Genomic DNA, 57,671 nt, shown 5'->3' with positions numbered 1-57,671 from the left:
AATATTTGATTGTCGATAAGCTTCAAAAGGCCGATCACATTGTCGGCATGACGGGTGATGGCGTCAATGATGCTCCCGCTCTGAAAAAAGCTGACGCGGGGATTGCTGTTTCAGGTGCAACGGATGCAGCGAGGGCTTCTGCTGATGTCGTTTTGCTGGCACCAGGACTTTCGGTCATTGTGGATGCCATCAAGGGGGCTCGTGTCACCTTCGAAAGAATGAAGAGTTACAGCATCTACCGGGTGAGTGAAACCATTCGTATCATTTTGTTCATGACTGCAGCCATCACACTTTTCAATTTCTATCCCGTTACTGCAATCATGATCATTATACTGGCTTTTCTCAATGATATCCCGATACTTGCTATTGCCTACGATAATACCAAGGTCGATGACAGGCCCGTAAGGTGGAACATGGAAGAAGTGATCGGAATGGCGACGGTCCTTGGTGTCCTGGGTATCATCGCAAGCTTTGGGCTTTTTTATGTCGCTGAAGAATATATGCATCTTTCAACCGGTACCGTCCAAAGCTTTATATTCCTGAAGCTGGCTGTAGCAGGGCATCTGACCATCTTTGTGACGCGCACCGAAAAAAGATTCTGGCAGAAACCCTATCCTTCAGCGATGCTTTTCTGGGCGGCCCTCCTCACTAAAATCGCAGCGACTCTTTTCGCGGTTTACGGATGGTTGATCGAACCCATAGGATGGAAATATGCTTTGTTGATATGGGGGTATTGCCTGGTCTGGTTTGTGGTGAATGACTTCGTCAAGGTCATGGTCTACAAGATGCTGGGGAGGGATAAAGAGATGGCGATCGCCTGAACGTGGAGCCCTCACCGTATCCGAATCCATGACACTCCATCCATTGTCCTTGGGCTTGTCGAGGGGCGAAAAGCCCGTTTCAAGCCTTTCTACAAGCTCAGGACATGCTTCGCTCAGCATGAACGGGCATCTCCAAGATATTGCAAAACCTCTGAGCCGACGCTTAAATCTTTTCTTGGTGAATCCTTTCATAGAGCTTCAAATACTCCTGGGCGGAACGGTCCCAGGAAAAGTCCTGAGTCATGGCCCTTCGCTGAAGCTTTGTCCATTGGAGCGCGTTCTGAAACATTTCAAGCGCTGAATGGAGCGCCTCCATGAAAGCTTCCGATTTGTATTCATAAAACTTGAAACCCGTTCCGTTTTCGCTATCCTTCAGGACATCCACCACCGAATCTTCCAGTCCTCCCGTGGCATGCACCACGGGTATGGTTCCGTATCGCAGGCTATACATCTGATTGAGTCCGCAGGGTTCATAGCGGGAAGGCATCAGGAAAATATCCGCTCCGGCTTCAATCTGGTGCGCCAATACTTCATCAAACTGGAAAATAATCTTCACCTTCTCCGGGTGCAGATTCTCGACCAGTTTGAGTTGCCGCTCGATTTCCGGTTCTCCCGTCCCCAGGATGATCAGGGATATGGGAAGGTCCATCATGGCTTCGATGCTTTTCAGCAGAATATCGAAGCCCTTTTGTATGGCCAACCGGCCGACCATTCCGAGAAGGGGCTTTCCGCAGTTTTCTTTGGGAAAGCCGAGCTGAGAGAGGAGTTGCTCCTTGCAGATGCGTTTGCCCGAAAGGTCCCCAATATCGTATTGCTTCGAAATCAGGGCGTCGGTCCTGGGGTCCCAGAGATTGGTATCAATGCCGTTCAGGATGCCTGCCAAGCGGTCCCGGCGAAGCTGCAGGACTCCCTCCAGACCATGGCCGAAGCGGGGTTGCTGGATTTCCTTACTGTAAGTGGGACTCACGGTGGTGAGAAAATCGCTGTAAACGAGGCCTGCCTTGAGGAAATTGCAGTTCCCCCAGAATTCCATCCCATCGGGCGAAAAGACATCCTGTGGAAGATGTGTCAGGTTGAAGTGGTTGCCCGGGAAAAGCCCGTGATAGGCCAGATTGTGGATGGTGAAGACCGTCCCGGTGTGCATGAAGTTGGGATCGTATCTCCAGTGGTAAAAATGATAGGTTGCAATCAGGGCCGTTTGCCAATCGTGAAGGTGGAAAATTTCGGGAAACCAACTCAGCTGGGAACAAAGGGAGTGAACCGAACGGCAGAAAGTGATGAAGCGTTCCGCGTTGTCTTCGTAGTCTCCCCTGTTGGGTGTCCCGTAGAGATAACTTCTGTCAAAAAATTCATCTTTTTCCAATAGATAAAGTGGTATTCCCGTGGAGGTCCGGGACTCCCATAGCTGGACGTGATAATCATGAATTCCCACGGGAATGGGAGTGCCTTCCACCACGAGCTTCAAATCCTGGACTTTATCCCGGGCACATCGGTGAAGGGGCATGAATATGCGGACATCACACCCCAAGTTCTGCAAAGATGCGGGGAGAGCGCCTGTGACGTCGGCCAATCCCCCCGTTTTGGCGTAAGGTGAGACTTCAGGCGCACAGAAAAGGATCTTTAACTTTTTCATATTCGGGCACTTTTGGGATGAGAAGTTGAAAAATAATTGTCATTTGCGTGGTCTCGATACTACCTTCAGTCTTGCAAAATACTATAGAATGCTTTGATGCGAAAGGCTGTTGATGGAATAGACCTTGGCAAATACATGCCGGCCCCTTAAAATTCCAGAGTTACAAAACCTTTCCTCCAACAGATTGGAGTCTTTCCAACCTTTCCCTCTTCTGAAGGGGGTGAGGGAGGTTTGGGGATGGGTATCGATTAGCCAGTCCCGGAAATTCTTGGAAAAAGATCGGTGGATCCTGGACCGTTCGTCGGATCCTTTAAAGGAGGTGCTCTTGAAGTCATTGCAGCGAAAACATGTCACACGCCAAATTCATGTCGGTTCTGTTCCCATAGGAGGAGGAGCGCCTGTTGTCGTTCAATCCATGACCAACACGGACACCCGTGATGGACGGGCTACCGTAGCACAAATTCGACGTCTCGAAGATGCCGGATGCGAAATGGTTCGGGTTGCCGTCCTGGATGAAGTGGCCGTGGAACAGCTTCCTCGCATCAAGAAAGAGATTGGAATCCCCCTCGTTGCCGATATTCATTTCGATCACCGACTGGCGCTGGGTGCGCTCGCGGCCGGAGTGGACGGCCTGCGGCTCAATCCTGGAAATATCGGTGGTGCGGATAAGGTGGCCAAGGTGGCGGAAGCAGCGAAGGAACGTCAGGTGCCCATTCGCATTGGAGTCAACAGCGGGTCCCTTGAAAAGGACCTCCTGGCCCGATACGGGCATCCGACTCCGGAGGCCATGGTGGAGAGCGCTCTGCGCCACATCCGCCTTCTGGAGGATCATGATTTCGATCTCATTAAAGTTTCGCTGAAGTCTTCCGATGTACTGAATACCATTGCATCTTACCGGCTTCTGGCTGAAAAAGTGAATTATCCCTTGCACTTGGGAGTTACGGAAGCGGGGACTCTCGTGGATGGTGCGGTGAAGTCGGCCCTCGGAATAGGGATTCTGCTCTTTGAAGGAATCGGGGACACGCTCCGTGTTTCCATCACCCGGGACCCGGAAGAGGAGATCCCCGTCGCCTACAGCATCCTCAGAGCGTTGAAGCTTCGCGATCGCGGTGTGGAACTGATCAGCTGCCCCACCTGCGGACGTACGGAGATCGAACTGATCCCTCTGGTTGAGAAAGCCGAACGGATGCTCAGAAAAGTGAAGACTCCCCTGAAAGTGGCTATCATGGGATGTGTGGTGAATGGACCGGGAGAAGCCAGGGAAGCCGATGTGGGAATTGCGGGGGGCAGGGGGCAGGGGATTCTCTTCAAAAAGGGAGAACGCGTCGAGAAAATCCCCGAATCGGAACTGATCACACGATTGCTGAACGAAGTGGAAAAAATCACCGGAGAAAAGATCCAGGATTAGGTGGTTGGAAAAAGACTGTGAGATTCTTTGAGATTGTCGATAGGGTACTGGAGTATTATCCCAAGGCGGATATTTTGCTCCTGGAGAAGGCTTATGTCTTCGCCGCAAGGGTCTACCACGGGCGGGCTCGTCTGGCGGGGGAGCCCTATCTCGACCATCCATTGGCTGTAGCCGGCATATTGGCTCAGATGCGATTGGATGAAGAGAGCATTGTTTCGGGGCTTCTTCATGACGCTTTCGAAGAGGGTTTGATCGGACTCGATGAGATAACCGAGGATTTCGGGGCGGGTGTTGCTCGCATTGTCGAGGGAGTCGCCAAGGTGACCCGTCTCGATTTCAGCAGCAGAAAAGAGCAGCAGGCCGAATACATGCGGAAAATGATTCTGGCCCTTTCGCCGGATGTGCGCGTGGTTTTGGTCAAGCTCGCGGACCGCCTTCACGATATGCGAAGCTTCCTGCATCGCTGTTCCAAGGCTCAACAGAATTTGGCCCGGGAAACCCTCGATATCTATTCTCCCCTTGCAGCCCGTTTGGGCATCGACTGGATCAAACTGGAACTCGAGAATTTAGCCTTCAAATGCCTGGAACCGGAGGAATACCGCGAGATCTTCCAGGGGCTGGCCAAAACCGAGGAGGATCGCAAACGGTATATCGAAGAAGTAAAGGGTATTCTTACAGCCGAGTTGGAAGCGCACGATCTCAAGGGCCGCGTGAGCGGAAGGTCGAAACATCTCTACAGCATCTACCTCAAGATGAAGCGGCAGAATCTGGACCTGCAGCGAGTTCATGATCTCATTGCCTTCCGGATCATCCTGGATTCCGTCAAGTCCTGCTATGAAGCTCTGGGGCTGGTGCATACCCTGTGGGAGCCTGTTGCGGGGCGGTTTAAGGACTATATCGTCAAGCCCAAGTCCAACATGTATCAATCCCTTCACACGACGGTCATTGGTCCTTACGGGGAAAAGATGGAAGTTCAGATCCGTACGGAAGAGATGGACCGTGTTGCCAACGAGGGGATCGCCGCCCACTGGATGTACAAGCAGCGGGGGAACTCGGAGGAGAAGGTGGCCGAGCACGAGACGCAGCGTTTTTCCTGGCTGCGGGAATTGCTCGAATGGAATCAGGATTGGCGGGACCCCAGGACTCTGTTCCTGGAAGAAAAAGCCGAGCTCTATCCTGACGAAGTCTACGTGTTTACTCCCCGCAGGGAGGTCAAGTCCTTCCCGCGTGGAGCCACTCCCGTGGATTTTGCCTACGATGTGCATTCAGAGGTGGGGCACCGCTGCGTAGGGGCCAGGGTCAACGGAAAGATCGTGCCGTTGCGTTATGAACTTCAGAATGGGGATACCGTTGAAGTGCTCACTGCGCCCAACCACCATCCGAGTAAAGACTGGCTCAAGTTTGTTAAGACGTCCAAGGCGCTTCACCGCATTCGACACTGGATCAAGGCGGAAGAGCGTGAGCGTTCCGTGGCGCTGGGGCGGGAAATCTGTGAACGGGAATTCCGCAAGAAGGGACTCAATTTCAACAACTATATCAATTCTCCGGAGCTCCTGGAGGTGGCCAAAGCCTTTTCCCTCAAAAGCGTGAATGACCTTCTGGCCAGTGTGGGATACCATAAAATTTCCCCTATCCAGATGATCGGCAGGCTGCCGTCGGTTTTACAGGAACAGGAAGCTGAAAAAGAAGAAGCCATTACCTTTGAAAAACGCAAACCCGCGGCACACGATGACGGCATCAAAGTCCGTGGGGTGGATAAGGTGATGATTCGAATGGCGCGCTGTTGTAACCCTCTGCCGGGAGAACCCATCGTGGGGTACATCACACGGGGACGCGGCATCACGGTACATCGGGCTTCGTGCAAGAACCTGGTTCGCGGGGACCTGGAAAGAAAAATCGATGTTCAGTGGGATTCCGGAGGTGGGAAAGTTTATCCTGTGGACATCAAGGTGGTCTACTCGGGGGACAAGGGGATGCTCGCCACACTCAACGGGATTTTGGGTTCACTGGATGTCAAAGTCCTGGATCTGCACATCGATTCCCAGGGAAGTGATTCCAATGTGTGCCGATTTAGGATCGAAGTGAAAGACACACAGCATCTTCAAAGGGTCTTGTCTGTGCTGCGGGGCGAAAAGGGGGTTTACCGGGTGCAGCGCAGCATGGAATAGCAGGCAAGAATATTTCTTCCGGCAGGGAACGAACCATCCCTGCCAGAGAGATATCATAATGGGATTCAAATTTTAATGGAATTTGTTGAAACCGTTGAGTGTAGAATTAGATATTGGTGAATACAGTGGTTGTTTCCGGGGTCCGCAGAAGCTTGTTCACTTCCTCCTGGAGTTTCTTGCGTTCGGGATTGTTCTGCCACGCCTTCCATTCCTCGATGCTGTTCCATGTGCTGATAACGAGAAACCTTTTAGGATCGTCCAAAGCCCGAAGCGTCTCTCCTGAAATGTAGCCTTTCACTTCCATTGCCTTGGCGCGCAACTGCGTCAACAACTGATGAAGTTTTGGTTCCTGACCCAAATCGATGTTTCTCTCAATAAGTACCCGAACAGCCATGATCCACCTCCGTCAAGCTCTGAAATTAAAAGTCAGTTTGTGAAATGAGAGGCCGCCATTGCTAGTATAACCACCTGCTTAATTGATTATCATTTGCTTGGTGGACAGTCAACAAAAAGAAATTTTGTATGCTGACAGCAAACTCTTTTTTTTGTTATTTAACATAAGAAATCTTTTTAATATTAATGGATTATAAGCATTTCATCCCTCAAATCACTCTTTTCCCCTTGGAATTTTTTCTTGCATTTTTCTCGATTATAGCTTAGCTTGCAAAAGAATCATATCGAAGTTCCCGCAATTACTAGCTAATTTATTGTGGGGCGTGTCGTCTGCCATCCCTTCTCACTCAAAATGAGGATTATTCAAGTGATCGTACGCCATTGGATGACTACGAAAGTGGTGACCATCAACAAGGGCGCTTCCATTCAGCAGGCCTTGGCTCTGATGAAAAAGGGTTCCATTCGTCATCTTCCGGTAGTGGATTCCGACAAGAGTCTGATCGGGTGGGTGACAGACGCGGATTTGCGAGGGGTCTTGATTGCCTCCATGCTGGAGGAGTTGACTCTGGAAGATGTGATGATTCGGAAACCCTACACGGCGGATCCCGATATGTCTCTTGAAGATGCAGCTCATGTCATCCTGGAGAGGCGCATTGGCGGACTGCCGGTGCTCGATGATGGGAAGCTTGTGGGGATTATCACCGTTGTGGATATCCTCTCGGCTTTCATAACCATCATGGGCATGCTGGCCTATTCTTCGCGGCTGGATGTGAAAGCCTCCTCTCCTCAGACTGCACTGCTGGAAATCGCCCAGGTGATTGGACGCCACGATGCTGAACTCATCAGCGTCTACCATCTGCCAAAAACGGAAGGCCAGGAAAACGTGTATTCCGTTCGGTTGAAAAAATGTGATCTGGAGCCCATCGTCGCCGACTTGAAAAAGAGCGGCATGGAAGTTGTCGCTACAAACCTTATGGCCCCTTGAAGCGATGTGTCGATTGCCGTAGAGTCCTGGATAGAGACGCCGAAGCGGGAAGTCCGCTGACCCTTCAGCTCGAATTCTTCCTGTCTGTGCGTTTCGTTTCTGCGGTTTTGCTGAAGCTTCAGTTGAGACGGGAAAGCATCATGGCAAGCACGTGCAAGGTTGTCTGTGGCCGTTGATCTCACTGCGAATACTGCCTTCTGTTTCTGAGCATTCTTCATTCTTCGATGCGTTCTATAGCTGCATTTATCTTTTTTCGGTGAGGCCCTTCCGCATTCTTGCCGGTGTGTAACTCCAAGAAAAACTCCCGACAGATGTTTTTCTCTCATCCCGCAGCAGCCGGTAACCCCTGTTTCATGCTTTACTGTTTATGGTTGTACCGCGTTCCAAGGCAAAGCCGATGTCCCGTAGAATCGAGTCCGGGGCAATCATTCCGAGGTCGAGCACCTTGAGCGTTTAAACATTCCAAAGGCTTTTAAGATGCAAGGAGGGCATGAAGATGAGTAAGATCCCTGAAAGCTATTTGCCACCCAAAGAACTCTGGCCGGATTATGTGGTCCCCGACGAATTTGCTGATACTCCCATGAAACTGAATCTGGCCGACTATCTGCTGGACCGGCACATCCGGGAAGGCAGGGGTGACAATATCGCCATCAAGTTCATGGACAAGACCTTTACTTATGCGCAATTGCAGACGATGGTGAATAAATTCGGCAATGCCCTCAGGGATGCAGGTGTGGATGTGCAGGATCGGGTTGGCATTCGTCTGGTGAATTCTCCTCAGGCGGTCATCACCATCTTTGCCATAGAGAAAATCGGGGCCATTCCGGTTCCTACTTCTCCTCTGTGGTCTGCTGAGGAAATTGCCTTTGTGGCCAACAATGCGGAAATGAAATATTTCGTCGTCAACGCTCCCCTCATGGCTCCCGTGGAGACGGCTAAAGCCAACTTCGAGTTCGGAACCCGGGTCGTGGTGATCGGGGGCGTGCCCGAAGAGGTCAAGGCCGCCGGCAATCTCGTATTCGAGGAGATGCTGGAAAAGGGCGCGCCGGCCTTGGATGCGGTCATGCTGGATGCGGAGGATATCGGAATCATCCTGTATACCTCGGGAACCACGGGCATGCCCAAGGGTTGTGTGCATTTTGTGCGGCCCTCCATTATCGAAGCGAAACTGGTGAATAAGTATGTTTACAAAATGAAGCCGGGCGATGTTTTGGGAGGCGCTGCCCCCGTTTCATTCGCAGCGGGTTTCGGAACCTTTACCCTTCTGCCTTTTGAGGGCGGGGCGGCCATCTCTCTCATCCCCAAGTTTTCCCCTCCGGACATGATGGAACTCATCCCCAAACACAAAATAAACCTGATGACCGGTCTGCCCACCGGCTACCGGGCTCTGATGAAATTCCCGGCCTTCAAGGATTTCGATATCAGCTCGGTTCGTCTCTATACTTCAGGGGGGGACGCTCTGGGGGCGGAAACCCTGGAAGGGTGGCGAAAGCTTACGGGAAAACCCATTTGGGAGGGGCTGGGAGGAACGGAGATGCTCCACCTGGTCACGTCCAATACCATGAATCCCGAACCGGTTCCCAATTCCATTGGCAAGGCGCTGCCCGGTGTCCAGGTCCGGGTCATCGACGCCGAAGGCAAAGACTGCAAGCCTGGAGAAGTCGGCAGTATGATTCTCAAGGGGCCGTCGGGGACCCTTTACTGGAAACCTTATGTGGATGGAGAGCGGCTCCTCAAGTCTCAGAAAAAAGGGGTGGTCAACGGCTGGAATCAGATGGGGGATGCCGTCTACATGAATGAGGATGGAAATATCTTCTTCGTATCTCGTGAAGACGACATGATCAAGAGCTCCGGTTATCGCATCGGTCCTGCGGAAGTGGAGGAGGCTCTTGCCAGGCATCCCGCGGTAGCGGATGTGGGTGTCGTGGGCGTTCCCGATCCCGACAAGGGGCAGGTAACCAAGGCCGTTATCGTCCTCAAGCCCGGCCATGAAGGCAGCGATGCCTTGTCGGAAGAGCTCAAGACTTTCCTGAAAGAACACATTGCCATTTACAAGCTGCCAAGAATCTTTGAATATGTTGATGCGTTACCGCGTACCCCCACAGGTAAATTGCTGCGCAGAAAACTGCGTTCCTGAGCGTCTCTGTTTTAAGGGCCTATCCGGAAACTTTCCATGGATTTTGGAACACCCCCTTCAGTCCCCCTCGAGGGGGGCTGAAGGGGGCTGCTGCCGAGGATAGGTCTTAAGGGAATGGGCAGATTTCAATGTCCCGTTATTCACCACGGAGACACGGAGGGCACGGAGAAAGACCTCTCAATGAAATCTCTGTGTTCTCCGTGTCTTCGTGGTTCAGATGAAATCTGACAATATCAAGTTATTTTGGAGCTGGAATCGTGGATTGGAAGATTACCGTACTTTGTGAAAATACCGTAACCACTCCGGGGTTGTTGGGAGAACATGGTTTTTCCGCCTACATCGAAACCCCGGACGGCAACATTCTCTTCGACACGGGCCAGGGATTCAGCTTGATTCCCAATGCCCTAAGACTCAAGAAGGATCTGGAGCGGGTAACGCAGGTGGTATTGAGCCATGGCCATTTTGATCATACGGGCGGATTGCTGGCCTTTCTCGGTGTGCACGGCCCCTGCGATATCGTGGCGCATCCGGATGTATTGATGGAAAGGTTCCGATTGATTCAAATGGGGCGGGAAGAAAAGCCTGTTTCCATAGGTGTTCCATGGCCGGATGCCTACCTGACCACGCGGGGCGCCCGGTTTGTGTATCACAGGGGTTTCACTGAAATCGCGAAAAACATCTTCATCACGGGAGAGGTCCCCAGGAAAACGGCGTTCGAAACGGGAGATCCCAAGTTTCTCGTTCGCAAGAATGAAGAATGGGTTCCCGATGCCTTTCTGGACGACTATTCCCTGGTGCTCAAAACGCCCCAGGGTTTGGTGATCCTGCTGGGGTGTGCTCATGCGGGGTTGATCAACATTTTGGAACATGCCGTCTCGCAAACGGGAGATGACCGGGTTTATGCCATACTGGGAGGCACGCACTTGGGCTTTTCCGCGGAATCGCAGTTGGAAGAGACCATACGGGCTCTGAAACAATACAATGTCGGACTCCTCGCCACCAGCCACTGCACGGGGCAGCGCCCCATTGCCCGGCTCGCAGCGGAATTCGGGGAGCGATTTGCCTTCGGGAATGTGGGGTTCGTTCTCAGCTGATGGGATTCAAGGTAAAGGAAAACATCGACGGGCAAATGCCGGCAGAAAATTTCGAATGGTGTGCCCGATATGTTTTGGTTAGATTTCAATGCATTGAATTTGTTTTATTCCTATGGGTCTTCATCAGCCCAATAAAACGTTCGGAGGCTGATTGCCTCAAACCATCAGTTTCTGGAATAAGTTTTTCAGAGAGGGTTCCAGCGGGGCGGGGGGAGAGGGCCATGCCAGGTTTTCCGCCTCTTCCCAGTGGCTGCGAATGACATGGACGTGAGGGCCCTGGGGCGCCCAGACTGCCGGGTCGGTAGGGCCGAACAGGACCACGCAAGGAATTCCTGTGGCGGCGGCCAGGTGGCTCACTCCGGAATCGTTCCCCGCATAGAATCGGGATTCTGCCAGAAAGGCGCTGAGACGGGGAAGGGAAAGATCCTTCAACAGGTGGATTCCAAAGGCTTGAGCCGCCTTTGCGAAATCCATGAGATAGTCGTCTGCGGGGCCGAGAGACAGAAGGATGGGGCCGTCGTACTTTTTTCGAAGCCATTCCAGTAGAGACCACCAGTTGCGAAGGGGCCATATCTTTTTCTTCCCTCCACTGCCCGGATGAATGATGATCGGTTTTTGGCGGGGTTTCCATCCGAGGGATGCCAGGAACTCCAAGGCAGCCGACCGTTCGTCGGCCGACGGGTCTATTCGCGCCCTCATATCTTCTACCTGCCACCCCCTGCATACCAATTGGTCTTTCAGGAATTGCGATACGGACCTGGCCTCCGGAGCTTGGGGAAACGATTGTATCCATTGAACCGGAAAAGTCAGACGGTGTGACAATCTCTCCGCCAAAATACGGTTGCTCTCCTGCCCGAAAATAAAGATCGTGTGGGCATCTTGCAGGAAAGGGGGGATGCGGGCGTCCTGCCACAGTTCTTCGTGATGGAAGGGGACGAGTTCCGGTCCGTGGCAGGAATGGACGGCGTGAACCCAGGGTCTCGACCCAATGAGTTCCACATGCTCCTTTTTGGACCAGAAGTCCATGTAAACGTCGGGTTGGCAGTGGCAGAGGCCTTCCAAAACGGGATAGGCCAACAGGAAATCTCCAAGTGCGCCCTGGTGGAGAATGACCAGGCGGCGGGGTTCCGATGGGGAAGGCGGCCGCTGTGCAGCTTTTTTCTTTAAGGACTTTGGCATGGGAAGGTCAGAAGGCGAAGAAGCGACCATGACCGGCGCCTTTATGGAATACTCGCCATTTTGCGGGCCAACACAACGAGAGCATCACTCTTCCCTGCTGCTTTTTTGAGCCAGTTTCTTCTCGGACCACCGTTTGAGAAAAGATGACGCTTTGGAAACCAGAGGGGATGGCGGGGGAGGATCCTGGATCAAACCCTGCTTGCGCAATGCGTGCTGCAAACAGGGCTTGAGCGCTTCACACCGGAGGCAATCTACTCGAGGCTGCATGATGCCGTCTTCATCTCTCGGGCACACCACATCCGCATCTCCGAAACATGCGGGAAGGTCGCTGCGCTGTGATCTCTCGGCATCCATGGGGGCTTCAGTTGCATTCATGAATTTTCGCTTACCTATCAAGGGGTGAATCCAGCCTTCCAATGAAGGTTGCATAGACGCAGGAAGGGCGCGAAACAGCGCCCCCTCGAGAACGCACCGAGGGAAAAGAGTTTCCTCACTTGAGCGTATATGACTCCAGGCAGGTATTCTTCCTTAACTTACCTCGATTTACCTACTCGAGGATTTCAAGAACGGCCCGCTTCCGGAGCTTTGTCGCGGCCGCATTGACGAGGGTCCGCAATGCGTGGGCATTACGGCCTTCCTTTCCGATGATTTTTCCTAAATCCGCCTTGGCCGCTCTCAATTCTATCACGGAAATTTGCTGGCCGGATATTTCTTTCACTATAACTTCTTCAGGATATTCTGCCAGGGCTCGAGCAATCACTTCCACTAATTCTTTGATCTGGATGTCTTCTTCCATATGTCTTCCCCGTTCCATCGATTAAGTCGTGATTCCTAGGACGATCATTGAGTCATACAGGTTTAACGGATCTTGCTCTTCAGCGTTGGTTGCCACATCGAATGAGAAGCCGCTGTGTCAGCGCTAAAACATCAAGCCGCCAGGAGTATCGAAAAGCCGTGACGAAAAGGGAGGCCGTGGAACGGAAGGCCTTTCCTCGTTCGGAGTCTCTCAGCGAAGAATGAAGTCAGTGCTTGCGGCAGGGAAACGAAGCCTTCTTTTTCCCCGCCTCGGAGACATTACGAAAAAGCATGAAGTGTGTCAAGCTTAAAATGTTAGAAAAAATAATATGTTGCAAGGTGAGAGGCATCCTCTCGCAATGCCAAAAAAGACTTTTCTTTTCTCAATCTATTAGCTAACTTATATTTCAATCCCTGCTGAATTATTTGACATCGATTCAGGCCTGGACGGGTTGCCGGAAGCAAAAAATGTTTTCCCCCGTCTTTCACTTGGCGGGCGTGAACGGATATTCTTGAAGGGCGTAAAGCTCTGCGTTCCTGCAAGGAGTTCAACGCACTGCCCTGAAAATGAAGCTTATTACCTTACAAAGCTATGGTCTAAAGGCTATAGTCTGATCTGAACCGAAAAGAAACGAGGAACGCATGCCGTCTTCTTTGCCTTCCTGGCTGCAACCCATTCCCCTGGTGGAAACTCTTCGGCTGGAATTGGCTCCGCCTCACTTGAATGACAACGCAGGCGATCTTGACCGCCTGGTTCGCGCCTTGAAACAGGAAGGGGTCACCCCCATTCATGTCAGCCCTCTGAGAATCGATCACCTGGTGCGGGAGATTCGAAACGCCCGGTTCAATGTTGCCGCGGTTGTGGGATATGCCTCCTGTCATTGGGAATTGCTCGATGTTTTCCCCCTCTCTTACGAAGAGCCCATTTTGGCCTTTGCCGTGGATTTGGGAACCTCCAGCCTGGCCTTTTACCTGCTGGATCTGACCTGGCGGGAAATTATTGCACAAAAATCTATTCCAAATCCTCAGATTCCTCATGGGGAGGACATTCTCACACGCATCCTTTTTGCACGGGACGAAAAAAACCGGCAGACGCTCCAAAAGTTGCTCCTCGACAGCTTCAACCATACCATGCACGAAATGCTGGAACAAAACGGGTTCCATGCCGAACAGGTCTTTGCCATGGCGGTGGCGGGCAATACGACCATGAGCCATTTTTTCCTGGGTCTCGACCCGACCCATATTTGCCGGGAACCATACATTCCCGCCGTGAACCGATTCCCCTTCGTACATGCCCGCGAACTGGGACTTTCCATGCATCCGGAAGGGTTGATCTATGTTTTTCCGAACGTTGGATCTTATTTCGGGGGGGACCTCGTCGCAGGGATTCTGGCCGCCGGTTTTCATCGTTCCGAGGAATTGAGCCTTCTTGTGGATGTGGGAACCAATGCCGAAGTGGTCCTGGGCAACCGGGACTGGTTGATCGCCTGTGCGGGGGCGGCAGGGCCGGCTCTGGAAGGCGGTGTCATGGAGCGGGGGATGATGGCAGCTCCGGGAGCCATCGACCGGGTGAGGATCGATCCCCTTTCTCTTGAACCTTCTTACCATGTCCTGGGAGACGAGAAACCTGTGGGAATCTGTGGCTCGGGGGTCATCGATGCCGTAGCGGAGATGTTCAGGGTGGGGATTCTCACCATACAGGGGAAAATCGATACCAGCATCGAATCCCCCCGCATCCTGAAGACCCCCGATGGTCCGGCTTATGTGCTGGCAACCGGTGAGGAAACGGCCGATTCTCGAGATCTTCTCATCACGGAGATAGATGTGGGGATTTTCCTCAAATCCAAAGCCGCCATGTATACGATTCTCACGGTGATCCTGAACAAGGTGGGGCTGAGCTTCAAAGATATCAAAAGGTTTTACATGGCGGGAACTTTCGGGAACTACATCGATCCGGCCATGGCCATTCGCATTGGAATGATCCCGGATCTGCCGCTGGAGACGTACCGTGGACTTGGAAATACGGCGGGTCGGGGCGCAGCCATGGTGCTCCTCGATCGATCCCTGCTTAACGAGTTGGAAAATGTATGTGACCGGATCACCTACATAGAGCTCAACGTAAATATGGAGCTTATGAATGAATTTCGCGGGGCCCTCTTTTTGCCCCATACGGACCCCAGGCTTTTTCCTTCAGTGGAAATTCCAGAGAGATCCCGGGGGTAGGTTGTTTCGATATGAATTCAAAAAACTCTTTTGCCAATAGATTCGACCCCTCAAAAAAGGGAAAACCGGGTACTTTGTCCAACGGGCTTCACGTGGTGCGTTTCCTTGTGATTCTTTTTGTCGCCTTGAACGTGCTGCTTCTCTATGGAATCTTCTTTTCGTCTCAAGGGATTCTGGGATATCGGCAGCAGACTGCTCAAGTTGCCGAACTTGAGAAAAAGATTGCCGAACTGAAGAGGAAAAATCACAAACTGTTCAATAAAATCCAGAGCTTCAAGAAAGACCCCCAGGCCCAGGAAAGGCTGGTTCGGCAGCAGTTGGGGTGGGCAAAGGAAAACGAGTTGATGATTGAATTCGTGACCCCTGAAAAAGCGGATGCCCAATGAAAATCCATGATGAAAATAAAAGATTTCTCAATCCGCGGATCAATCCCGCCTGATTCTCATCACACCGGTGTGGATCGTTCCGGTCGTGTGAACGGCAAAAAACTCCTTGACGCTAATTGATTGAATATGTTAGCAGACGAAGTTCACATGAAGCAAGCTCCTTGCTCCAATCCGTGGGTCGGAAGGGGCTTCATATCCACAAGGAGGATGATTTAGATGAGAAAGTACGAAACGTTTTTTATCATGGATCCGGATTTGCCGGATGAGGTAACCGCCGTAGTGGACGATAAGCTCAAGAATATCGTCGGATCGTCCGGCGGAATGGTTTTGAGCTATGTTCCGTGGGGTAAGAAAAAGTTGGCCTACCCTGTAAAGAGGCGTTCGAGAGGCCTTTATGTTCTCATGGAATATGCAGGCGGTCCTGAGCTGGTTGCGGAGCTCGAACGCAACATGCGTTTGGATGAGAGGGTTCTCAAATTCATTACCGTGAAGTTGGAAGATCGCTTCGATCCGGAAAAGGCGGAACCTCGCGAAGCTGTGACCCCTCCCCCCTTTGGTGAAGAAGAGGATGTCGAAAGCTCCGGCCCGGGCATTCTTGATGATGAAGAAGGGCTCGGTGAAGGGTTTGAAGGGGACGAAGAAATCGAGGATGAGGAAGAATAGAGAGTCCCGGCGCATCCGAGCGCTGAATTCTCTTGGAAATTTCTAGAATATAAAAGGGAGAGATATCATGGCCTTTCGACGTAAACGACGTACATTCCATCGGCGTAAGGTATGTCGCTTTTGTGTGGATGCCGAACTGAAGATAGATTACAAAGATGCCAAGACCCTGCGTTATTTCGTCACAGAGCGGGGGAAGATCGTTCCTCGCAGAATTTCCGGCAACTGTGCAAAACATCAGCGGAAAATGACATTGGCCGTTAAGCGGGCGCGGCAGATCGCTCTGTTGCCCTACACGACAATTCATACCGTCTAAAATAGAGGGGCAAGGGGTATGTGCCCCCTCTCTCGATAGAGTCTTATGGGCCTTAGTGATAAAAAACCGGCGCCCTGGCGAAATCCTCTAGTGGGAAGAGAGCTTGCCCTGGGTCTTGTGGCAACGCTTCTCTTCTTCATGTCCATGCTGATGATTCCCCTGGGTGGAGCTTTTTTCGGCATTTTCACTCCCCTGCCCACCCTGCTGTTCTATTACCGATGGGGAAGTCCCCTGGGGTATTGGGTTCCGGGGGGCGCTGCGGCGGCTGGTTCCCTTCTGTTGAGCTATCTGGGCATGGTTCCGACCATCCCCTTTTTTTTGGGGCTGCTGGGGCTGGGATTTTTGTTGGGCCTTGGGATGAGGGAGCATTGGACCGTTGAAAAGACGATCGGAAGCTCCAGCCTGTTCCTCTTCTCCCTGGGAGCCATAGCCGCGGGGCTGATCTCGACGGGAATCGAGGGAGGGTTGGTCCTGCATATGGAGAAGTCCCTCGAGCAAACCATTTCTGCCGTTTTTCAGCAGTATGGTGCCCCTTCTCCAGAAAAAAGCCTGCTGGAACAATCGCTTTTGGAGTTTGTGCCCACGGCGGTAAGGCTTATGCCCGGAGCGGCTTTTTCCAGCATTCTCATTGTGTCCTGGCTGAATGTATTGGTGGTCATGCGTTACTGCAGTCTCCATCAAATGCCTTTGCCTTCGTGGGGAAAATGGACCCTGTGGAAAGCTCCGGAAATCCTGGTCTGGGGGGTTATCGCCGGCGGATTTGCGCTTCTTCTGCCCTTTGAGTTCCTCCGTACGCCGGCGATGAATGTGCTCGTGGTCCTTGGGACCATTTATCTTTTTCAGGGGCTTGCCGTCGCCGCTTTTTATTTTGAGCGATGGAAGCTGCCGCGGGTGCTGCGGGCCATACTCTATGGCTTTTTTTTATTACAGATGTCTGCAACGCTTGGAGCGATCTTTTTGGGGTTCATCGATGTATGGATCGATTTTCGAAGGTTCGCCCGAAAGCCTTCATCTACCCCCTGAGGGTGCTGTCGCTCCGGCGTTCGAAAGTTTTCCTCATCCTTCCCGATCCTATGAAGGGAAGGGTTACTGAATAGTTTGAATCGAGTATATTTAAGGAGACGGTCATGAAAGTGATTCTGACAGAAAATATCTTGTCGCTGGGTCAAATCGGACAGGTGGTGAATGTCGCCCCCGGATATGCCCGCAACTACCTGTATCCGAAAGGATTGGCGCTGGAAGCCACGGGCAGGAACGTGCGCGAACTGGAACATCAGAAGCGTATGCTGGCCAAGAAGCGCGAACAGGTTCGCCAGGAGATGCTTTCCCTGGCCGAGAAGCTGAATCAGGTCAAAATCGTGCTTCAGCGTAAAGTGGTTGAAGAAGACAAGCTCTACGGTTCGGTGAGTGCCGTTGATCTTATCTCCATTCTGGAAGAAAAGGGTTTCGATCTCTCCCGCAAAAGCGTTCAGCTGGATCAGCCCATCAAGCAATTGGGAGAATTCTCGGTTCCCGTGCGCATCGATGCCGATGTGACGGCTCATGTGAGCGTGGTGGTCGAGAAGGAAGAATAACACGGTGGACAGTATTACCGAAGAGCTCAAAAAAATTCCCCCTCAGCAGATTGAAGCAGAGCAGTCTCTTTTAGGGGGAATTTTAATTGATAACGAAGGGCTGTCGTCTGCCTTGGAGATTCTGAGTGGCGATGAGTTCTATCGGGATACGCACCGGATCATTTTTCAGGCCATTCAGGAGCTTTTCGAGCGCAACGAACCCATCGACCTGGTCACGGTCGTCTCTTTGCTTGCAGAGAAACAACAGCTCGACTCTGTGGGAGGGGCCCCTTACCTCGCGTCTCTCGTGGAGACGGTCCCTTCCGCGAGCAACGTGGGTGTCTACGCCAGGATTATCAATGAAAAGGCGCTGCTGCGCCGCCTGATCCAGGCCGCCAATCAGATCAGCTCCCTCTGCTATGGCGGCGGCAAAAATGTCGAGGAAATCCTCGACCATGCGGAAGCGGCCATCTTTGCCATTACCGAGAACCGCATCCGCAACAATTACGCTTCCCTCAAGGATATCGTAAAAAAGAGCATCGAGGCCATCGAACGATTTCAGGAATATCGGGACATGGTCACGGGGGTTCCGAGTCACTTCACGGATCTTGACAAGCTCACCGCCGGTTTTCAACCTTCCGATCTGATCATTATTGCCGCCCGCCCCAGTATGGGGAAATGCCTTGCTTTCGATTCGGAAATCGTTCTGGCGGATGGTAGTTTGGCTACTATTGAAGAGACTTATCGACAGAAGCATGCTGAACTCCTGACTTTGAACAAAGATTGGAAGTTTGAAATCACCCGGGCATCGGCTTTTGTCGACGACGGTATCAAACCGGTTTACCGGGTTACTACCCGGTTGGGAAGAGTTGTAGAGAGCACAATAACGCATCCTTTCCTGACGATCAGCGGGTGGCAAAGGCTTTCGGAACTAAAACCGGGGGATAGGGTTGCTGTTCCACGCAAGATAGATGTCTTCGGGACGGAGACCCTTCGTGAGTGTGAAGTGAAATTGCTGGCGTACCTGATAGGTGATGGCTGTTTAACGAAGTGTTCGCCGGAATTTACCAATTCCAATCCGGTATTGCAGCAGGATTTTTTAGAGGCTGTAGCCGAGTACGGCGGAATCCGGAGCAGGATGACGGATTCACGAGGTACCCGTACACCTTCGTTTCGTATTGGCAGTGATCCTGACTTTATCGTTACCCATCGGAGCGCTTTCGGTGGTCACCTACGGGCCTGCATTGATTCCAATATGCAATCATCCAGGCAAGTGGCCGAGGTTCTTAATGTAAGTCCGTCCTCGGTTTCTCTTTGGACTCATGGGAATTGTGTGCCCGAGCAGGAGACATTTGACCGCCTATGCACAGTCTTGCAGGTCAAACCGAAAGAACTTGCTCCCCATGGGCTTGCCGCAATCAGCAAGAATGCTCAAAATCCCCTTGTGCTCCGCCTCAAGGAATTGGGGCTGTGGGGAAAGAATGCGCAAAACAAGACTGTTCCAGGTGTCGTTTTTCGGCTCACCCGTCAACAGATAGCCCTGTTCTTGAACAGGCTTTTTGCAACCGACGGATGGGCGACGGTCCTTGCCGATGGTCAGTCACAGTTGGGCTATTGCACTACGAGCGAGAAGCTTGCCCGCCAGGTGCAGCATCTTCTGCTGCGATTCGGAATCATCGCTGCGCTGAAAAGGCGCTCCGTCAAATACGGGGATAGACGCCGTTGCGCCTGGCAGCTTGATATAACCGATGCTGAGTCCATTACAGCCTTTATCGATGAAATCGGAATCTTAGGCAAAGAGGATTCGACATCCGCCGTACTGGATGCTCTTGCCGGGAGGCGTTATCAGACCAATTGTGATCTTATTCCGGTAGAGGTGTGGCAGTGGCTGGCAGAGGCAAAGGGCGATGAATCATGGGCATCGCTGGCAAGGCGAGCTGGTATCAAAGGGCACACCAACATCCATGCGGGCGCCCGCGCATTATCACGGCAAAGGCTGTCGATGCTGGCGACTGCGCTGAAAGATGCCCTGCTCCAGAACCTGGCGAACAGTGAGGTATACTGGGATGAGATCGTTTCCATCGAGGCAGTCGGAAGCAAGCAGGTCTATGACCTGACGATCCCTCAAACGCACAACTTTGTCGCCAATGACATCTGTGTCCACAATACCGCTTTCGCTCTGAACCTCGCCCGCAACGCCGCTTTGCAGAGTGGGATTCCCGTGGGGGTCTTCTCCCTTGAGATGAGCAAGGAGCAGTTGGCGATGCGACTCCTTTGCGCCGAAGCCCGTGTGGATTCCCATAAAATCCGCACGGGATTTCTCAGTCAGCAGGAATGTGCCAAGATGCTCTCCGCGGCAGGCGCTTTCATGGAAACCCCCATTTACATCGATGACACCCCTGCCATTTCCACCCTCGAACTGCGCGCCAAGGCACGGAGAATGAAAGCCGACAGGGGCCTGGGAATGGTGATCGTGGACTACCTGCAGCTCATGCGGGGCAAGGAGAGTTCGGAGCGCCGTGAACAGGAAATTTCCGATATTTCCCGATCTTTGAAAGGGTTGGCCAAAGAGCTCAATATACCCGTGATCGCCCTCTCGCAGCTCAATCGAAAGGTGGAAGAGCGGAGCAACAAGCGCCCGATGCTGAGCGACCTGAGGGAGTGTGTTACAGGCGACACGCTGGTGTTGCTCGAAGATGGCCGTCGAGTGGCGATTCAAGAACTTGTCGGGACGGAGCCGGCGGTGCTCGCAGTGTCCGACGATCAGCGGATCAGTCTTGCCCGGAGTGATCGGGTCTGGTCTGTCGGGATGAAGCCGGTGTTTCGTGTCTCGCTTGCAAGTGGGCGTACACTGCGTGCAACAGCCCGGCATCGAATCCTTGCCGGGAGTGGATGGACGAAAGTCGGTGACCTCCAGACAGGTGACCGTGTGGCACTTGCCCGGAGTATTCCCGAACCTGCGAAGCCCCTCAAGTGGCGGGAAGCGGAAATCATCCTCCTCGCACATCTGATTGGAGACGGTAGCTACGTCAGTCACCAGCCGTTACGTTATACGACCGCATCCGAAGAGAATAGCCGAGCCGTAATGGAATCAGCGACTATGGCTTTCGATGTACGGGTCACCAGGCATGCCGGACGCGGTAACTGGCATCAACTCGTGATCAGCGGCAACGGCAATCGCTGGCATCCGGCGGGTGTAAACCTCTGGCTGCGGGAGCTCGGAATCTATGGCCAGCGGTCACATGAAAAGCAACTGCCGCAAACGCTATTCCGACTCGGCAACGGGCAGATCTCGTTATTCCTGCAACATCTCTGGGCGACGGATGGCTGTATTTCGACACGCCCGGCCGGAACAAAGGGATCTGCACGTGTTTATTTCAGCACGTCGAGCGAACGCCTTGCGGGCGATGTGGCGAGCCTGCTGCTGCGTTTCGAGATCGTGGCGCGCATCCGCATGGTACCACACCCAAGGTGCCGTCCGACCTATACGGTCGACGTCTCGGGCGCCGAGCAGCAGATGCGTTTTCTTGAGCGCATCGGGGCGTTTGGGCCTCGCTGTGAGCCGGCCGAACAGTTACGCAGAACCCTTGAGACGACACATCCAAACCCAAACGTAGATACCCTGCCGCATGAAGTGTTTGCCGAGGTCAAGGCGGCCATGGGGGTACGCGGTATCTCGCAAAGGGCCATGGCCGCACTTCGCAGAACCTCTTACGGAGGCAGCTCGCACTTCCGCTTTGCACCTTCCCGGACTGTCATGGCTGAATATGCCGACTTGCTTGGAAGCGACCGTCTCAAGACCCTTGCACAATCCGATCTTTTCTGGGATTACGTTGTCGCCGTCGAGCCCGATGGTGAAGAGGAAGTGTTCGACCTGACCGTGCCCGGCCCGGCATCCTGGCTCGCAGATGGCATCGTGAGCCATAATTCGGGGGCAATAGAACAGGATGCGGACCTCATTGCCTTCATCTACCGCGATGAGGTCTACAATCCGAACACCGCAGACAAGGGTGTGGCCGAAATCCTCATCGGCAAACAGCGAAACGGCCCCACGGGCGAGGTCAAGCTGGCCTTCATCAATTCCTATACCCGCTTTGAGAACCTGGCATATGGCACATAGCCTCCAAGTCCATGATTCGTGGCTGGTGGTTCATCGTGAAGGTTTTCAGCAGATACTCTTTCCCGTTATTTTACCTTGCAGACCGTCATCGACATGAGCCACCTTCTATTTGCAGAGGCCGAATGGGGCAGATTGCCGCATACCGGCTAGACCATTCGCCAAAGACTTGCTCTTAATCTTCAGACCCTCTGGCCATGAGCCCGGAGCTGCCGGTTTTCAGCTGCGAGCCATGAGCCGTAAACCATGAGCTTCCTATGACAACAAATAATCAGTACTGGGATGAATCCTCCGAAGCCATTTCCCGATCCGATCTCGAAGCACTGCAGCTCGATCGCTTGAAACTCACCCTGCAACATGCATCTCTTTCTCATTTCTATAAAAAGAAATTCAGTGAGGAAGGGGTGGATATATCTTCGATAAAGAGCGTTCGGGATATCCGGAAGCTGCCCTTCACCACCAAGCAGGATTTGCGGGATGAATATCCTTACGGCTTCCTGTGCGTGCCCAAAGAGCGGCTCGTGCGGCTGCATGTTTCTTCGGGTACGACGGGGCAGGCGACAGCCATTTTTTATACCCGGGCCGACCTGGAAACATGGGCCGACTTGCTTGCCCGCTGCATGTACATGGCGGGGGCCCGCCCCGGGGATACGTTCCAAAACCTCACGGGATACGGGCTTTTCACGGGGGGGTTGGGGTTTCACTACGGAGCGGAACGGCTGGGGATGTTGACCATTCCGGCGGGAGCGGGCAACAGCAAGCGGCAGATTCAGCTCATGAAGGATTTTTCCACCAATGTGATACACATCATTCCCAGCTACGCTTTGCTCCTTATGCCCATCATGAGCGAAATGGGAATCGATCCCAGGCGGGATTTGAAGCTTCGAATCGCCTGTGTGGGAGCGGAACCCTATTCCGAAGAAGTCCGCAGGCGTATAGAGGACTTTTATGGCATCCGTGTTTATAATAGCTATGGACTTTCAGAAATGAACGGCCCGGGAGTGGCCTTCGAATGCCCTCATCAATCCGGCATGCATATCTGGGAAGATGCTTATCTGGTGGAGGTCATCCATCCTAAAACCCTGGAGCCGGTTCCTGACGGGGAATATGGAGAGCTGGTTCTGACCACTTTGAAGCGGGAAGGTATGCCTGTCATCCGTTACCGCACCAAGGACCTCACCCGCATTATCCCGGGGGAATGCGAATGCGGGCGGGTGCACAAACGTTTGGACCGCATGCAGGGGCGATCGGACGATATGTTTATCCTGAAGGGGGTCAACATCTTTCCGGTTCAGGTGGAACAGGTGCTCATGAACATTCCCGAAGTGGGCAATAATTATGTCATTGTCTTGAGGCAGGAAAACAATATCGACAACATGATTGTCCGGGTCGAGGTCAACGACAAGATATTTGTGGAAGATATGAGGCAGTTGCAGCGGATTCAAAAGAAAATCACTCATGACCTGAAGGGCGAACTGCTCGTGACTCCGCAGGTCGAACTGGTGGAGCCCAACAGTCTGCCCAGGGCGGAAGGGAAAGCGGTTCGCCTCATCGATGAACGCAAATTTTAGCCAGGAGGGATGACTTATCTCGAAACTCTTCGGCAATATTTCCGGTTTGAAAAGCAGCGCCCGCCAGCGCATCGAAAGGCTTTACAGGCGCAAGGTCCCTTCCAGGCAGGTCATATCGCCCGATCTTTCGCGGGATCTCGCCCGGCTTTCCTTTGAATGCGGGCGGCAACTGGGCCTTCTTCTGAGGCGCGACGGAACGGTGGACATGGTGCTGGTGGGTGGTCCCCGTTCCCTCTATATTCCCGACCTTCCCAAGAGCCGCGGAGGGCGAGGGCGCCTGCGGGGCCTGCGCCTGGTGCATACGCATCTCCTGGGGGAACCCATCTCGCAGGACGACCTGATGGACCTGGTCTTTCTGCGCCTCGACTGTATGGCATCCATCAGGGTGGATCAGCACGGAGGAGCCACAGACCTGGAAGTGGCTCATATCATGCCCGGCGGTGTGCAAGACCGGCCAGGTTGGGAAGTGCTTCCGTTGATCCCCTGCTATGAATCCGATGCCCTGGATTTTCAGGAACTGGTTCAATCCCTGGAAGAAGAGCTGGATCGCAACCGATTGGCGATTCCAGCGGACGTTCGGGCGGATCGGGCGATTCTGGTGAGTGTGACGAGCGCGGACAGGGAAACGGCCAGGACCTCCATGGATGAACTGGTGGAACTGGCTCACGCCAGCGGCATCACGGCGGCGGACGTCATCATTCAGCGTCAGCGCGAGATCAATCCCAAGTATTTGATTGGTAAAGGAAAGCTTAGCGAAATCGTCCTGAGGGCCCTCCAGTGCGGAGTGGACCTCTTGATCTTCGACCAGGATCTCAACCCTTCGCAGGTGCGCTCTCTCACGGACACAACGGAGCTTCGCGTCATCGACCGGACCCAGCTCATTTTGGATATCTTTGCACAGCGGGCTCAGAGCCGCGAAGGAAAAATCCAGGTGGAGATGGCTCAGCTCAAGTACCTGCTGCCGCGTCTCGGCATGAAGGACGACGCCCTTTCCCGGCTGACCGGCGGGATTGGGGCGCGGGGGCCCGGTGAAACAAAGCTGGAAATCAACCGCCGGCGCATCAAGGATCGCATCTCCCATCTGGAAGAGCAGTTGAGGATGGTGAGAAAAAACCGCACGCAGCGCCGCTCCAGGCGGTTGCGCAAGGAAACGCCCATCATTTCCATCGTGGGCTACACCAACGCAGGCAAGTCCACTCTTCTGAACACCCTCACGCAGAGCGGCGTTTTCGTGGAGGACAAGCTGTTTGCGACGCTGGACCCCACCAGCAGGCGGCTTCGCTTTCCACGCGATTTTGAGGTCATCATCACCGATACGGTGGGCTTCATAAGGGATCTGCCCAAAGACCTCATGGATGCTTTCGCCGCGACCCTCGAGGAGCTGGATGATGCGGACCTGCTCCTGCACGTGGTTGATATCAGCAATGACCGGTTCGAGGAACAGATGGCCGCGGTGGATCGCATCCTGGCCCAGCTGGAGTTGACCGAAAAGCCGGTCATCCTGGTGTTCAACAAAATGGACCGCGTCGATCCCGAGTTCCTGGAGCGCCAGCTGAGACGCTACGGTGGAGTGGCCATCTCGGCGCTTTCCACTCAAACTCTGGAGCCCCTGATTCTGAAGATGCAGGAAAAGGTCGAAGTTCTCATGGAGGAGGGGTATTTCTCCGCCTCTTCAAATGCTTCAGAGGCGGATGATGAAACGGGAGCGGAAGAGACGGCGGGGGATTGGAACGAAGAAGGGCTGGAACCGGACCACGAGGATCCGGAAAATCCGAACTGAGCCGCACCGGTTTTGCTATTCGGTCGTCGAAGGCAGGGTCATCAATATTTCCCTGGCCTTTTCCACGTCCGCTCGAATCTGGGCGGACAATTCCTGAAGATCGGTGAAACATTTTTCGTCCCGCAGGCGTTCGAGGAAGCGCACTGTGATGGGAGCTCCGTAGATGTCCTGGTTGAAGTCGAGAATGTGCACTTCCAGGGTAAAGGGAGTATCCCCGAAGGTGGGATTGTAGCCGAGGTTTGCGGCCCCTCCATAGATCTTTCCGTCTACCAGGGCTTTTACGACGTAAACGCCGGGGCGGGGAGGCGCCTGGCAGGACATTTTGATGTTCGCCGTGGGAAAACCCAGGAGGCGTCCCCCCCTCTGACGCCCTGTGATCACGGTACCTGAAATTTCATAAACATGCCCCAGGAGCCTGTTGGCCTCCTTGATCTCCCCCTCTTTGATGAGCTGCCGGATCGCTGTGCTGCTCACGACGGTTTCCGCCATCCGGATGCCCGAGAGGGTCTTCACCTCGAAGCCGTATTCCTCGCCCATCTTTTGGAGCAGCTCGATATCTCCCTGGCGGTTGCGCCCGAACCGGTAATCGTAGCCCACGACCACAGCCTTGACTCCGATTTTATCCACCAGAATCTTCTTGACGAAATCGTGAGCCGATATCTTTGCGAATTCCTTGTCAAAAGGGATGACTATCGTCACGTCGATGCCGCAAGCGGCGATGAGTTCCAGTTTCTGTTCATGGGGAGTGATGCATGCCGGCCCCTTTCCAGGGAAAAGAACCTCCAAGGGATGTGGGTTGAAGGTCATTACAACGGACTCGCCGTCGATCTCCCGAGCCCAATCCTTGACCTGCTGGAAAAGGACCTGATGACCGTAATGCACTCCGTCGAAATTGCCGATAGTGATCACTGGATTTTTCAACGATCTTTTAATATTATCTGTACCCACGATGATTTCCATAAAGAGCTTTTCGACCTCCGGCAATAGGGAAAATAGATCTTGACAGTTAAAAAAAATTAGAATACTTTACGCAAATCTTGATTGCAACGGTTTTATTTGCCGAAGTGGCGGAACTGGTAGACGCGCTAGGTTCAGGGTCTAGTGGGCGTACGCCTGTCGGGGTTCGAGTCCCCGCTTCGGCACCAAGAAAATTCAAGGGGTTGGGCTCCAATGGCCTAACCCCTTTTTTGTTGGGTAACGTTTTGGGTAAGTCGGGGTGAAAAACAAACACCTCAAAGCGGGCTGGGATAACCGCTATCTGGCTAATGTCTTGCTCGGAAAGTAAAAGTCATGCGATTGCCCTGAGTAGAGGACCTGTTCACGTATGTTTTCTGCTAGATGTGCTGGAAGCATGGGTAGTACCGGTTTCGAGTTTCAGGTTTCAAGTTCCTGGCTCTGGTTGGGGCTGAAATACAAAGTGTCCTAAACAAACAAGTCTTTTGCAGCCAGTTCCAGTCCGATGGCATCAATAGAGAAAACTTCGTCTCCCTCATATGAATCTACAACCCCAATCCGACCTTGAGAGAATGTATACTTGTCGACGAGCTCGTTTTCCGGGTCCACCAGGAAATATTCCAAGACCCCGAATTTGCGATAGAGCTTCATTTTCTTGTTGCGGTCCTTCTTCCCGGTGGTTGGAGACGTCACTTCGAATACCACATCCGGCGCGCCGAACAGTCCCTCCTTTCGGATCTTCGATTGATCACACACAATGAACACATCTGGTTGCACCACGTTATCCTCAGCCAGGATAACATCCGCTGGCGCAATATATACACGGCAAAAATGTTTATTTGTGTCCAGGTAGTCACGCAGAAGGTGGCCTATGTTAAGCACAATCTCTTGATGTCTCATCGATGGAGCAGGAGTCATATCATAGATCTGTCCATCGATGATTTCACAGCGTAAATCATCTGGAAAACCCTTGTAATCTTCATAGGTGTATGAACCCTGATTCGTTAAGGGATGGGTAGCCATCTTTTATCCTCCTCATTTTGCATATTGAGGGTTGAGCGCCGCGTTGTGGCACGGTCAGGAGACCGTGCCACAACAGTGAACTACTTCGGGATCGCCGACTACTACCGGCCGATCCCCGGGATCGACCACTGGATCAGACGTCGCGTGCGTATGTGTTACTGGAAGCAGTGGCGCCGGCCCCGCACGAAAATGCAGGAGCTTCTCAGGCTCGGCACCTCGCTTTCAGCGTCCATTCCTGTGGCAATGAACCGTAAGGGGACCCTGACACCTGGCTCGCACCCTCGCTACCCAGACCGGCATGACCAACAAGTGGCTCAAGGCTCAGGGGCTTCTGTCTGTCAAAGAACTGTGGGTCAACATCCACTACCCGGCTCAGGCTCAGTAGTTTCTGTGAACCGCCCGGTATCTCTAAAGTTCTTGGCCCCCAGAAGGATGTAGAAAATTTTGCATTCATCTCTGACGATTTTTTTCTCATTATGTTTGTCAAAACAACACCATCATTTAATGAAAGATTTTCAGGTTTCATGTTTTGAACCTTCTCTTTGTATTCATCGACTTTCTGGAGAGCTTTAACAACAAACTGATTTACTGCAGCGAAATAACGTGGATAGAGTAAGGATAGTAGACCTGAGGCACCTGCAACTCCTAGCCCTCTAATCTTACAAGCCACTTTCAGTGAATTAAAAATAATGGTTATTCCGATTTGGATGATCCTTCAATGGTGATCATTGAAACACTCTGGAGATGTTGAGAGACAAGGTACTCCGTATGCCTGGCGAATCAGATCGGTTCAACAAGTTCTCCACATGGGAGCTTTGGCGGCAGGATGACAACGGAGCCGGTGTACTGGTGGCTGAGTATGCAGAACAGAATTTTGCACTCAAAGCCCTGGCGCAATAGGAGTCTCACCACCACAAGGAAACGTACTGGATCGTGGAAAATAAATCTAGTGGACTGACTCGTGAACCGAAATGATTACCTGAATAATGAGACGATGCCTATGATGCCAACGGGAGCGACACAAAAAAATCCACGGTGGACTCGATTTCTTCCTTCCTGAGATTCTTTCGTAACTCTTCTACTACTCCCTCACCGATCTTCGCCTCCAGGGCATAGGTGAGCCTCACCAATCGATCAGCGGATCTCGATGGCTTTTCGTGTTCGTTTTCCCATCTGGAGACGGTGACCCTATCCACTCCGAGCAATTGAGCGAATTCGTTGATTTTCAAATAGAGATTCTTGCGGAGGAATCGGATCTCGGCGCCGTTAAGACTTGTGGGTTTGAGCAGGATGCTTTGACCGATCAGTCGCATGAGTTCAGTTGAATGAGGAATGGAAACGACTTTTTCGCCGCAATCGGCACATGTCCCGATTTCAACATTGGTCAGGTGAACATTTTCCAGTCCACTTTCAAGAAAATGGTGGTGTGATTTCTCGAAAAGAAAATGTTCACTCCCGCATGTTGGGCATTTCCCTGAACGATCCAATATCGTCTCCTCAAAAGATGGTCACTACCAAGACTGCACGGACGCTCACGATGACGGTTACGGCAACGGCTGAATCACCATCAATGCTGTTGCCCTCTACCCGGTACTTGTATTGATCGTGTACTATCATACTCGGGCTGGTCTTTTACCTCCCCATTCAGCAGCACCGAAAGGAGATCCTGAAAGCTGAACTGCCTTTCCACCATCCTCTTTCGGCAATGACCGGTTGTTTGTATATCACCGAACCTTGCAATCTCACGCACGAGCCTGGTGGCTTCCGACCTGGTAAACGACTCACCCAAATGATAATCCTCAGAAATGGAAGTGGTCAACAGAAATGTAACATAATGTTACATCAATTTTCAGTTCGGCAGTGTACCACATTCCAAATCCACTTGACTACTTTCCCTGGGCTTTCCCCGAACAGGAGAAACTTTTCTGCTTTTTCCCGAATTTTTGTGGACTCCAACCAGATAGAAAGGAAGACTATTTTGTTGTACTTGTTGGCTCTCAGTTGTATTTTCCGGTGGAGTGGAAAACTCGGTTTCTGGTTCGAACCCCGTAATCGTGGTTCAGCGCTGGTTGAAAAATTCATCGTTGAATATCACGGCAATATACCCTCGGATTTCGAAGCCGGAAGCGAAACAGAATTTGAGGGATAGGGGGATGATCTGAACGGCGCTGGATCGGACAAAAGCGGGGGAGAAGTTGGTCAAGATTTGGTCGAGAAACACCCAAAAATACCCCTCTTTTTCCTCATTTTTCCCAATGTATCCCGGAAACGAAAATATTGTGCATGATATTAAAATATTTAGTTTTTATGTTTCCCGGTGCATCCCTATTTGCTCTTTGTCAATCGATTCAGGGTCTAGTGGGCGTACGCCTGTCGGGGTTCGAGTCCCCGCTTCGGCACCAAGAAAATTCAAGGGGTTGGGCTCCAATGGCCTAACCTCTTTTTTGTTGGGTAACGTTTTGGGTAACATTGCTTTGGTTGCAAGCCGTTCCGACCTCAAGAGGTGAAAAACACTTCCTTTTTGCGCTTCTCCTCAGCTAAAGATTTGCTTTTCAGGAGAGCTATATTGAGTGGCGTCGTCAGAGTATTAAAAGGTCACAGCGACTTACCCCTGCGGCAAGAGTAGTGTGAGGGCTTGGGGAAGCCCCCGGCTATCCGATCAGGCAGCAGATTCCTCCGAAGAATATGGTTGTATAAGGACTTCTGCTGGGATGCCCAGGCCAGTGTGAAGCTTCCTTATCATATAGATGGTGAGTGGCCGCTTTCGGTTAAGAACCTCGGAGACCCGGGCACGGCTACCGATATATGGCTCAAGGTCACGGCGGGAAAGGCCACGGCTCTCCATGTAGTAGAGAACAGCTTCAATTGGATCTGGAGGAGGAATATGGTGATGCTTCTCTTCGTATGCTTCGATAAGGGTAGTGAGCACCTCCAGTCGATCCCCTTCCGGTGTGTTGGGGCCGGCATCAAATAGACGATCTACTTCCTCCAATGCTGCTTCGTAATCAGCTTCTGTTTTGATAGGCTTAATTTCCATACGTTGAGACTCCGCTTAGACAGTGGCGGCATCGATCCTGTCGTACTCTTCATGAGTACCAACAAATCGGATGTAGACGATACCAAACTGATACTGAATGGCTACAACCACTCGGTAAGTATTGCCTTTGATGTTGAAGACTACCCGGTTGTCAGCCACAAAGCTGGCATTCCGGTAAATACTCTTGATATCTGAGGGAGATCTCCAGTCAGCCTGCTTCACATCGGCATACCAACCCTGAAGAGGTTGCCCTGCATCTGGGTGCCGTTCCCAAAACTCCTTGAGTGTTCTCCGGGAGATGATTCGCATAATTAAAAAATAGCATGATCCCGTATTGGGATCAAGAACCTTCTTCGCTGATGGCTCGCACATTCAATATTCCCAGCCGCCGGAAACTGCAATCAGGCTGCCGGTCATGCTTTCCGGGCTGTCGTTGATGAGCCGTCTCACCGTTTTGGCGATTTCTTGCGGACGCACGGGCCGCCCGAGTGGGATCTGCTCAGCCATGGCCTTGCGCTCGGCTTCCGTAGCCACGCTTTCCTCCACCAATCCGGGACACATCGCATTGACCCGCACGCCTGTCGGGGTTCGAGTCCCCGCTTCGGCACCAGAAAATTCAAAGGGGAAAAGCTGCGTATTCCCCTTCCTCTACAGGCCACTTTCACGAGCAGTACAACATCAATATTTCTGAAACCCTGAACAAGGTTTTTGGTGATGGGAGCCCAACCGGCATTTGTTCCATTATTCTTGTTCGTTGACTTCAGCAGAGTTCCCGGCTCTTTTGATGTCGATTGTGAGCCCCTTGCCGGCGAGGAGTGAAAGCAATTCCTGCTTGGATGGACCGTAGCCGGTATTCAGATCCAAGTCCAAGTTCTGCAGGCATCTGCTGAATTCTTCCCACATTGCCCGTTTGGGATGATCCTTGGCCACATATCTTTCTTTGAAATACAGGATCTCCTGGCGGTCCGGGGATCGATGGTCAAAAACCTCGATGAACTGCCGCCTGAGATTCACTTTCACTCGCTCCTGGAGTTCTGGAAGCGGTTTGCCGTCGAAGTCATCATACTTCAGGAGGGATACTTTGCCCGATCGTTTGTGAATCTTGAAGATGTCCACATCTCCCAGGTCTCCGTACAGCACTTCTGCGCATCCGACATAGATCCGTAAGACGGGATGGAGCCTCCGTGAGTTGTGCGGGAGCTCAGAGCGGATTTCTCAATCGCTTCTTTTGGCTTTCCTGCAAAGAAGAGCGGCACCGGCGCCAGCCGCATGATCGATCCATTTCCGGCAGAGTGCGGATGAGTGGATCGGAATACCAGCGGTTGGAGAACCCGAGAATGCTTTCTTCCGTGGGCATCACATCGATCTTGACTCCTTCGACCAGCCAACGGCAAACAGGCTCGTCCTTGCCCATTGCCTGAGTAAACCCAAGGTTGCGGAGTCTTTCTTCAAGCCTGTAATATTCCATTCGGGATGCGATCTTGACGATCACGTCCACATCCAGAGTCGGCCGCACCTGTGGATAGGCCGGGTCAGTGATGAGAAAGGACGTGGTAGCACCTCCCAGGAAGGCAACCTCATCCCGCAGGCTACCGAGCCTTCTCGCAACGGTGATAACCATCTCCAGGCTGGTCATATATTCTGCAACCTCTTTTGAATTTCCCTGACAGCCAGATCTCTTTCCCTTGCACGTCCGCCTCGAACGGCATCAACGAGCGCGAGCAGTTCATAGAATTTTTGATCACCTGCGGCAGCTCTTGGAGCAGACTTGTGCAAAGGGGAGAATTCAATGCCTCGGGTGCTCCCCTCAGGGTCCGGCCAAACCGGAGGCAGATCATCCGAGAAGGAGATCATCTGGTTGAGGGGTGGTGCAGCATAGCTGGTGGGCATACCGCGTGTGGGGCCGCCACGGTCGGGTGGATAGGCGTACTTCACGCCGTGGATGAGATACTCCTCCAGGGCTTTTTTGATCGGCATTCTTCTCAGATCATCATAGAGACGAGCGGTCAAGGCGTGCTTGATGGCTGCATGCACTTCCGAAAGGCTCATAAAAAGCGACTCTGAAAGGCAGGCATAGGTCCAGCGGGACTCTCCAAGAGCCACCAGCTTCATCAAAACGTAGATGTCGTGCGGTTTCAGAATCATAGATTTTCTACATTCGCGAAATGCGAAAATGGCAAGAAAATAAATGGTTGACAACATCAACTATTCGACTGCCCACAGGCATCGATGCAGCGAATCTCAGCGTGGCGCTGATCGCGCTACTCGTCAGATGCATCATCACCCCAAGCCATGAGAAGAAAGTACACTTGCTGGTATCGAATCCAACTCGCTTCAGTCCTTCCTCAAGGGTCTGGTTCTCAAAGTCTACGGGCGAAAAGGTGAGTGTTTGCGGGAGGGATGCCTGTTTCCTTGAGACGTTCGCGCTTCCAGGATTGGGTAGCAGGATGATCTATCTCAAGGACATGCAAGACATCATGTGGAGAGCAGGGCTGAGGCACCGATTGGCACGATTTGGTCATCGTTGCCTTGAATGATCAGCGTCGGCACATCTGTTTTTTTTTAGATCTTCAGTAAAGTCAGTTTCAGAGAAGGCCTTGATACAGTATTTAATGCTAGATTTTTGATTGCTTGCCGCTAAAAGAAGAATGCTTAGTATGTCTTTATGATGAAGTAAGGTGAGAGGTTGAAGCTCTCTCCTGACCAACGTTAGGGGGAGCTTTTAAGGTGGAATCGAAGGTGTGTCGACCACAAGGAGGCAACCGTGGGCCACTCGATATTCATCACCCAAAAATATGACTGCACGCTCACCAAGGACGTATGTTGCGAACCGTTCAAAAGGCCTGTTTTATTAAGTCAGGCCTATAAAAAATTATCAGCAGTCAAGGCCGGATCGGGCCTTGTTTATCAGGAGACATACGATGAAATCAAGCGAGAACGGGGGAGCAAGCTTCCGCCTGCTAACTCCAGAAAATTCTGTGCTTCTTTTGATTGATCACCAGCCGCAAATGGCTTTTGCAACCCGCTCCATCGACGGTCAAACGCTAGTGAACAATGTGACCGGACTTGCAAAATCCGCAAAGCTTTTCAATGTACCCACCATATTGACAACGATTGCAGCAGAGAGCTTTAGCGGGCCGCTTTTTGCGCCCCTGCAAGCGGTTTTCCCGAATATCAAGCCCATTGACAGAACCACCATGAACGCATGGGAGGACAAAAGGGTGGTCGATGCTGTTGCAAGGACCGGCCGTAAGAAGCTTGTCATGGCCGCTCTGTGGACGGAAGTTTGTCTGGCAACGGCGGCCCTGTCGGCCAAGGATGACGATCTGGAAGTTTACATCGTGATCGATGCTTCAGGTGGAGTTACAACCGAGGCTCATGAGGCCGCTGTCAAACGGATGATCCAGGCTGGGATTGTCCCGCTGACATGGCTCCAGGTGCTTCTCGAATGGCAGCGCGATTGGGCTCGAACGAAAACCTACGATGCCGTGCTGGCAGTCGCAAGGGAACACGGTGGGGCCTATGGCGTGGGGATTGACTACGCGAAAGCCATGCTGGGCGAGCATGCCGGCGAGGCGAAGAAAGCCGCATGACTCGAGTTCAGAGATCCCGGGCGGGCATTTACAGCTCTCGGCCCGGGATTTTGGTAATCGCCGCCTGGCGCCTCTATTCGTTTCCTGTTGAAAAAGAGGCGCACACCGCGGCGAGGAAAAGGGAGAAGACCATGATAGCAGATCTAATTCTCCTGAATGGTCGTATTACCACACTCAGCAAAGATACCCCGCAGGCTTCCGCCCTTGCAATAAAAGATGGACGTATTCTGAAGGTTGGGACGGATGCCGAGGTGATGGCCGTAAAGGGGAAAACCACTCAAGTTATTGATGTTAATGATCGAACAGTGATTCCCGGTTTGAATGATTCTCACATCCACGTGATCCGCGAAGGGCTGAACTACAATATGGAGCTGCGTTGGGACGGCGTTCCCTCTTTGGCGGACGCCCTGGCGATGCTCCACGACCAGGCCCGGCGTACTCCGCCGCCTCAGTGGGTGCGGGTCATCGGGGGATGGTCGGAGTTTCAATTCTCGGAAAGACGCATGCCTACTTTGAGAGAAATCAATGAGGCAGCCCCCGAAACGCCGGTTTTTGTCCTTCATCTTTATGACAGGGCTTTTCTCAACGGTGCGGCCCTGCGTGCCCTCGGCTATACTCGGGATACTCCCGACTTCCCCGGCGGCGAAATCCAGCGGGACCGCAAGGGCAACCCCACGGGACTCCTTGTTGCCCGTCCCAATGCCCTGCTTCTGTACGCAAGCCTCGCAAAGGGTCCGAAACTCTCTTACGACGATCAGCTCAATTCCTCTCGTCATTTCATGCGCGAGCTCAATCGCTTTGGGGTCACCAGCGTGATCGACGCGGGCGGCGGCTTTCAAAACTACCCTGACGACTATGCTGTCATCAAGGAGCTGGCCCGAAGGGATGAACTCACGGTTCGATTTTCCTACAACCTGTTTACTCAACGACCGAAAGAGGAGTTCGGCGATTTCAACAAATGGGTCTCTATGACTCATCCGGGCGAGGGGGACGACTTTTTTCGTGTGAACGGAGCGGGCGAGATGCTCGTTTTTTCAGGTGCTGATTTCGAGGATTTTCTGGAACCTCGACCCGACCTTCCGCCCACTATGGAAGAGGATCTCGAATCAGTGGTGCGTCTGTTGGTGGAAAACAAGTGGCCGTTTAGACTCCATGCAACTTATGACCAATCAATCAGTCGCTTCTTAAATGTCTTTGAGAAAATCAACCGGGAAGCCCCTTTCGATGGCTTGCGCTGGTTTCTTGATCACGCTGAAACCATAAGCGAACCCAACATGGAACGAGTGATGGCACTCGGGGGTGGGATTGCCATTCAAAACCGTATGGCCTACCAGGGGGAGCACTTCATTGAGCGTTACGGAGCGAAGGCAGCGGAGCACACGCCTCCCGTTGCACGGATGCTGGAGATGGGAATTTCGGTCGGTGCGGGAACAGATGCGACAAGGGTTGCAAGCTATAATCCATGGCTCAGTCTTTATTGGCTTGTAACCGGCCGTACTGCCGGGGGCACCAGGCTGTATCCTGCATCCAACCTCCTTGACCGTACCGCAGCGCTCCGCCTTTACACCATTGGAAGTGCATGGTTTTCCGGGGAAGAAACGAAGAAAGGGGCGATTGAGGAAGGTAAATTGGCCGACCTTTCTGTGCTCACAGAAGACTATTTCTCCATTGCCGAAGAGCGGATCAAACATTTGGAATCGGTTCTGACGATACTGAATGGCAAGGTTGTTTACGGATCGGAGGAATTCGCTCACCTTGCGCCGCCTCCGCTCCCGGTGAGTCCTGATTGGTCGCCCGTGAAAGTCTATAGAGGCTATCACCGAGCTGGCAGAGAATATGAACATGCCGCTTGAGCTCGCCAGGTGCGGACAGACACGAGTGCGTCAGAGAGATAAAGCCGACGGATGAGGAATGGGAGTTTGCCTGGGACTATTTGAGAAGGATGGCGGTGATAACAGGCCCGGAAAGAAATGGGTTCCCGGCCCGGTTCAGATTGCTATCCTGGGATAGATCCACCCGGCTACAGCGACCAGGAGCACGGCGGTGGACGTCAAAATACCCATATCCATCGTTATGCCGAAAACGCTCATCCCGCCGGCCAGCGCTACCGGATTCCAGTCTATATCCGCGAATCCGGCTTCGCCTTCTACCAGCCGGAATACCGGCGGAAGGGCACTTTCATGTTCTGAAATCGTGATTATCTGTTGAATAAGCTGTTGCCTGTCTCGACCATTGTTGAACGGGTCGACGATGCGATTGCCGCTCGGAGCTACAAGAACGTCGTGCTCGTCCTCAACGGGAAAATGATCAACAAGCGCTTCTATAAGTGCAGCCCCATACAAACAAGTGTACAAAATCGGTGGAGGCTATCTATCGTCATTGCGACGAAAGTCGGAATCCAGGTCAATTGAGCTTTTCTGGATCCCGGCTTTCGTCGGAGTGACGGCAAGTGCATTTTGTTCACCTTTCAATGTGGAGCTGTAATAAGAGGGATGAATGGATCGTGTGCTTCGACCACATGATTGAACGCGATGAGTCCTTCCGCATTTACCGTATGAAGACGGAAGAAAGATTTGGACAACCACGGCATGAGCCGTAATTCGTCGATCCGCCTGAGGGATGAGGAGACTGCGTATGAGGAGTCGTTTTCCTTTGCATTCAAAATTCAAGGAGGGGCTGGAGTTCTGGACCACGGGGATTTGGCGAATGGAAACCGGGAATTTGCCCTTCTTCAAAAGGATCTTCATCGAGGGATTGAAAATCCTGAACTTGACCCTGCAGGGACTGTTCAAGGAAAGTATCCACCTCCGCGCCGCAAGCCTCACCTTCTACTCGCTTCTTTCCATTGTCCCGCTACTGGCCATGATTTTCGGGGTGGCTAAAGGATTCGGTCTGGAAAAAGTAATGGAAAGAGCACTCCTGACAAGGGTCCATGGCCAGGAGGAAGTCTTCACTCTGATGATCGGGTTTGCCCGCAACCTTTTGCAAAGCACCCAGGGAAGCGTCATCGCTGGGGTAGGGGTAATCGTCCTTTTCTGGTCGGTCATACAGATCTTCGGGAGCATCGAAAAGAGCTTCAATGAAATCTGGGAGATCGACAAAGAGAGGCCCCTTTTGCGAAAAGCTACCGACTACCTGTCTCTCTCTCTCCTGTGCGCCATACTGGGTACCATATCGAGCGCCGCCACGGTCATGATCACCAGTGGGGCCCAATCCCTCGTGAGCCGGGTCAAGATGCTGGAAACCGTGAGTCCGGCTATCTTCCTGGCTCTCAACTTCCTGCCGGTTACGGCGCTTTGGGTCCTCTTCACCCTCATTTACGCCGCCATTCCCAACACGCAGGTTAAGCCCGTCCCGGCCATCCTTGCCGGAGTCGTTGCAGGAACGGCTTTCCAGCTCTTTCAGCAGCTCTATATCGAGTTCCAGATCGGCGTGGCCAAGTACAACGCCATCTACGGCAGCTTCGCCGCCCTGCCCCTGTTTCTGGTCTGGCTGCAGGTCAGTTGGCTCATCGTCCTCGTGGGGGCCCGCCTCTCCTTTGCCGCTCAGCACGTCGACCGCTTTCAGCACCAATGGCGAGCCGGTCCCCTGAGCCCGAGGTTTGAAAGGCTCCTCGCTCTTCTCGTATCGGTCCTTGTGGTGAAGCGTTTCTGTTCTGCGGAGGGTGCATTGGCGGCCAAAGAGATCGCCACCCGGCTGAAAATACCCGTTCCCGTGGTGGAAGGGCTCCTGAATAAACTCGTTGACTGCGGAGTGTTATCCCTGGTGGGATGGGGCACCGAAGAAGAACATCGCTACCAACCGGCGGTCGATCCCGCCAGACTGACCATCACCTTCGTCATTTCCCGCCTGGATGAACTCGGTTTCGAAGATCTCCCCGTCGTCGGCACCGAGGGCTATTCCGAATTGTGCCGCTTGACAGAGCAGCTGCTGGAACCCCTGGCGTCATCTCCGGCAAACGTTCTTCTAAAGAATATCTATGCTTGAAGGCATTATTTCTCAGGCGGCGAAGCTTCCAGCCAAGGTGTTTGGTTCAATCCATTTTCTACGGGACTTTCCCATGGGGCCGGTCTTTGGGGGCTTTGGCGGCATCCAGGGCGATTCTCAGTTCCCAGTCAAATGTATCCGCATATTCCTTGTGCCCTGGAGCGAAAAACTCGGCAAAGAGATCCTTTCCCTCTTTGAGGGATTCGATGAATCTATCGATGAACTCCAGTCGTTGTGCCCGCCAGTCTTTGAAGAGAAATCCGTACCGGTACATGTTTATATACTGAGCGGCGGAACTGTCCCAACTGTAGTCAATGGTCATGGCCCTAGTGATGAGTTCCCTGTGCCATGCGGGATGATTCCGGTAATTGTCCATGGCGGTTTTGATCTCGCCGAAGAAGGCGATGGCTTCTCCCATTGGATCGGATATGTCAAGCCATTCGTACAGATAGCCGCAATGTTTCACTTTGGTCAAGCCGCCCGTGGCCCTTGCTATGACAATATTGCCGACAAGACTTGCTTCATAATCCACCAGCCCGCAGGGTTCAAAGCGGGACGGAATGAGACAGAAATCGCCGCCTGCCAGAATGAGCTTGGAGAGGGGGCCATTGAAGCTGTTGTTGAAATAGACCCGGTCCGGGTACCATGCCGCCAGACGCATGAACTCGGATTCATCCGCCAGCCCCTTGGGATCTCCCGGGGTGGCCGATGCGAGAACCACAAATTTGGCCTGGTCGTCATAAGCCAGAGTCCGTTCAACGATGGTGGCCACGAGGCCCAGGTGTTTCTGCTCCACCAGGCGGCCCACGGCCGTAAGGAGGATCGGATCGCCAGACGGTTCACAGCCGAATGCTTCGAGGTGGAGCAGCCGCTTCAGTTCGGCTTTTACATCCAGGCTGCCCGGATCAAAGTGGTGGTCGCGCGCCAGCATTTCCTTTTGGGTAACGGCATTCCTGAAAATTGGGTTCTCCGGACCACGTTTTGACTGTACCGCCCGCAAATATTCAGCCTTCAATTCTGGAAGAGAGTCGGAACGGTTCCTGTCGCTCATGCCGTTGGTGATGCCGGCGATGGGAATTTTTTCGAAAAGATCGAGATGACGATTGGGGACAAACACTTCTCCCGGAGGGCTTCCCTTTTGTGAATAAGCCTTTTTCCAGAGATCGGTGTGGTTTTGCCGCAGTTCGGCGGCGTATCCCCATGTGCCGGCCGCATCTCCGCTCACCGTAGTGATCCTGCCTCCTGCCTGATGCACTTTCAGCATGCAGGCCTTCATGAGGTTGAGGTTGTCGAAGAAGTCGAAATACTTGTGAAAAAGCTTTTCACCGGGAAGATTGATCCGGTCCAGTGATGCGTAGCCTCCTCCCACGAGGGGAATGATGCCCTGATAGGTGGCGTTGTGTATGGTGAAATGAAAGGGAACATCCCGCAAGTATTCATCTCCGAGGTAAAAGGGAATCAGCCCCACGTGATAATCATGCAGGTGTATGGTATCGAATTTTTCCCTCCGGATGTAACCCGCCATGGCCTGGCTTACGGATGCATAAAGGCGCAGGGCCATCTGCGGATCGTCGGGGTAGATGGCGGTTGAGTTGGTCCAACCCAGCTGCCAGTCATCCCAGAAATAGACAACTTTCTGCCCATCCGGGAAGACATGGGTGTAGATATCGAAGTCGAAGGTTGTTCCCAGAATTGAAACCGGCACAGGTGGATGGGATTTTTCCAACAGCTTCTTGTCGTAATGGGCAAAGCAGGGAGAGAGGATTTCGATTTCCAGGTCGATTCCCTGCCTGGCGGCGGCCTTTACCAATGCCGGGGGCAGTTCTTCTATGATGACCCCAAGGCCGCCCATTTTGACTCCCAGTCCCGATTCGACCCGCCCAATTTCCCAGGCTGCTATGGCAATTCGCAGTTTCTTCTTTTTCTTTGGCATGACTTTGCTCTCATATGTTTTGGTGGGTACTCATTTGTAATTTGCCCCAATTCGAAAATCCGGTTCGTTTCACATAACGGAATATCCAGAAAACTCTAAGAGGCTGTCTGAAAATTCCTCTGCCTGGGAGCCGAACCTGCTTCGATTCCCCCCTTGAGGGGGGCCTGGGGGGTGTCAAGATTTGGTGAACCGGAAAAACACCCCCCAAGCCCCCCCCCTCAAGGGGGGAATTTTAAGACAGCCTCCAAGGGAGTTGACAGATTCCAATATCCCTTTATTCACCACGGAGGCACGGAGGGCACGGAGAAGATTCTGGAATTCTTATGGAATTTCTCTGCGATCTTTGTGCCTCCGTGGTAAATGGGGATTTCAAGAGCGACTCACTCCCTAATATCATGTTCATGCGCCGCCATGGAAGACGGCGCTACCCATATTGGATCACCAAAATGATTCATATCGTTCCGGTGGACTCCAAGCCTGGATTTCCACCCGTTGATTTTCGGATTTTGCATGAACCGTGAGCCTTTTTTTATATAAATTGCAATGAAACCCCTCAAGAACTAAAATAAGCGCCTGAAAGCATTTCTATTTTCTCCTTTACCTTCTCCACAAGCCAATCCGGCCTCATCAGTCTTGCCTCCTCGCCGAAAGAAAGCAGCCAGGAGATGACCTCCGGCACCGAGGTGGCGTCAAAGGTCAGGACGATCTTTTCATCGTCGACAGGCCTGATCTGCTGGTTGGGGCTCCACATCCTCTCCGCAACGTAGCGCGCGGCGAAGCCCCTGAATTCCACCTCGACTTCAAATGCATCATCCTTGATGATGCCGAAGTTTTTGTTGAAGACCTCTTCGAAATCGTAATCGTTGGGATATTCGAACTGCCTGTCGGTTGGCTCGACTTCCACGATGCGGTGAATCGCCAGCAAGGGATCGTAATCTGGCTTGGTGTAAGGGCTGGATGGTTTTCTGGCCAGCCGGGCGTGCAGGTAGATGGTATCCCGGTGGGAAAAGATCTTGAGGGGTTTGATGTAAAACGTTTTGGGGGACGCAGCCATCGTCGATTTATACGTGATTTTGCAGATCCTTTTCTTCTCCATGGCCTCGATGAGCGTGCGCATGGAGGCCTGATGGGGCGTGTAGTCGATGCTGCCGGGCTTGAAGGATGCAAAATGATCCAATGAGGCGGCTTTCTCCCCGGGAAGCAGAGCCTGGCTTTTTACCAGGGCACGGGTGCTCTCTTCAAAGAGGCTCCGGCCCAGCAGGTGCTCGGCAAATGCCCGGCACATGAAAAGGGTGCTCATCTCCATGTCCGTCATGCTCAGGGGGGGAGGTGCTCCGCCCGGCCGTCTGATCCGAAAGTGCTTCCGGTTGCCGTTCATGACTTCTTCTACCTCCACGCCGTAAGATTTCCGCATGTCGTCTATCAGCCGCAGGATCGTCTGCTTAGAACAGGAGAAAAGCTTTGAGAGCTCGGTCAGGGAGTAGCTCTCCCCCGAAAACAAGAGCTTTGCAAAGAGGCTGATGAGTTTTTGGCCGTAACTCCTGTAAATATCGATTTTTTCAGGCATGGGGACCCTCCTTGGAAAAAGATGTACCGTTCCGCGATATGGAATGTTTGCATGCTATCATGCCTCATCTTGAAACGAAAGGAGGAAGATCATGAGACACAGGAGGATGCATTGGGGGCCGGCGTTCGGCTCCAGCCTGGATGCTGACGAACGATTCGTGGTGAAGCAATGTGCCGCCCATTTGCAGTGTCACCCAGTTCAGGCCTTTCAGCAGGCGTCAGCTCATCCAACTTTGGCAAAACATACTACGGCGGAACAAGGCGAGACGCTATCTCGGCAGGGCCGCCATTATCCTGTTCTATGAGCGCTGCTCGGACCACTCACTTCCGGCCTACTGCCGGAGGATGGGGCGCAAGCCCTTCGCCGTATAACGGATCTTTGCCCGGGTGGCTTCAAGGCGGTCCGGGACAGGTTCGCCTTTTTCCCAAGGACCGAACTCAGCCACGCCATGCTCGTGGAATCTCTGGTTGATGAATTGATGAAGTGAGACTGAAGAAATTTCATACGGGAAGGAAGCTGGTCGGCTTCCGAAAAGGGAGGAAAGAAGATGAAAATCATTGTTGCTTTGATCCTTTTGCTCTTGCTGGCGCCGCGGGTTTCCTACTGCGACCAGGCCATCATATGCAGGGACAGGAATGGATTCAAAACCGGGTCGGCGACGATCACGGACGATGGCTCCATCATCTATCGCGATAAGAACGGCTTCAAGACGGGATCGGCCAAAATGAAAAACGGAAAGACCACCTTCTATGACAAGAACGGCCGCAAGACCGGCGAATGCAGCGGTTATCTGCCTGTCATGCCCGGTTGCAATTCAACTGTGAAGCGGCTGCAACCTTGACTCCTGATGAGAGATGAGAGTGGTTTCAATCGTTTACAGTATTTTGTACGGTTTTCTCGGTTTTTTCCAGCAATTCTCATTTTGGATGTCTCTCATGATGTTGGCATTTCCGACATTCCCCTTGATCCCCCTTCACTTGATCCCCCTTCAAAGGGGGATTTTATCCTAAAAATTCCCCCCTTGAGGGGGGTAGGGGGGTGTAGGTTTTTCAAGATGAAAATTGTTGGGTTTCTTCTGATCTCTGTGTCGCGTTTCATTTCATTCAACGCGGCCTACTGTAGGTTGCGTTGAATGAAATGAAACGCAACTTCCGGAACTGATTTTGAATAACTCCTGATGTATTCGGCTGATAGCGACTATATCGCCAACTTCCCGCTCTTCCCTGAAAGATCAGAAAGAAATTTTTTCAGAGGGGTGATGGTAAGTCCCAGGATGCTCTCACCCCCCGCTGATACGATCTCCTGCAAAGGTGACGGAAGTGCCAGATGGTTTACCGGAAAGGATGAAGAAAAATGAAAGAGATATCGGCAGTGGCTGTATTAACCACTCTCATTTTCCTGTTCACGGCTTTCGCCGGGGCCTTGAATCCAAAATGGCTGCGCCAACCGACGCGCGGCAGAGCTCTTGGCATCTATCTCGGACTTGCGGTGTTCTCGCTCATCATCGCTGTCAGTGCCGTACCCGAGAAAGTGGACGGCTCCAGTCCCGAAAAGGTTTCCCTGAGTGCAGCATCGGAGCGGGGACCATCCAGGGTGGCTGCATCCACGGAGGAGCAGCCGGCATCCAGAGAGTACCTGGCCCTGTTTTCTTTGATCTCGGCCTTTGAGCCACTCACCGATCTGCAGCAGGAAGAGTGGAACCTGAAACATCAGTGGGCATACTGGGTCCAGGGGGAAGGCATTGTTACGGAAGTGAGCAAAACCGGGGTGTTTTCGGAAATAAAGGATACTGCCTATGAGGTCACCGTTGAGCTTCCAGGCGGGGATCGCGCCGTACTCTTCTATCCCCCGGAGCAAAAGGAGTTCGTCCTTCGGTTTGATGCCGGCTCAGCGCTGACGTTCCAGGGCCGGCTCAAGAAAATACAGGACTGGGGATTCTGGCGAAGTGGATACGTGAAGGTGGAATGAATGTGAATGAACTTCTTTCGACTCAAAACAAATCCAGGATGAAGGAGACAACATGAAGAAGGCAGGAGGAATCGTGGCGATGGTGGCGGGCATATTCGGCATTATGGCGGCGGGTGTGACGCTGTTTGTAGGAGGAGTGGGAGGGGCATTTCAGGCGGAAGGAGCCACAACCGTGGTCGGGCTTGGCTGGGGTGGAGTCCTGTTTTCCTTCCTGGTGGTTGTGTTCGGAGCAGTCGCCATGGGAGCCAAAGGCCGGATCCCGGGCTGCCTGCTCATCGCCTCGGCGCTCCTGGGAGTGGTGTTCGGCGGCACCCTGGTGGCCATCTTCATGGCTCTGGCGCTCATGGGTGGTATCTTGACGGTGGTTCAAGGGGGAAGTCAGGTTGTGACGGGCTGATACATGGCAGGGGAAGCCGGGCTTCCTCTTAACAAATGAGCTTTTCCATGTTCCCGCTGGTTCCCAAGTTGACTCTTGGGAACCAGCGAATGCTTGCAAAATTAGGAATGATGTTTTACTTGGACAAGAGAATCTATATTAACAGTTTAGATTTGTGAAAACTTGCCGACCTGACCCGGACAGCTTTCAGCTCTCTATCAAAACAATTATATCCCGGCCCATCTTATGCTTATTGTGCAGGAGGCGATAGCACCTTGATAATCCGTGTGCCCAGATTTCTTCCCGCTTCCCTGACCGCCTCCAAATTCGCATCCATAGGCAAAGGCCATTCGATCCCGATTGCCCCATCGTCTTCAAATTGATGCGCTTCGGGAAATTGCTTAATGAGCGGCTCCCATACTTCGTCTTTGAGTGCCTGAAGCCAAATAGGACAGCCCATTTTCATTTCTTGGCCGAGCTGCCAAAATCCGACCCAGAGATGGTTGGCTTTCTTATGCGGTTTACGTACCTGGAACCCAATGACCACCTCAGGAATCCCTTCCTCATTGGTTTCACCTTCTCCCCAAGTGATCGTATTGGTCTTTAAGACATCATGATTTTCAATCGCTTCGTAAACTTCATCGAGGAAAATGAGAAGTTGAAAAGTTGAACGGCACCACTCAGGGCTAAAAGTGTCCTGCATTTGAGACTCCTCCATCATGATGGTTATGTGTGCAGTCTTCACTGAAGGACAACCGCCACGTAGCTATTGCCTTTGTTACAATTTACACGGTTGTCTTGGCTACTTATAAGTGAACGAGATACCTAAATGTTCAGTTTTGAATATAGTAAAATTATAATATATTACAATGAAAATTCTCAATAGCTAAGGTAGGTCAATGAAAATACCTAGATTTTATTTTCACCTCCTCAACAAGCCAAACCGGACTCAGTAATTTTGCCTCCTCGCCGAAAGAAAGCAGCCAGGAGATGACCTCGGGCACTGAGGTGGCTTCGAAGGTCAGGACGATCTTTCCATCGTCAATTGGTCTAATCTTCTGGTCGGGGTTCCACACCCTTTCTGCTACATAACGCGCCGCGAAGCCGGTAAATTCCGCTTCGACCTTGAAGGCTTCATCTTTGATGATGCCGAAGTTCTGGTTGAATACCTCCTTGAAGTCGTAATCCCTGGGGAATTCGAACATCCGGTCCGTGATTTCCACCTTCTTCAGCCTGTGAATCGTCAGGAGGGGATCGAAAGCGGGCTCTTTCCACGCCTTGGAGGGTTCGCGGGCGAGCCGGGCATGCAGATAGATCGTTTCACGGTGGGAAAAAATCTTGAGAGGCTTGATGTGAAAGATTTTCGCTCCACTGGCCATGATGGATTTGTAGGTGATCCGGCATATCTTTTTCCGTTCCATGGCTTCGATGAGATTGCGAATGCTCTCCTGGTGGGGTGTATAGTCGATGCTGCCGGGTTTGAACGAAGCGAAAAGATCGGAAGAAAGGCCCTGTTTTCCGGGAAGAAGTGCCAGGCTCTTTTCCAGCGCCCGCGTGGATTCCTGGTACACTTCCCGCCCCAGCAGGTGTTCGGCGAAGGCCCGGCACATCTGAAGCGCGCTCAGTTCCGTCTCTGTCAGATTCACCAGGGGCAGGTTTCCCCCCAGCCGTTTGATGTGGAAATATTTGCGGTTTCCCTGGAAGGACTCTTCCACCTCTACCCCGTAGCTTCGCCGTATGTCTTCTATGAGGCGTGAAATCGTCTGCTTGGAACAGGCAAAATGCGTTGCAAGCTCACTCAGGGAATAGTTCCTTCCCGTAAAAAGGAGTTTTGCAAAAAGGCTGATCACCTTTTGCCCATAGCTTCTATAACTATCTATTTTATCAGGCATATTCCCTCTCTGTTTTTTAAAAATATCATTCCGCTATATGGAACGGCGCCATGCTACCATGCATCTACTCAAAACGAAAGGGAGGGAGACATGACGCCGAGAATCCGAAAGCATTTTGCCCCGTTATCAGCCTTTGAAATGGATGAAAATGAACGGTTCCTTCTGAGCCGATGCGCCGTCTATCTTCACCGGCATCTGGATCAAACCGCTTCCCTGGATGGCAAATCCCTGGAAGCGGTCTGCTGGGTGCTGGGAGAAGAGAGGAAAGAGCTCGGAACGGAATTGCTCGCGCACCTTCGCGGTGCTCTCTGCAAGGAACTGCAGGAGGAGCTGAGCGAAGCCGACCTGGAAGGGGAAGATTACGCCGACATCCTCATCCGCTACCTTCGAAGATCCCCCAAGCGGGCAGTAAAAAGCTTCGGTCTGCGGGTGAAAGAGCTTTTGGCGGCAAGAACGGAAAACATGGATGAGGAAAGTGCCTCTCCCATCGAGGAGAACCTCGCCCTCTTTCAGGAGATGTTCAACCTGAGCCCTGCAGAAATGGAATTCACGGTGTTCCTTTTTATCCTTTCTACTCACGAGATTTTCGAGGATTTTTTCGTGAACCGTCTGGGGTGCAACAAATTCACGGGACGCAAGCACTTGAGCGCCGTCTTGAATCTCTCCGTGACCGAGCTCAATGAAGTCCTGATGGGCACCCTGCAAAAAATCGACGCCTTCGAGATGGATAGCGTCGATCTGAGGCTCCAGGAAGATTACCTCAAGCTCATCTGGAACCCTTCAGCTCCCCAGGTTTTGGAGCGTCTCTTTTCCAAAGTTCCCGAGGATACCCTTCCCCTGGAACACCATTTCAACCTGGAAAAAGAAGCGAATTTCGTTTTGAAGCTGCTCGAGGAAAAGCGGGAAACCTCCACACACATCCTTCTCTACGGCGCCCCGGGAACCGGCAAGACTTCTTTTGCGCGGGGTGTGGCTCAAAAACTGGGAGTTCCGGCGTACGAGATCGTCCAGGACCAGGAGAACAGCTCCGGCAATCGGCGGGGAGCCATTGTGGCCTGCCTGAACATGACCAACAGCGGTCCTGGGTCACTCATCATCGTGGACGAAGCGGACAATGTCCTCGGCACCCGTTTTTCATGGTTCATGCGCGGAGAAACCCAGGACAAGGGATGGCTCAACCATCTGCTGGAAGAACCGGGGGTCCGGATGATCTGGATCGTTAACGACATCGAGCACATCGAAGCATCGGTGCGGCGCCGTTTCGCCTTCAGCATCCGTTTCACCCCCCTGGGTCGACGCAGCCGCGTTCAGCTCTGGGAGAACGTGTTGAAGCGATACGGAGCAAGCAATCGGGTGAGCTCCTCGGAGATTCTGGATTTTGCCTCTAGGTATGAAGCCGGTGCCGGAGCCATTGACCTGGCCGTGAGAAAAGCCATGGAAACGAAGCCACCGTCGAAAAAAGCGTTCCGGGAAACCGTGAGCGCCCTTTTGCAGGCTCACGGCACGCTCCTCAATTCCGGAGTGAAACCGCAGATTAAGGATAAAATCGAAAAGAACTACTCCCTGGAAGGCTTGAATGTCGAAGGCGACCTTTCATCCCTGGTGCAACAGCTGGAGCGTTTCGATCAGCACCTGCGCCACAGCGGGCAAAGCGGCAATGTGAGCATGAACCTGCTCTTTCACGGGCCTCCGGGGAGCGGAAAGAGTGAACTGGCCCGCTTCCTGGCGGACCACCTGGACCGGGAAATCCTCTGCAAGCGGCTCAGCGATCTTAGAAGCCCCTACGTGGGAGAATCGGAAAGGAACCTGAGCGCCGCCTTTGCCGAGGCCGAAACCAGGGAAGCGTTGTTCATCCTCGATGAGGCGGATTCTCTCCTTTTCAGCCGGGAGCGCGCCCGCCATTCCTGGGAGATCAGCTTTACCAATGAATTTCTCACACAGATGGAGCGGTTCCGGGGGATCTTGATCTGCACGACCAACCGCCTGATGGACCTGGATGAAGCCTCCCTGCGCCGCTTCAGCTACAAGGTAGGGTTCGCGCCGTTGAAGCCCGAGGGAAACATCATTTTTTATAAGCGTTTGCTCGGACCGCTCTCTCCTGGACCACTGCCGGAGAGCGCGACGCAAGCCCTTCTCCGCATGACGGATCTTTGCCCAGGGGACTTCAAGGCGGTCCGCGACAAGTTTGCCTTTTACCCAAGGACCGAACTCAATCACGATATGCTCGTGGAAGCCCTTGCGGGTGAGGAGAAACTCAAAAAACTGCACCAGGGAAAGAAGCCGGTCGGCTTCTAAAAAAGGAGAAAAGGTGACAGAGACAAAAACGGGTTCAAGACCGGGTCGGCGACGATCACAGACGATGGCTCCATCATCTATCGTGATAAGAACGGCTTCAAGGCGGGATCGGCCAAAATGAAAAACGGAAAGATCACCTTACCATAAAGGAGGAACGGGCACATGGTCGAACGGGACACGGGAATCGGTGGAGCGGATGAAGCACCCAGGCCGAGCCAATTCGAGATAAAGCAGCGTATCGATGGCGCGTGGAGGTCGCTCATGGAGGTGTTGAAGGAAAGCCCGGAAAGAGCGATCAGTGAATTCATCGAGTATTCGAAATCTGCAAACATACGCCGCTTTAGCCTTCTCAATCAGTTTTTTCTCTACGCTCAAAGCTGGGGGAAAGCTCGCTTCGTTCTCACCAAGCGGGCGTGGGAGCGGCTTGGAAGGACGGTCAAGGCGGGGGAGAAGCCTTACCGGGTGTTTGTGCTCCTGCCCATTTCCGCGGGGTACAGCAGGAGACGAGGTCCTGGTCGGCGCTGTTACACAGGGGCGGAACATGGCCGTTGCTCAGGCTATGTCTGCATGGAGCACGCAGAATACGACATCTCATAAACGGAGGGCGGAACGAAAAATTTTCCCTCTGGAGCATTGCCGCTTTGACGGCGTTTTCGATCCGTTTTATAAATTGCAAGGGCATAATGCACTCTGGATGTTGCCCTCCCGATGCAAAAAGAGAATAACCAGATCTCCAGAAGGCAAAACACCTTATGATCTATATCGATTTGATACTCAATCTGACTTTGCTGGTGACACTCAGCACTGTCTCCGGCTTTCTCGAAAAGCGCTGGGCCGGCCATACCCGCCTGGGCGTGGTGTTGCAGGGCGTCCTTTTCGGAGGCGCCGCCGTGATCGGAATGCTGCGGCCTCTGAGTCTCGGCCCCGGCCTGATCTTTGACGGTCGTTCCATCATGGTCAGCCTTTGCGCATTGTTTTTCGGACCCTGGGCTGCAGCCATGGCCGTCGTGATGACGGCAGCCTGTCGCCTGTGGCTGGGAGGCGCGGGTGCGGTTACCGGATTGCTGGTGATCCTTTCATCGGCGGGGATCGGCCTCTTGGCCCACTTCCGGCTCAAACCGACGGTCTATCCTCCATCCGCACAGAGACTCTACCTGTTTGGCCTTGTGGTTCACCTGACCATGCTCGCCTTCATGTTCACGCTGCCCGGAAACGTTGCAGCGCATGTGATCATGCGTATTGGTCCGCCCGTGATGCTGTTGTATCCCCTGGCGACGATTCTTGCCGGCAAGATTCTGTCTGATCAGGTATCGGCTGTGCACGCCATGGCGGACCTGCAGCAAACAAAGCAGAATCTGACCATTACTCTGCAATCCATCGGCGACGGAGTCATCTCCACGAATCTGAAAGGGGAGATCGTGTTCATGAATCCTGTGGCCGAAGCGCTCACCGGCTGGTCCCAGACCGAGGCCCGCGGTAAGCCGTTTGCCGAGATCTTTCGTATCGTTAACGAAGAGACGCGGAAAAAGGCGGAAGATCCGTTGGGAAAAGTGTTGAGGAGCGGCAAGGTGGTGGGTCTGGCCAACCATACCCTGCTCATCGCTAAAGACGGGATCGAACGGCCTATCGCCGATTCGGCAGCGCCCATCAGCGATGCCCAGGGAGAAATCACCGGCGTGGTGTTGGTATTTCGCGACCAAAGCGAGCAACGCCTGGTGCAACGGCTCATGAAGGTACGGCTCACCTTGCAGGAGTATGCGACAACCCATACTCTGGATGCATTTCTGACCAAAGCCCTGGATGAAACCAGCGCCATAGTCGATAGCCCCATCGGGTTCTACCATTTCGTGGAGGCAGACCAGAACACCCTTTCCCTGCAACATTGGTCCACCCGCACGCTCAAGGAGTACTGCCGGGCCAAAGGCGGAGGGATGTATTCCAGCATCGACCGGGCCGGCATTTGGGGGGAGTGCGTTCGCCGGCAAAAACCGGTCGTGCATAACGGCTACGCATCGCTTCCGCACAAAAAAGGGCTGCCCGAAGGCCACGTCGAAGTGGTTCGCGAACTGGTCGTCCCCGTCATGCGCGAAGGCAAGGTAGTCGCTATTCTGGGAGTCGGCAACAAATCTGCGGACTATACCGAAAAGGACGTGGAGATTGTCTCTTACCTGGCCGACATGAGCTGGCATATCGTCGAGCGAAAACTTGCCGAGGAGGCACTGCGGGAGAGTGAGGCGCTGTTTAGAAACCTCTTCGAACACCATGCCGCCGTCAAATTGATCATCGATCCCGATACGGGAAACATCATCGATGCCAACCAATCGGCCGAAGAGTACTAGGTTCTGTTGACATTTCACCTCAACCAGATGAGAGCTGCGACAAAGCCAAGAAAGCCCAAGAAGCTTCTGTCGAGCTTGTCGAATCTGGAGAAGATGCGTCTAAAATGTTTGATCTTGCCCATAAAGCACTCGATCAGATGTCGTTCGCGGTAGCGGCATTGGTCGTACTTACGGGGCTCTTTGCGATTGGACCGGGGTGGAATCACAGCAGTAGCTCCAGAATGGGTGATCGCCTGGACGAAGGCATCCGAATCATAGCCCTTGTCTCCCAATGCATGAGCGAAGGTGAAGCCCTCGATAAGAGCCGGTCCCTGTTCGATGTCACTCTTCTGACCGGGAGTGAGAATGAACCTCAGGGGATTTCCCAACCCATCTACCGCTACGTGGATCTTGGTGGAAAAACCTCCCCGGCTGCGCCCGAGAGCCTGTGTCTCTTGTCCACCGGATCTTTTGAGGGCTCCCGCAGCACAGGGATGGGCACGAACAATGGTGCTGTCAAACATGAAGTTCTCCATATCGGGATCATCTATGAAGTGCTCGTGCATTCTGGAGAAGATACCCTTGTTACACCAGCGGGCGAATCGTTTATAGACACTGTTCCAGTTACCGAATTTCTCCGGGAGCAGTCTCCACTGAGCACCACTTCGTGTAATCCAAAGGAGTGCTTCAATGAAAAGACGGCAAACACCTTCTTCTCCTACGTAAACATCCACACAGGAACGAAGGAATTGGAGGATCTTCAACCATGTTTCATCTTGTAGTAGTGCTGTTGACATCTGTTAATTAGAACCCAAATGTCAACAGAACCTACGGATGGCCGAGAGAACGGCTCAGGCAAATGAAGATTCAGGACATCAACGTGCTTTCGCCCATAGAGGTAAAGCAAGAGATGGAAAAAGCCAGGGATCAGAAGCGGGTTTACTTCGAGTTTTCTCACCGCAGATCCGATGGCTCCATTCGGGATGTCGAGGTTTATTCCAGCAAAATCAAAGTCAAAGGAAAGGAGCTGTTGCACTCCATTGTCCACGACGTCACCGAACGGAAACGGGTTGAAAGGATGCTGCAGGAGAGGGAGGCCAAATACCGGGATCTTTTTGAAAATGCACCCATCGGGATTTTCTCTACCACCTCGCGGGGGCAGGCTTTGTCGGTCAATACCGCTATGGCCCGGATACTGGGGTATCGTTCACCCCAGGAGGCTATAGAACGCTATCCCGATCTGCGGTCACAGCTTTATGTCAATCCCGGCTGGCGAGATCGTTTCCTGCAATTGCTGCAGGAAAAAGACTATGTGGAAAACTTTGAATACGAGGCGCGTAGAGCCGACGGCAAGACCGTTTGGCTGAGCATGAATGCCCGAATCGCCAAACGAAACGGGGACGGCTCTTTCATTATCAACGGCTTCGCAACGGACATCACCGTGCAACGCAGGTTGGAAGATCAATTCCACCACGCCCAGAAAATGGAATCGGTAGGACGGCTGGCCGGCGGGGTAGCTCATGACTACAACAACATGCTCAGCGTGATTCTAGGTTATGCGGAGCTGGCTCTGGCCCTGCTGAAACCATCCGAGCCGCTATACAACTATATCCAGGAAATCCTCAAGGCGGCCGAGCGTTCTACGAAGGTTACCCGGCAGTTGCTGGCCTTTGCCCGTAAGCAGACCATTTCGCCCAAGGTGATCGATTTGAACGAGACCGTTGAGGGGATGCTCAAAATGCTGCGGCGTCTCATTGGCGAGGATATCGACCTGGCCTGGCTGCCAAAAACGGATCTTTGGCCGGTCAAGATGGACCCGTCGCAGATTGATCAGCTTCTGGTCAATCTGTGTGTAAACGCTCGGGATGCCATCGCGGACGTGGGCAAGATCACTATCGAGACGCAAATGGTGACCCTTGACAAGGCTTACTACGACGACCACATGGAATTTGCCCCGGGGGATTTCGTCGTGCTGGCTGTCAGTGATAACGGTTGCGGTATGAACAAGGAGATACAGGACAAGCTTTTCGAGCCTTTTTTCACCACCAAGGCAGAGAGGCAGGGCACGGGACTTGGGCTGGCCACGGTCCACGGCATCGTCAAGCAGAACAAGGGGTTTGTCAACGTATACAGCGAACCGGGCAAAGGCACGACATTCAAAATCTACCTGCCGCGCCACGTAGACAATGTTGTTGATCCTCAGGAGGAGAGTTTGGCCGAAATCGCGATGGGGCATGGCGAGACCATCCTGATCGTAGAGGACGAGGTGGCGATTCTCAATCTGAGCAGGGCCATGCTCGAAAGGCTGGGCTATACATTGCTGACGGCAAGTACGGTGAACGAAGCCATGCGATTGGCCGAGGAACATTCCGGCGAGATTCACCTGCTCATCACGGACGTCATTATGCCCGAAATGAATGGTCGCGATTTGGCTGATCAGATGCACACCCTCTATCCAGATATCAAGATCCTTTTCATGTCCGGTTACACAGCCAATGTGATTGCCCACCACGGTGTTCTGGACGAGGAGGTGCGTTTCATTCAAAAGCCGTTTTCCATAGAGGAGCTTGCCGCCAAGGTGCGCGAGGCGTTGGAACCTCTTCCGCCGCATTAAAATTCCGTCTCTTGCCCTGGATATTCCCGCATGGAACAGTATGACCGGACATAGGGAGGATCAATATGAAAATCTGGCCTGGACAACCTTACCCCCTGGGAGCCACTTGGGATGGGTCGGGTGTGAATTTTGCCCTTTTTTCCGAAAATGCCACAAAAGTGGAACTTTGCATTTTCGAAGGCGGGCAAGGCCTCACCGAAACGCGAATCCTCATGACCGAGCAGACCGACCAGGTATGGCATGTTTACCTTCCCGAGGCGCGCCCCGGCTTGTTGTACGGCTATCGGGTGCATGGCCCTTATGTCCCTGAGCAGGGACAACGCTTCAATCCTTTCAAACTGCTCCTGGACCCCTATGCCAAGGCCATCAGCGGGATCATCGAGTGGAACGATTCCCATTTCAGCTATGAAATAGGACATCCCGATGAAGACCTTTCCATGGATCAGAGGGACAATGCCCCCTATATGCCCAAGTGCGTGGTGGTGGACCAGGCGTTCAGTTGGGGAAACGACGTTCCTCCACGTACCCCGTGGGACCGGACCATTATTTACGAAATGCACGTCAAAGGCTTCACCCGTCTTCATCCCAAGGTCGACGAGGCCCTGAGGGGCTCATACGAAGCCCTTGCCGGCGCGGAAGTGATGGACTACCTCCTCTCGCTTGGCATCACAGCCGTGGAACTCCTGCCCGTGCACCAGTTCATTCACGACCGGCACCTGGTGGAGCGGGGTCTCACCAACTACTGGGGTTACAACACCATCAATTTTTTCTCGCCCCACGCGGGTTACACATTCCACGGCGACCGTGGTCAACAGGTGGCCGAATTCAAAACCATGGTGAAGACATTTCACCGGGAGGGGATCGAAGTGATCCTGGATGTGGTCTACAACCACACGGGGGAGGGAAACCACCTGGGCCCCTCCCTGAGTTTTCGAGGCATAGACAATGCCGCCTACTACCGGCTGGCTCAGGATAACCCCCGTTATTACGTCGATTATACGGGGACGGGCAATTCCCTCAATATGCGCCACCCCCGCACGCTTCAGCTCATCATGGACAGCCTGCGCTACTGGGTCACCGAGATGCATGTGGATGGTTTCCGCTTCGACCTGGCATCCACCCTGGCAAGGGAACTCCACGCGGTGGACCGCCTCGGCGCTTTTTTCGACATCATCCATCAAGACCCTGTCATCTCTCAGGTGAAACTCATCGCCGAACCCTGGGACCTCGGCGAAGGGGGGTACCAGGTGGGCAATTTCCCCGTTCTCTGGACGGAATGGAATGGAGAGTACCGGGACACGGTTCGCCGTTACTGGAAGGGAGACGAGAGACAGCTGGGCCCGCTCGCTTACCGGCTGACCGGGAGCAGTGACCTGTACGAACGGACAGGCCGAAGACCCTATGCCAGCATCAATTTCATCACCTGCCACGACGGGTTCACTCTGCGCGACCTGGTGAGCTACAATGAAAAGCACAACGAAGCCAACGGAGAGGAAAACCGTGACGGCAGCGACAACAATCTGAGTTGGAACTGTGGAGTGGAAGGACCGACCGACGACCTTACCATAATCAAGCTGAGAGCCCGGCAGCAGAGGAATTTCCTTTCCACTTTGCTCTTTTCCCAGGGGGTCCCCATGATCTTTGCGGGAGATGAACGGGGGCACACCAAGCAGGGAAACAACAATACCTACTGCCAGGACAATGAGCTCACATGGCTCAGGTGGGACCTCGCCCCTTCGGAAAAGGCCCTGCTTGAATTTACGAAAAGGATCATTCGAATCCGGCGGGAACACCCGGTTTTTCGCAGAAGGAACTTTTTCCGGGGAAGAGCCATGGTCAATTCCAGTCTCAGGGACGTTACCTGGATTCGCCCGGACGGCAGGGAAATGAAGGAACAGGATTGGTACAACGTTTATGCCCGTTGTCTCGGCGTTCTTCTCACAGGGGATGCCATCGATGAACCGGACGAGCGCGGCAATCCCATCGTTGACGAGACCCTGCTTTTGCTTCTCAATGCTCACTACGAGCCCATGGCCTTCGTCCTTCCCCCGGTAGCCGAACGCACGGGACAGTGGGAATTGGTGCTCGATACGCGGACCACAACCGGAAGAAGGAGAAGGTATCCCCTCCTTGAACCGGGAGAATCCTATGAAATGGAATCCCGGTGTACTGCCCTGTTCCGTTTTTGTGAAGCGGTGTTTGATGAAGAGTGAAGTGTTTTTTTCGTTCTTTGCCTTCCTGCATTTACAAAAAACCCTGCCGGAAAGCTTTCGAGGAGGAGGCCAACCGGCAGGGAAGCCCTTCCCTCGACCATTTCACCTGTCAGAACATTTTCCCAAGGGAAGGGAAAGTCTCCCGGCAAAATGACGGTCGTGTCGTCCCAAAGCTCCTCCCCCGTTGGATATCGCCCTTCCTCCACCAGGTGCGAAGAGAACCGCGGCACCACGGTCAGCGCCCGGCAATTGCCCTTCTGGCGGGCATACGCGATCACATGTTCCCTGTACTTCCCCCTTGACTCGAGAGCAATATAATCTCCGCGTTCATAGAGCCTCCGGTTTCTCTTCCGCTCCCTCAGGGCCTTATAGACAAGGAAAAGTTTCACCTTTCCATCCGACGGATGGGAAAGAAGTTCTGCGACATAACCGGGCCGGCCTTCATTTTGTTTGATTTCCGCCAGGTATCCCCTGCGGCGGGCATAATCCACGGGCCGTCGATTGTCCGGGTCCACCAGGCTCAGTTCCCAGAGTTCTGTTCCCTGGTAGAAATCCGGTACTCCCGGAGCAGTGATCTTGACGAGGGTCTGGGAAAGGGAGTTGATGATGCCGAAGTGGGCTATTTTTTTCTGAAACGGCAGGAAATCCTGGAGAAACGGGTTATCCCCGGAGGGGGTCATGAGCCTGTCGATGAAGGCAAGGCAGGCATTTTCATAGTCTACATCCGTCTTGATCCACCCTGTGTGTTCTTTGGCCTCCCGTACCGCTTTTACGATGTAGTCCTTGAGTCTTGTCACAAAGCCGGGGAGTTCCGCTTCATCGAACGGAAAAGCGCCCACGAGGGTCTGATACAGAAAATACTCGTCATTGCGCGTGGGAGCCCTCTTGCCTTTGAGCCTCTTCTTATGACCACGATTCAACCTCCTCCACGCATTTACGCGTGCCGCCCATTCCCCGGGGATTTCGGAGAGCACGTTGATCCGGGCGCGAACGTCTTCCCCTCGCTTCGTGTCATGAGTGGATGTCGCGCTCAGGGCATGAGGCCAGCGTTTCATGCGATGGACATTGAAATCGTGGAATTCCTCCAGGGGGATCCCGAAAACTTGCGGTTCGCCTCCGACTTCGTTCAGGGAAATGAGCCGGTTGTACACATAGAGGGCGGTGTCTTCGAATCCCTTGGCCATAAGGGGACCCGAAAACTGCTGAAAACGCATGACGAAATGAAGCCAGGCGTTTTTTTCCTCCTTTTCCATATAGTCTTCGTATTGCAGCATCAGGAACTTGTAGACATAGTTCAGTTCGTGGAAAAGATCGGGATGTTGTTTTTTGGCCTTGTCAAAGGCTTCCTGAATGGAACGGCGGTCCGGTTCAGAAAAGGAATCGGCGCCGATGTAGGTTCGGTAGACCGGGAAATTGCGCAGCATTTCATAGAGTGCGCGCTTCAACCCGTACAGCGTGATATCGCAACCGGCGCGGTCCCTGCTTGAGATTCGCTTCATGAGATGCGCCAGGTTGTCCACGTCCCCCAGCATGAACCGTTCGATGATGGTTCCCTTTTTCTCGAGCAGAAGCTTTTCAAAGTGGATTTTATCCCTTATGAAAGCGGCATATATTTTATCGAAGGCTTTCTCGTGTTCTCTTTGACAGAAAAGCCCGTTCACCAGGTTCATGAATTCATAGCCGGTCGTTCCGGCTACGGGCCACTCGGGGGGGAGTTCTTCCTTCGATGCCAGGATCTTCTCCACGACGACATAGATTCCGCCCGATCCGGCTTTGAGCCTCCGGAGATATCTCAACGGGTCGTAGAGGCCGTCGATGTGGTCGATTCGAAGTCCGGTAAAAGCCTTCTCCCCGATCAGTTTGAAGATGAGAGAATGCAAATCTTCGAAGACCTTCCGCTCTTCCATTCTGATGGCGATCAATTCATTGACACAGAAAAAACGCCTGTAATTGATTTCCTCGGAGGCAACTTTCCAATAAGAGAGCCGGAAGAATTGGTCGCGGAGAAGGGATTCCAGTTCCCTGAAACCGCCCTCGCCCCCCTCATCGTTTATTTCTTGAACGTTTCCGTCTATGAACTCCCTGATACGGGGTTCCTCCCGGTACAGATCCCAAAGGGTGCGTTTGGCGAACCGGATTTGATTGTACCGTTCATCGGACCGGGCATGAGACGGAATCACCTTGAGCACATAGAGGATTCCGGAGAACCGGATGTAGTCCGGGTGCTCCTTCCCCATCGTCTGCTCCAGGAGATCGAGGTTCCGGCCGAGTATTTTTAGGTACGACCCGATATTGAGGCGAAACCTCAGGTCATAATAGGTAACTTCAAATCCTTCATTCCCAAAGGTTAGCTTGAGTTCTCCGGCCTCAAGGCATTCTCCGAAAGGTTTTCCGAGAAACGGCGCCAGAAGCCTTCCCTTCATGCTCTCGTAGGTGTGGTTCCAGTCGATATCGAAGCAGGAGAAGAACCTGGAGTTCTTTCCATTTTCGAAAATATCCATGAGCATTTCATTTGCGCTGTCAAAAGCCATGTGGTTCGGGACAATATCCTGGAGCCATCCCATTCCGCGATCTTTTACGGCGGTCAGGAGCAGATCCAGCTCCACTTCGTTTCCCAGTTCGGGATTGAGTTTTGTGGGATCGACGACATCGTAGCCGTGCATGCTGCCTTTGCGCGCCTTG

General features: G+C 53.0%; 50 protein-coding genes, 1 tRNA gene and 5 pseudogenes (2 of these 56 running past the window's edge). 31 read left to right on the top strand and 25 right to left on the bottom strand.

Going from position 1 to position 57,671, the window contains the following annotated elements:
* Window positions 1-821: the final stretch of a plasma-membrane proton-efflux P-type ATPase gene (locus tag QMG16_RS12230; RefSeq protein WP_281794557.1), read on the top strand. The gene continues 1,792 nt to the left of window position 1, outside the view; the window shows 821 of its 2,613 coding nt (coding positions 1,793-2,613); the start codon falls outside the window, past its left edge; the stop codon is at window positions 819-821.
* A 163-nt stretch (window positions 822-984) separates the two neighbouring features.
* Here QMG16_RS12230 and glgA read toward each other — a convergent pair whose 3' ends face one another.
* Window positions 985-2,454: a glycogen synthase GlgA gene (glgA, locus tag QMG16_RS12225; protein WP_281794555.1), complete on the bottom strand. Its 1,470-nt coding sequence runs from the start codon at window positions 2,452-2,454 to the stop codon at window positions 985-987.
* A 325-nt stretch (window positions 2,455-2,779) separates the two neighbouring features.
* On the opposite strand from glgA, the gene ispG reads away from it, so the two are divergent.
* Both ispG and QMG16_RS12215 read left to right on the top strand, forming a co-directional pair.
* Entirely contained in the window at window positions 2,780-3,862 is a 1,083-nt protein-coding gene (gene ispG, locus QMG16_RS12220) for a flavodoxin-dependent (E)-4-hydroxy-3-methylbut-2-enyl-diphosphate synthase (protein WP_281794553.1), read from the top strand.
* Window positions 3,863-3,879: 17 nt separating this feature from the next.
* Window positions 3,880-6,030 (top strand): RelA/SpoT family protein, encoded by a 2,151-nt coding sequence (locus tag QMG16_RS12215; protein ID WP_281794551.1) that lies wholly within the window; start codon window positions 3,880-3,882, stop codon window positions 6,028-6,030.
* Window positions 6,031-6,136: 106 nt separating this feature from the next.
* Here QMG16_RS12215 and QMG16_RS12210 read toward each other — a convergent pair whose 3' ends face one another.
* Window positions 6,137-6,424: an antibiotic biosynthesis monooxygenase family protein gene (locus QMG16_RS12210; protein WP_281794549.1), complete on the bottom strand. Its 288-nt coding sequence runs from the start codon at window positions 6,422-6,424 to the stop codon at window positions 6,137-6,139.
* A gap of 366 nt (window positions 6,425-6,790) precedes the next feature.
* On the opposite strand from QMG16_RS12210, the gene QMG16_RS12205 reads away from it, so the two are divergent.
* From QMG16_RS12205 to QMG16_RS12195, 3 genes are all read left to right on the top strand, one after another.
* Complete coding sequence (locus QMG16_RS12205; protein ID WP_281794547.1) at window positions 6,791-7,408, top strand: CBS and ACT domain-containing protein; 618 nt, start codon at window positions 6,791-6,793, stop codon at window positions 7,406-7,408.
* 496 nt (window positions 7,409-7,904) lie between these two features.
* A complete protein-coding gene (locus tag QMG16_RS12200; protein WP_281794546.1) occupies window positions 7,905-9,545 on the top strand; it encodes an acetate--CoA ligase in 1,641 nt (546 codons plus the stop codon).
* Window positions 9,546-9,802: 257 nt separating this feature from the next.
* Window positions 9,803-10,639, top strand: coding sequence for an MBL fold metallo-hydrolase (locus QMG16_RS12195; protein WP_281794544.1), 837 nt, complete (start codon window positions 9,803-9,805; stop codon window positions 10,637-10,639).
* Window positions 10,640-10,795: 156 nt separating this feature from the next.
* Here QMG16_RS12195 and QMG16_RS12190 read toward each other — a convergent pair whose 3' ends face one another.
* The 3 genes from QMG16_RS12190 to QMG16_RS12180 form a co-directional block, all read right to left on the bottom strand.
* Window positions 10,796-11,848 carry a glycosyltransferase family 9 protein gene (locus tag QMG16_RS12190; protein ID WP_281794542.1) on the bottom strand — a complete coding sequence of 351 codons (1,053 nt, stop codon included), beginning with the start codon at window positions 11,846-11,848 and terminating at the stop codon, window positions 10,796-10,798.
* A 54-nt stretch (window positions 11,849-11,902) separates the two neighbouring features.
* The gene (locus QMG16_RS12185; protein WP_281794540.1) at window positions 11,903-12,193 is read right to left on the bottom strand and encodes a hypothetical protein; all 291 of its coding nucleotides are present in this window, start codon (window positions 12,191-12,193) and stop codon (window positions 11,903-11,905) included.
* 172 nt (window positions 12,194-12,365) lie between these two features.
* Window positions 12,366-12,614 (bottom strand): KH domain-containing protein, encoded by a 249-nt coding sequence (locus QMG16_RS12180; RefSeq protein WP_281794538.1) that lies wholly within the window; start codon window positions 12,612-12,614, stop codon window positions 12,366-12,368.
* A gap of 641 nt (window positions 12,615-13,255) precedes the next feature.
* Here QMG16_RS12180 and QMG16_RS12175 point away from each other — a divergent pair.
* From QMG16_RS12175 to hflX, 9 genes are all read left to right on the top strand, one after another.
* A complete protein-coding gene (locus QMG16_RS12175; protein WP_281794536.1) occupies window positions 13,256-14,836 on the top strand; it encodes an ASKHA domain-containing protein in 1,581 nt (526 codons plus the stop codon).
* Between the two features lie 11 nt (window positions 14,837-14,847).
* Entirely contained in the window at window positions 14,848-15,222 is a 375-nt protein-coding gene (locus QMG16_RS12170; protein ID WP_281794535.1) for an FtsB family cell division protein, read from the top strand.
* A gap of 216 nt (window positions 15,223-15,438) precedes the next feature.
* A complete protein-coding gene (rpsF, locus tag QMG16_RS12165) occupies window positions 15,439-15,885 on the top strand; it encodes a 30S ribosomal protein S6 (RefSeq protein ID WP_281794533.1) in 447 nt (148 codons plus the stop codon).
* 67 nt (window positions 15,886-15,952) lie between these two features.
* Complete coding sequence (gene rpsR, locus QMG16_RS12160; RefSeq protein WP_281794531.1) at window positions 15,953-16,198, top strand: 30S ribosomal protein S18; 246 nt, start codon at window positions 15,953-15,955, stop codon at window positions 16,196-16,198.
* 45 nt (window positions 16,199-16,243) lie between these two features.
* The gene (locus QMG16_RS12155; RefSeq protein ID WP_281794530.1) at window positions 16,244-17,221 is read left to right on the top strand and encodes a YybS family protein; all 978 of its coding nucleotides are present in this window, start codon (window positions 16,244-16,246) and stop codon (window positions 17,219-17,221) included.
* 104 nt (window positions 17,222-17,325) lie between these two features.
* Window positions 17,326-17,772 carry a 50S ribosomal protein L9 gene (rplI, locus tag QMG16_RS12150; RefSeq protein WP_281794529.1) on the top strand — a complete coding sequence of 149 codons (447 nt, stop codon included), beginning with the start codon at window positions 17,326-17,328 and terminating at the stop codon, window positions 17,770-17,772.
* A gap of 4 nt (window positions 17,773-17,776) precedes the next feature.
* Window positions 17,777-21,871 carry a replicative DNA helicase gene (gene dnaB, locus QMG16_RS12145; protein ID WP_281794528.1) on the top strand — a complete coding sequence of 1,365 codons (4,095 nt, stop codon included), beginning with the start codon at window positions 17,777-17,779 and terminating at the stop codon, window positions 21,869-21,871.
* Window positions 21,872-22,125: 254 nt separating this feature from the next.
* On the top strand, window positions 22,126-23,439 hold the full coding sequence (locus QMG16_RS12140; protein WP_281794527.1) for a phenylacetate--CoA ligase family protein: 1,314 nt from the start codon (window positions 22,126-22,128) through the stop codon (window positions 23,437-23,439).
* A gap of 46 nt (window positions 23,440-23,485) precedes the next feature.
* Window positions 23,486-25,219 carry a GTPase HflX gene (gene hflX, locus QMG16_RS12135; protein ID WP_281794525.1) on the top strand — a complete coding sequence of 578 codons (1,734 nt, stop codon included), beginning with the start codon at window positions 23,486-23,488 and terminating at the stop codon, window positions 25,217-25,219.
* Between the two features lie 15 nt (window positions 25,220-25,234).
* Here the strand turns inward: hflX and QMG16_RS12130 are convergent, their stop codons facing one another.
* Window positions 25,235-26,167: a bifunctional riboflavin kinase/FAD synthetase gene (locus QMG16_RS12130; RefSeq protein ID WP_281794523.1), complete on the bottom strand. Its 933-nt coding sequence runs from the start codon at window positions 26,165-26,167 to the stop codon at window positions 25,235-25,237.
* Between the two features lie 110 nt (window positions 26,168-26,277).
* Between QMG16_RS12130 and QMG16_RS12125 the strand changes: the two genes are divergently transcribed.
* Window positions 26,278-26,364, top strand: a tRNA-Leu gene (locus QMG16_RS12125).
* A 277-nt stretch (window positions 26,365-26,641) separates the two neighbouring features.
* On the opposite strand, the gene QMG16_RS12120 is transcribed toward QMG16_RS12125, so the two are convergent.
* Window positions 26,642-27,196, bottom strand: coding sequence for a Uma2 family endonuclease (locus QMG16_RS12120; RefSeq protein WP_281794521.1), 555 nt, complete (start codon window positions 27,194-27,196; stop codon window positions 26,642-26,644).
* On the opposite strand from QMG16_RS12120, the pseudogene QMG16_RS19615 reads away from it, so the two are divergent.
* Window positions 27,185-27,340: pseudogene (locus QMG16_RS19615) on the top strand (hypothetical protein); the annotation flags it as partial. The gene QMG16_RS12120 and the pseudogene QMG16_RS19615 sit on opposite strands and share 12 nt — an antisense overlap.
* 58 nt (window positions 27,341-27,398) lie before the next feature.
* On the opposite strand, the gene QMG16_RS12115 reads toward QMG16_RS19615, so the two are convergent.
* On the bottom strand, window positions 27,399-27,866 hold the full coding sequence (locus tag QMG16_RS12115) for a hypothetical protein (RefSeq protein WP_281794520.1): 468 nt from the start codon (window positions 27,864-27,866) through the stop codon (window positions 27,399-27,401).
* A 98-nt stretch (window positions 27,867-27,964) separates the two neighbouring features.
* Here QMG16_RS12115 and QMG16_RS12110 point away from each other — a divergent pair, with 98 nt between their 5' ends.
* Window positions 27,965-28,096 (top strand): hypothetical protein, encoded by a 132-nt coding sequence (locus QMG16_RS12110; RefSeq protein ID WP_281794519.1) that lies wholly within the window; start codon window positions 27,965-27,967, stop codon window positions 28,094-28,096.
* Between the two features lie 98 nt (window positions 28,097-28,194).
* Here QMG16_RS12110 and QMG16_RS12105 read toward each other — a convergent pair whose 3' ends face one another.
* From QMG16_RS12105 to QMG16_RS19595, 10 genes and pseudogenes are all read right to left on the bottom strand, one after another.
* Window positions 28,195-28,683: a type II TA system antitoxin MqsA family protein gene (locus tag QMG16_RS12105; protein WP_281794518.1), complete on the bottom strand. Its 489-nt coding sequence runs from the start codon at window positions 28,681-28,683 to the stop codon at window positions 28,195-28,197.
* 80 nt (window positions 28,684-28,763) lie between these two features.
* Window positions 28,764-28,889: a hypothetical protein gene (locus tag QMG16_RS19610; protein ID WP_373878741.1), complete on the bottom strand. Its 126-nt coding sequence runs from the start codon at window positions 28,887-28,889 to the stop codon at window positions 28,764-28,766.
* A 966-nt stretch (window positions 28,890-29,855) separates the two neighbouring features.
* Complete coding sequence (locus tag QMG16_RS12100) at window positions 29,856-30,233, bottom strand: helix-turn-helix domain-containing protein (protein WP_281794516.1); 378 nt, start codon at window positions 30,231-30,233, stop codon at window positions 29,856-29,858.
* 15 nt (window positions 30,234-30,248) lie between these two features.
* Window positions 30,249-30,542: a type II toxin-antitoxin system HigB family toxin gene (locus tag QMG16_RS12095; protein ID WP_373878740.1), complete on the bottom strand. Its 294-nt coding sequence runs from the start codon at window positions 30,540-30,542 to the stop codon at window positions 30,249-30,251.
* A gap of 63 nt (window positions 30,543-30,605) precedes the next feature.
* Window positions 30,606-30,809, bottom strand: coding sequence for an SDR family oxidoreductase (locus QMG16_RS12090; RefSeq protein ID WP_281794512.1), 204 nt, complete (start codon window positions 30,807-30,809; stop codon window positions 30,606-30,608).
* Window positions 30,810-30,974: 165 nt separating this feature from the next.
* The gene (locus QMG16_RS12085; protein WP_281797132.1) at window positions 30,975-31,373 is read right to left on the bottom strand and encodes a class I SAM-dependent methyltransferase; all 399 of its coding nucleotides are present in this window, start codon (window positions 31,371-31,373) and stop codon (window positions 30,975-30,977) included.
* 41 nt (window positions 31,374-31,414) lie between these two features.
* Window positions 31,415-31,552 (bottom strand): annotated as a pseudogene (locus tag QMG16_RS19605) (ADP-ribosylglycohydrolase family protein); the annotation flags it as partial.
* 313 nt (window positions 31,553-31,865) lie between these two features.
* A complete protein-coding gene (locus QMG16_RS12070; protein ID WP_281794511.1) occupies window positions 31,866-32,378 on the bottom strand; it encodes a hypothetical protein in 513 nt (170 codons plus the stop codon).
* A 7-nt stretch (window positions 32,379-32,385) separates the two neighbouring features.
* A pseudogene (locus QMG16_RS19600) lies at window positions 32,386-32,755 on the bottom strand (class I SAM-dependent methyltransferase).
* A pseudogene (locus QMG16_RS19595) lies at window positions 32,715-32,838 on the bottom strand (alpha/beta fold hydrolase); the annotation flags it as partial. The pseudogenes QMG16_RS19600 and QMG16_RS19595, both read right to left, overlap by 41 nt.
* A 316-nt stretch (window positions 32,839-33,154) precedes the next feature.
* Between QMG16_RS19595 and QMG16_RS12065 the strand changes: the two are divergent.
* Together QMG16_RS12065 and QMG16_RS12060 are read left to right on the top strand one after the other, a co-directional pair.
* Complete coding sequence (locus QMG16_RS12065) at window positions 33,155-33,826, top strand: hydrolase (protein WP_281794509.1); 672 nt, start codon at window positions 33,155-33,157, stop codon at window positions 33,824-33,826.
* 131 nt (window positions 33,827-33,957) lie between these two features.
* On the top strand, window positions 33,958-35,679 hold the full coding sequence (locus QMG16_RS12060) for an amidohydrolase (RefSeq protein ID WP_281794508.1): 1,722 nt from the start codon (window positions 33,958-33,960) through the stop codon (window positions 35,677-35,679).
* A 135-nt stretch (window positions 35,680-35,814) separates the two neighbouring features.
* Here QMG16_RS12060 and QMG16_RS12055 read toward each other — a convergent pair whose 3' ends face one another.
* A complete protein-coding gene (locus tag QMG16_RS12055) occupies window positions 35,815-36,180 on the bottom strand; it encodes a hypothetical protein (RefSeq protein ID WP_281794506.1) in 366 nt (121 codons plus the stop codon).
* Window positions 36,181-36,460: 280 nt separating this feature from the next.
* On the opposite strand from QMG16_RS12055, the gene QMG16_RS12050 reads away from it, so the two are divergent.
* Window positions 36,461-37,813 (top strand): YihY/virulence factor BrkB family protein, encoded by a 1,353-nt coding sequence (locus tag QMG16_RS12050; protein WP_281794504.1) that lies wholly within the window; start codon window positions 36,461-36,463, stop codon window positions 37,811-37,813.
* Between the two features lie 58 nt (window positions 37,814-37,871).
* On the opposite strand, the gene QMG16_RS12045 is transcribed toward QMG16_RS12050, so the two are convergent.
* Together QMG16_RS12045 and QMG16_RS12040 are read right to left on the bottom strand one after the other, a co-directional pair.
* Complete coding sequence (locus QMG16_RS12045; protein WP_281794502.1) at window positions 37,872-39,746, bottom strand: glycogen synthase; 1,875 nt, start codon at window positions 39,744-39,746, stop codon at window positions 37,872-37,874.
* Window positions 39,747-40,299: 553 nt separating this feature from the next.
* Entirely contained in the window at window positions 40,300-41,313 is a 1,014-nt protein-coding gene (locus tag QMG16_RS12040; RefSeq protein ID WP_281794500.1) for a helix-turn-helix transcriptional regulator, read from the bottom strand.
* 91 nt (window positions 41,314-41,404) lie between these two features.
* Between QMG16_RS12040 and QMG16_RS12035 the strand changes: the two genes are divergently transcribed.
* The 4 genes from QMG16_RS12035 (at window position 41,405) to QMG16_RS12020 (ending at window position 43,678) form a co-directional block, all read left to right on the top strand.
* Window positions 41,405-41,617: a hypothetical protein gene (locus QMG16_RS12035; protein WP_281794499.1), complete on the top strand. Its 213-nt coding sequence runs from the start codon at window positions 41,405-41,407 to the stop codon at window positions 41,615-41,617.
* 243 nt (window positions 41,618-41,860) lie between these two features.
* Window positions 41,861-42,154 (top strand): hypothetical protein, encoded by a 294-nt coding sequence (locus QMG16_RS12030; RefSeq protein ID WP_281794497.1) that lies wholly within the window; start codon window positions 41,861-41,863, stop codon window positions 42,152-42,154.
* Window positions 42,155-42,666: 512 nt separating this feature from the next.
* Window positions 42,667-43,281, top strand: coding sequence for a hypothetical protein (locus tag QMG16_RS12025; protein ID WP_281794495.1), 615 nt, complete (start codon window positions 42,667-42,669; stop codon window positions 43,279-43,281).
* A gap of 52 nt (window positions 43,282-43,333) precedes the next feature.
* Window positions 43,334-43,678: a hypothetical protein gene (locus QMG16_RS12020; protein ID WP_281794494.1), complete on the top strand. Its 345-nt coding sequence runs from the start codon at window positions 43,334-43,336 to the stop codon at window positions 43,676-43,678.
* A 229-nt stretch (window positions 43,679-43,907) separates the two neighbouring features.
* Here QMG16_RS12020 and QMG16_RS12015 read toward each other — a convergent pair whose 3' ends face one another.
* A complete protein-coding gene (locus QMG16_RS12015; RefSeq protein ID WP_281794493.1) occupies window positions 43,908-44,360 on the bottom strand; it encodes a hypothetical protein in 453 nt (150 codons plus the stop codon).
* Between the two features lie 193 nt (window positions 44,361-44,553).
* Window positions 44,554-45,549 (bottom strand): helix-turn-helix transcriptional regulator, encoded by a 996-nt coding sequence (locus tag QMG16_RS12010; RefSeq protein ID WP_281794492.1) that lies wholly within the window; start codon window positions 45,547-45,549, stop codon window positions 44,554-44,556.
* Window positions 45,550-45,639: 90 nt separating this feature from the next.
* Between QMG16_RS12010 and QMG16_RS12005 the strand changes: the two genes are divergently transcribed.
* The 3 genes from QMG16_RS12005 (at window position 45,640) to QMG16_RS11995 (ending at window position 50,183) form a co-directional block, all read left to right on the top strand.
* Window positions 45,640-47,844 carry an ATP-binding protein gene (locus QMG16_RS12005; RefSeq protein ID WP_281794491.1) on the top strand — a complete coding sequence of 735 codons (2,205 nt, stop codon included), beginning with the start codon at window positions 45,640-45,642 and terminating at the stop codon, window positions 47,842-47,844.
* Window positions 47,845-48,006: 162 nt separating this feature from the next.
* A complete protein-coding gene (locus QMG16_RS12000; RefSeq protein ID WP_281794490.1) occupies window positions 48,007-48,441 on the top strand; it encodes an ArdC-like ssDNA-binding domain-containing protein in 435 nt (144 codons plus the stop codon).
* A 155-nt stretch (window positions 48,442-48,596) separates the two neighbouring features.
* The gene (locus tag QMG16_RS11995; RefSeq protein WP_281794489.1) at window positions 48,597-50,183 is read left to right on the top strand and encodes a GAF domain-containing protein; all 1,587 of its coding nucleotides are present in this window, start codon (window positions 48,597-48,599) and stop codon (window positions 50,181-50,183) included.
* Window positions 50,184-50,197: 14 nt separating this feature from the next.
* On the opposite strand, the gene QMG16_RS11990 is transcribed toward QMG16_RS11995, so the two are convergent.
* Entirely contained in the window at window positions 50,198-50,959 is a 762-nt protein-coding gene (locus tag QMG16_RS11990) for an IS5 family transposase (RefSeq protein WP_281794488.1), read from the bottom strand.
* 23 nt (window positions 50,960-50,982) lie between these two features.
* Here QMG16_RS11990 and QMG16_RS11985 point away from each other — a divergent pair.
* From QMG16_RS11985 to glgX, 3 genes and pseudogenes are all read left to right on the top strand, one after another.
* A pseudogene (locus tag QMG16_RS11985) lies at window positions 50,983-51,234 on the top strand (PAS domain S-box protein); the annotation flags it as partial.
* Between the two features lie 6 nt (window positions 51,235-51,240).
* On the top strand, window positions 51,241-52,776 hold the full coding sequence (locus tag QMG16_RS11980; protein WP_281797081.1) for a hybrid sensor histidine kinase/response regulator: 1,536 nt from the start codon (window positions 51,241-51,243) through the stop codon (window positions 52,774-52,776).
* A gap of 65 nt (window positions 52,777-52,841) precedes the next feature.
* A complete protein-coding gene (gene glgX / locus QMG16_RS11975) occupies window positions 52,842-54,989 on the top strand; it encodes a glycogen debranching protein GlgX (protein WP_281794486.1) in 2,148 nt (715 codons plus the stop codon).
* Here glgX and treY read toward each other — a convergent pair.
* Window positions 54,923-57,671, bottom strand: the 3' portion of a protein-coding gene (gene treY, locus QMG16_RS11970) for a malto-oligosyltrehalose synthase (protein ID WP_281794484.1). It continues 125 nt past the right edge of the window; the window shows 2,749 of its 2,874 coding nt (coding positions 126-2,874); its start codon lies off the right edge, out of view — the gene reads right to left on this strand; its stop codon occupies window positions 54,923-54,925. The genes glgX and treY overlap by 67 nt on opposite strands.

The sequence above is a fragment of the Desulforhabdus amnigena genome (assembly GCF_027925305.1).
In the GTDB taxonomy this organism is placed as follows: domain Bacteria; phylum Desulfobacterota; class Syntrophobacteria; order Syntrophobacterales; family Syntrophobacteraceae; genus Desulforhabdus; species Desulforhabdus amnigena.
The sequence above is the reverse complement of the archived record's forward strand: the minus strand, read 5'-3'. Positions and strand labels throughout refer to the sequence as shown.

Excerpts from the sequence above, each read along its gene's own strand:
- glgA (WP_281794555.1), bottom strand. The coding sequence starts at position 2,454 with ATGAAAAAGTTAAAGATCCTTTTCTGTGCGCCTGAAGTCTCACCTTAC.
- QMG16_RS12210 (WP_281794549.1), bottom strand. The coding sequence starts at position 6,424 with ATGGCTGTTCGGGTACTTATTGAGAGAAACATCGATTTGGGTCAGGAA.
- QMG16_RS12200 (WP_281794546.1), top strand. The coding sequence starts at position 7,905 with ATGAGTAAGATCCCTGAAAGCTATTTGCCACCCAAAGAACTCTGGCCG.
- QMG16_RS12190 (WP_281794542.1), bottom strand. The coding sequence starts at position 11,848 with ATGGTCGCTTCTTCGCCTTCTGACCTTCCCATGCCAAAGTCCTTAAAG.
- QMG16_RS12185 (WP_281794540.1), bottom strand. The coding sequence starts at position 12,193 with ATGAATGCAACTGAAGCCCCCATGGATGCCGAGAGATCACAGCGCAGC.
- QMG16_RS12180 (WP_281794538.1), bottom strand. The coding sequence starts at position 12,614 with ATGGAAGAAGACATCCAGATCAAAGAATTAGTGGAAGTGATTGCTCGA.
- QMG16_RS12175 (WP_281794536.1), top strand. The coding sequence starts at position 13,256 with ATGCCGTCTTCTTTGCCTTCCTGGCTGCAACCCATTCCCCTGGTGGAA.
- QMG16_RS12170 (WP_281794535.1), top strand. The coding sequence starts at position 14,848 with ATGAATTCAAAAAACTCTTTTGCCAATAGATTCGACCCCTCAAAAAAG.
- rpsF (WP_281794533.1), top strand. The coding sequence starts at position 15,439 with ATGAGAAAGTACGAAACGTTTTTTATCATGGATCCGGATTTGCCGGAT.
- rpsR (WP_281794531.1), top strand. The coding sequence starts at position 15,953 with ATGGCCTTTCGACGTAAACGACGTACATTCCATCGGCGTAAGGTATGT.
- QMG16_RS12155 (WP_281794530.1), top strand. The coding sequence starts at position 16,244 with ATGGGCCTTAGTGATAAAAAACCGGCGCCCTGGCGAAATCCTCTAGTG.
- rplI (WP_281794529.1), top strand. The coding sequence starts at position 17,326 with ATGAAAGTGATTCTGACAGAAAATATCTTGTCGCTGGGTCAAATCGGA.
- QMG16_RS12140 (WP_281794527.1), top strand. The coding sequence starts at position 22,126 with ATGACAACAAATAATCAGTACTGGGATGAATCCTCCGAAGCCATTTCC.
- QMG16_RS12120 (WP_281794521.1), bottom strand. The coding sequence starts at position 27,196 with ATGGCTACCCATCCCTTAACGAATCAGGGTTCATACACCTATGAAGAT.
- QMG16_RS12110 (WP_281794519.1), top strand. The coding sequence starts at position 27,965 with ATGCCTGGCGAATCAGATCGGTTCAACAAGTTCTCCACATGGGAGCTT.
- QMG16_RS19610 (WP_373878741.1), bottom strand. The coding sequence starts at position 28,889 with ATGGTGGAAAGGCAGTTCAGCTTTCAGGATCTCCTTTCGGTGCTGCTG.
- QMG16_RS12100 (WP_281794516.1), bottom strand. The coding sequence starts at position 30,233 with ATGGAAATTAAGCCTATCAAAACAGAAGCTGATTACGAAGCAGCATTG.
- QMG16_RS12095 (WP_373878740.1), bottom strand. The coding sequence starts at position 30,542 with ATGCGAATCATCTCCCGGAGAACACTCAAGGAGTTTTGGGAACGGCAC.
- QMG16_RS12070 (WP_281794511.1), bottom strand. The coding sequence starts at position 32,378 with ATGATTCTGAAACCGCACGACATCTACGTTTTGATGAAGCTGGTGGCT.
- QMG16_RS12065 (WP_281794509.1), top strand. The coding sequence starts at position 33,155 with ATGAAATCAAGCGAGAACGGGGGAGCAAGCTTCCGCCTGCTAACTCCA.
- QMG16_RS12060 (WP_281794508.1), top strand. The coding sequence starts at position 33,958 with ATGATAGCAGATCTAATTCTCCTGAATGGTCGTATTACCACACTCAGC.
- QMG16_RS12050 (WP_281794504.1), top strand. The coding sequence starts at position 36,461 with ATGAGGAGTCGTTTTCCTTTGCATTCAAAATTCAAGGAGGGGCTGGAG.
- QMG16_RS12045 (WP_281794502.1), bottom strand. The coding sequence starts at position 39,746 with ATGCCAAAGAAAAAGAAGAAACTGCGAATTGCCATAGCAGCCTGGGAA.
- QMG16_RS12040 (WP_281794500.1), bottom strand. The coding sequence starts at position 41,313 with ATGCCTGAAAAAATCGATATTTACAGGAGTTACGGCCAAAAACTCATC.
- QMG16_RS12035 (WP_281794499.1), top strand. The coding sequence starts at position 41,405 with ATGAGACACAGGAGGATGCATTGGGGGCCGGCGTTCGGCTCCAGCCTG.
- QMG16_RS12030 (WP_281794497.1), top strand. The coding sequence starts at position 41,861 with ATGAAAATCATTGTTGCTTTGATCCTTTTGCTCTTGCTGGCGCCGCGG.
- QMG16_RS12025 (WP_281794495.1), top strand. The coding sequence starts at position 42,667 with ATGAAAGAGATATCGGCAGTGGCTGTATTAACCACTCTCATTTTCCTG.
- QMG16_RS12020 (WP_281794494.1), top strand. The coding sequence starts at position 43,334 with ATGAAGAAGGCAGGAGGAATCGTGGCGATGGTGGCGGGCATATTCGGC.
- QMG16_RS12015 (WP_281794493.1), bottom strand. The coding sequence starts at position 44,360 with ATGCAGGACACTTTTAGCCCTGAGTGGTGCCGTTCAACTTTTCAACTT.
- QMG16_RS12010 (WP_281794492.1), bottom strand. The coding sequence starts at position 45,549 with ATGCCTGATAAAATAGATAGTTATAGAAGCTATGGGCAAAAGGTGATC.
- QMG16_RS12005 (WP_281794491.1), top strand. The coding sequence starts at position 45,640 with ATGACGCCGAGAATCCGAAAGCATTTTGCCCCGTTATCAGCCTTTGAA.
- QMG16_RS12000 (WP_281794490.1), top strand. The coding sequence starts at position 48,007 with ATGGTCGAACGGGACACGGGAATCGGTGGAGCGGATGAAGCACCCAGG.
- QMG16_RS11995 (WP_281794489.1), top strand. The coding sequence starts at position 48,597 with ATGATCTATATCGATTTGATACTCAATCTGACTTTGCTGGTGACACTC.
- QMG16_RS11990 (WP_281794488.1), bottom strand. The coding sequence starts at position 50,959 with ATGTCAACAGCACTACTACAAGATGAAACATGGTTGAAGATCCTCCAA.
- QMG16_RS11980 (WP_281797081.1), top strand. The coding sequence starts at position 51,241 with ATGCTGCAGGAGAGGGAGGCCAAATACCGGGATCTTTTTGAAAATGCA.
- glgX (WP_281794486.1), top strand. The coding sequence starts at position 52,842 with ATGAAAATCTGGCCTGGACAACCTTACCCCCTGGGAGCCACTTGGGAT.